Below are 56157 nucleotides of genomic sequence, written 5' to 3'. Positions count from 1 at the left end.
CAGTTGCAAGGCCAGTTCCATCACGTCATTGGCGATCAGCTCGTCGGCCTGGTGCACGGCCGTGCCGAAGTCGACGGCGATGGTTTGCAGGTGCGCCAGTTCCACGGCGGAGGCAGCCTTGCCTTCCGCATACGATTGCGCATGGCCATCGGCGTGCCCGGCCGCATGGCCTTCCGCATAGCCGGCCGCGCGGCCTTCGTCGAAGGCCGTGGCGCGCGCTTCCTCGCGGATGGCGTCGAGTTCTTCCTGCGTCGGGTATTCGAGCGGCGGGGCCGGCTCTTCCTCGTGCAATTCTGCAAACGGGTCGATTTCGGGCTCGGGATCCGGTTCCAGCAGCTTGCGCGCCGCCACCACGCTGGGACGCTCGTCGCCAAACGAGGTCATTTCCCAGCGCTGGTAGGCGGTTTGCTGCTCTTTGGGAATTAAACTAGACAAACGAATCCTCGCCTTTTCCGCCTAAGACAATCTGCCCCTCGTCCGCCAGGCGGCGCACGATCTGCAGGATCTGTTTCTGCTGCGATTCCACTTCCGACAGGCGCACGGGGCCTTTCGATTCCAGGTCTTCGCGCATCATCTCGCCGGCGCGCTGCGACATGTTCTTGAAGATCTTGTCGCGCAGTTCCTGCGAGGCGCCTTTCAGGGCGATGATCAGCATTTCCGACTGTACTTCGCGCAGCAGCAGCTGGATGCCGCGGTCGTCGATATCGATCACGTTGTCGAACACGAACATTTCGTCCATGATCTTTTGCGCCATGTCATTGTCGTAATTCTTGATATTGTCCATGACGGAGCCTTCTTGCTCGCCGCTCATGAAGTTCAGGATCTCGGCCGCCGCGCGCACGCCGCCCAGCGACGATTTCTTGATGTTTTCGTTACCGGACAGCAGTTTCGTCAGCACATCGTTGAGTTCGCGCAAGGCGGCCGGCTGCACGCCGTCCAGGGTGGCGATGCGCAAGACCACGTCGTTGCGCAGGCGGTCCGTAAAGTGGCCGAGGATTTCGCAGGCCTGGTCGCGTTCCAGGTGGACGAGGATGGTGGCGATGATCTGCGGGTGTTCGTTGCGGATCAGCTCAGACACGGATTGCGAATCCATCCACTTCAGCGATTCGATGCCGGACGCGTCCTTGCCGCCCAGGATGCGCGACAGCAGCACGGATGCCTTGTCGTCGCCCAGCGCCTTGGTCAGCACCTGGCGGATGTATTCGTCCGAATCGAGGCCGACGGTGGAATTGAGTTCCGTCTGCGCGCGGAAGTCGTCGAGCACCTCGACCACCTGGTCGTGCGCGATGCCCTTCATGGTGGCCATGGCGGCGCCCAGTTTCAGCACTTCGCGCGGCCCGAGGAATTTCATGACCTCGGCCGCTTCGCTCTCGCCCAGTGCCAGCATCAGGATCGATGCTTTTTGCAGTCCCGTTGTCTCAGTCATTATTGCCTATCCATGCTTTGATTACGTTGGCCACGACGCGCGGGTCTTCCTGCGCCAGTTTCCGGGCCATCGCCAGGTTTTCGCGATAACCGCGGGCCGTGTCTTCTTCCAGTTCTTCCAGCTCCGCTTCGCTGAGCAGGACTTCGTTTTCTTCGCCGTCCTTGGCCAGTTCCGGTTCGATGACGGGCGGCGGGGCGCCGAAATCGTCGATCTTGCGCATGACAGGGCGCAGCATCGGGCGCACGATCTTGATGAAGATATACAGCAGGATCAGGGCCGTGATGAGGAATTTCGCCAGTTCCTTGGCCAGCGGCAAGTTGGCGGGGTCGCGCCACCACTCCAGCTTGCCTTCCGGCGCGCGGTCGATGCCGTCGAAGGGCGAGTTGGCCACGCTGAAGCTGTCGCCGCGCTCCTTGTTGTAGCCCATCGCTTCCTTGACCAGATTATTGATCTGGATCATTTCTGCTGGGGAAATCGGCTTGACCGTGACCTTGCCATCCTTGTCGAAGCTGCGGCGGTAGTTGACGACGACGGCCACCGACAGGCGGCGCAGGCCGCCCATGGATTTCTGTTCGTAGCGCACGGTCTTGTCGACTTCATAATTCGTCGTCGATTCCTTCTGTGTCGGCGCCGTCGGCGCGCCGCCCGGGGCGCCCGGTGCCTCGGCCGTCAATGGCGCCGTGGCCACGCCTGGCGGCTGGTTCGACAGCGCGCCCGGCACGCCGGACGGGTTGGCATTGCCGGCGCCCGTCGATTCGCTCGTTTGCTGGCTGCGGATGGTGGACGCTTCCGGCGGCGAGTTCGGCTTGTAGGTTTCTGCCGCCTGCTCGCTTTGCGAAAAATCAACATCGGCCGTCGCTTCGGCGCGCACATTGCCTTCGCCGACGATGGGCAGCAGGATCGATTCGACCTGCTTGATCACGCTTTGCTGCAATTGCTGCACGTACTTCAGCTGGTTCGGGTCCAGGCTCTTGATGCCGTTGGCGCGGTCCTTGTCCTTTTCCTGGTTCGACAGCAGGGTGCCGGCCTGGTCGACCACGGTGACATTGATTGGCAGCAATTCCGGCACGCTGGACGCCACCAGGTGCACGATGGCGCTCACCTGCAGCTGGTCCAGGCCGCGGCCCGGATGCAGGTTCAGCAGCACGGACGCCGTCGGTTTTTGCTGTTCGCGCACGAAGACGGACGGTTTGGGCAGGGCCAGGTGGACGCGCGCCGTGTCGACGGCGGACACCGATTCGATCGATTTCGCCAGCTCGCCTTCCAGCGCGCGCTGGAAATTGACCTGTTCCAGGAATTGCGACACGCCCAGCTTCTGGTTTTCCATCAGCTCGAAACCCACGTTGCCGCCCTTCGGCAAGCCTTGCGCGGCCAGTTTCAGGCGCGCGTCGTGGACTTGCTCGGATGGCACGAGAATGGCGCCGCCGCCTTCGGAAAACTTGTGCTTGATGCCCAGCTGGTCCAGCGATGCGGTGATGGCGCCGCCGTCGCGGTCCGTGTAGTTGGAAAACAGGACCTTGTATTCGGGCGGCTGGTTCCACATGTACAGGGCCACGCCGATGGCGACCAGTGCCGCCACGCCCAGGCCGCGCAGGAAATTCTTGCCCATCGGCGTCTTGGCGAACGCTTGCACGGACTCCACGGGCGAGCGGGCAGGCGCCGGTTCCGGCGGTATGCGGTTCACATCGATTTCTTCGGCTACAGCCATGATTGCCTTCCAGGGCGGTGTATTTACGTGTATTGGGTGGTGCGTGGGGGCCGCTTCCTCGGGAGGATTGGGCGATATGCAGAATTATCCGCCACTGTCACGCGCTTCAATCGTCCAAATAGAAGGCGCTTTTGCCGCCTGCTCGGCCGAGCGGCTGGCGTTGGCGCTGGTATTGTGGAACCCTGGCAACATGTGACGGAAGTTATTGTACCCGTCGTTGCCTTGCAAGCCAGGGTTTTGTTCTCTGGGTGCAACAGGCATGGAACAGTTACGAAGCACACCAGAATCGGGAGGCAAAGTGAAAACAGGCGGTATCGATAGCAGCAGGATCGAGGCGATGATCGCGCAACTGAAGTCGGCGGCCACGCGGCCGGAGGCAAAAATACCGGCGATCCAGACCGAGATGCCGGCGGCGAAGGTGAATTTTGCCGATGCCTTCAAGAGCGCGCTCGACTCCGTGAGCGGTGCGCAAAAGGCTTCGTCCGCGCTGGGCCAGCGCTTTACCATGGGCGACGAAAAGGTCAGCCTGTCGGACGTGATGGTGTCGATGCAAAAGTCGAGCATCGAATTCCAGGCGACGGTGCAGGTGCGGAATAAATTAGTTTCTGCATATCATGAAATCATGAATATGCAGGTGTAGAGTTTAATTTACCCCAAAGGCAAATTCCGGGGTCAGACCCGGCGGGTCTGACCCCAGCTTTCGGCTGGGGTACTAGCCCAGCCCCGCCATCCTTGCGTTGCGTTCTCGTTCCAGGCGCGTGATATAGCGCTGCACGTGCGCCAGCATGCTGCGCGGCAGGTCGACGAACTGGCAGCCGAGGCGGCGGTTCAGCTTATTGTTCAGCAAGGTCATGTCCAGCGAGTTGCGAATTTGCAAAGTTGCCGTGACGATGCCGACGTCGGGCAAGTCGATGCGGCAGCCGGGATAGTCCCGGCCGATGGTCTCGCCCAGCATCAGTTTATTGTCGAGGATGGCGATGCCGCCGCAGCTGATGTCGGCCAGCGGGAACAGGGTGTCGGCGCCGCCCAGCGAGGGCGGCAGGGGAATCGCCACGCGCACGGGATTGCTCACGGGCGTTGTCATGCGGTAATACTCGCGCCGCTGCAAGCGGATTAGTGTTTCTGGAATGGCAATTTTCAAGGCGGGCGTGCCGCCGTAATTGCACTCTTCCACCTGGGCGCTGGCAAACAGGATGCGGATCTTGTCGAGCGAGGTTTCAAAGGAAATGCCCTTGGCGGCCACCATGCGCCGGTTCTGGTCGGCATTCACGGAACGGTCGAGGATGACGCTATCGTGGTCGGCATCGACTTCCAGGATGGACGTGACGCACACATCGGATTCACCGTGGATCAGCATGCGGATCAGCTGGTTCTTTTCGCCGATGCTGCGCAGCAAGGCGATGATTTCCCGCCGCGATTCCACTTCAAAATCATGCCAGTTTTCGAGGCCGGAATCCATAATATGTGCTTGCATTGATGCCTGTCTATGTATCGGTGAGGTTGATGCTGGTGTCGGGCGGCGGCGGGATGGGCCCGCCATTCGCAGATTCAATATGATATAACCAGGCCAGCAGTTCCGCAATCGCCCGATACAGGCCGGGCGGAATCTGGCGGTCCAGGTCGACATCCATCAGCAACGCCACCAATTCCTTCGATTCATGCACGAAGACGCCGTGTTCGCGCGCCGTGCTGATGATCTGGTCCGCGATCAGGCCGCTGCCCTTGGCCACCACCTTGGGTGCCGGCGCGCCGCTCTGGTAGGCCAGCGCGACGGCCGTCTGCGGCACCTTGCGCCTGGTATCGTCAAGCATCATCGGCTTCCACCGGCTCGGCAGCGTCCGGCTTGCCGGCGATCGTCAACGATGACAAGGGCCAGCCAGCCGCTTCCAGCGCCGCTTCCAGCGCCGCCGCATGCTGGCGCAGGGTGGCGGCGCTGCCTTCGCTGCCGGCCTGCATCTGGATGGAGACTCTGCCGCCCTGCAAGACCACGTGCGCGGCCAGGTCGCCCAGCAGGGGAAACTGGAAGCGCACGTTGCTGCGCCAGGCCGTCGCTTCCTCGTCGCCGTCGCGCCCATCGTGCTGCTGTCCTTCCGGCGCATCCTTGCTGATATCCCACTGCATCTTCTGGCCGGGCCACGCTTCGCCCTGCCACTGCACGCGCGCCTGTTCGTGCGTATGCAGCTGCAAATTGATCAGTTGCGCCGAGGCCAGGTCGGTTCCCGTTCTGGCCGTCTCGCCCTGTGCCGCCTTCTGCATCTGCGGCTCCAGCAGCAGCGACGCGAGCGGCCGCTTGCCTTCGGCCCATTCGGCCACATGCGATTCATAGAACAGGCCGCTGCTGCCGACGGCATCGTGCAGCTTCTGGGCCACCTGGGCCGGGGCGGCGCCCGGCGTGGCCATCAGCGGCGTCTTGCCGACCAGGGACAGGGGCGCGCCGGGCACGCTTTCAGCCTGGCTGAGCACAGTGCTGATGGCGCGCGCGGTGGTGCTCAGCTCGGGCGCAGGCGTGTCGCCAGCGAGGGCGGGCAGCAGATTGGCCGGCGTCAGGGGCGCGCGGCTGAGCAGGGTGGCGGCCGTGCTGCCGGCGCGCGTGCCGGCCTGGGCGGCGCCGGGCTGGGGACCGCGCGTTTCAGCGGCGTCCGGTTCGGCTTCCGCGTCCGCATACGTCAGCAGGGCGCTGGCGGGCTGGTCGCGGTTATTGCCGATTTGAAAAGAGGGACGGGGATTGATGCCGATCAAGGTCAGCGGGATTTCCGTGCCGGGCTGGGCGCCGGCAGGCAGCTGCATGCGGGCCGGCGTGCCGGCCACGCGCACGAGGAAGCTGCCGTCGCCCATGCGGGCCAGCACCTGTCCCTGCATGGATTTGCCGATCAGTCCCTGCAGCGAGCGCTGGAACTCGGCCTGGCGCGGGTCGGCGACGGCGTCGGCCACCCGCGTGGCCTTGACCGGGGTCAGGGGCGTCATGCCGATCGCATCCATCTTCGGCAACATGATAGCTGACCTTGCCCCGTGTGCGCTTACGCGCCGTAGGCGTTGGCCAGGCGCCGCTCCGTGCCGGTGCTGTTGATCAGCTTGGACAATTGCGCCATCCACGGCATGGTCAGGTCGCGGATCTTGCGGTCGTCTTCCAGGATCTGCTTGATCAGGGCGACCTTGCGCTGGCGGCCAGCGCTTTCCAGCACGACTTTTTCTTCATTTGCCTTCAGCGCGGCCACATGCGCGCTGATGCGCTGTTCCAGCACTTCGAGCGCGTCCCAGTCGGCGTTGGTGGCGGCGGTGACCATCTGGCCCGTCAGGGTCTGCATGGCTTCGTAGGTGGTCAGGACTTCTTGATTCGTCATCATGGGTTAGGCGCTCGCAAGGCTGGGCATACGTTTCAGATCGGCGCCAGGCATGGCGGCGGGGGTGGCGCCGATGGCGTTCCAGGTTTCGCGCAAGTCGGTGAGCAGGCGCTGCACCTCTTCCAGCAGGGTAATATCGTTGTGCAGGTTGGCCGTCAGCAGGCGCGCACTCATGTATTCATACAGGGCGTCGAGGCCTTCGGCGATCTGGCCGCCCGCTTCCTTGTCCAGGCTGGCGCGCAAGCCATTGTCGATGATCTGGATGGCTTTCGAGATCGACTTGCCTTTTTCCGGCACATTGCCCGATTTCATGTGCATCTGCGCGCTGAGCACGGCCACCAGGGCGCCGTCGTACAGCATCACGATCAGCTTGTGCGGCGAGGCCGAAACGATGCCCGTTTCCAGGCCGACCTTGGCATAGGCGTTGACGCCGCGTTGTTGGGTTCCAAACATGTAATTCTCCTGATGATTGGGCTTAACGGTTGGAGGCGATGGCGGCCAGCTGCTGGGTCAAATAGCTTTGCATGGATGTCAATTTGCTCAGCGTCACGTCGAGGCGCGAGTACTGGGCGCGGTAGCGCGCTTCGATGTCGGTCAGTTTGTCGCTGAACTTGTCGCGCTGCGTCGCGATGTTCTTGATCGTTTCGTTGAGACCCTTGGAACGGTTGGTGATCATGCCGTCCGTGCCGAGGAAGGAGGTCGCCAGGTTATTCAGCTGGTAGGCATAGCCTTGCGAGAAGCTGACGGTGCCGCGCGCACCGGTGGTGCCGCCCGTCACTTCAATCTTCAGGCCCTCGGCCGGCGAACCGGCGGCGCCCGTCAGGGTCTGGCCCGAGCCGATCACCGGTTGTCCTCCCAGGGTGCCGGCCACGTCCGTGCCCTTGACGGGCGTGGCGGCGCCGAACAGGGCGGTCGGCGCCGTGCCCGTGCCGGTGCTGACGGCGATATTCGAGACGGAGCCATAGCGGGCCGATGCCAGTACCAGTTTGCCCGCTCCATCGATGGAGGCCGACACGGTGGCGCCGTTGTCGGCAAAGGACTTCACGCCGTTGATCGAGGACTGGATCATCGAGGCCATCTGCGCAGGGGTGTAGGTGCCGGCAGGAATGACGACCTGCGCCGTGTTCTTGGCAGCGCTGGGCTCGGTATCGTTGAGCGTGATGCTCCAGGTGGTGTCGCTGGCAATTGTCGTGCTGGCGGGCAAGACGGCGGCCGAGGTGAGCGCACCCTGGCTGGCCATCGTGGTGATCGTCAACTCATAGCTGCCGGGTTTGGTTGCGGCGGTCGAGCTGGTAAAGGCAACGTTGCTGTCGGTGGCCTTGCCCAGTGCCGAGAACAGGCCGGCGATGTCGGTGAAGTTGGCGCTGATAGCCTTGTCGAGCTTGCTCGAGTCCAGTGTCAGGCTGCCATCTTTCTGAAATGAAATGCCGACCTGGCTCAAGGTGCTCAAACTGCTGTTCAAGCCGGTGATGGGCGCACCGAGTTGCCTGCGCAACTGGCTCTGGATCGATTGCGCGGTCGAGTCCCCCAGCAGGACGCCGCCCTTCTTGGTTTCCGGATCATACGCCGTCATCTTGGCCATCGCCGTATTCAGGTCGTTATACGCCTTGACGAAGGCATTGATGCTGGTCTTGACGGTGGAGGTGTCTTTTTGCACCGACAAGCTGGTGCTGCCCACCTTGGCGATGCCCAGGGTCACGCCTTCGATGGCCGTATCGACACTGTTCGACGCGCTGGTGATGGCGATGCCGTTGACGCTGAAGTTCGTGTTTTGCGCGGCGCTGTTCTGTTTCAGGTTCTGCGTGCCGCCCGCATCGTACGACAGCAAGTCGTTCAGGGCGCTGTCCGGCGGCAGGCCGTCGCTGCCGCTCAGCGAGATTTTCATGGCCGAATTGGCACCCGTCTTCGAGGAGCTCAAGACCAGGTGGTAGGGCTTGTCCGTGCCGTCCGAAACGATGCTGGCGGTTACGCCCAGGCCCGCGTTGTTGATGGCGTCGCGGATGCCTTGCAGGGTGTTGTTGGTGGCGTCGATCACCACCGTGCCCGTCGCTTGCGTGCCATCCTGGGTAAAGTTGGTGTTCATGTAGGCGCCACCGGAGCCTGCCGTCAGTCCGGCGGCGGCCGGATTGCTGCCGGCGATGGTGATCGGGCTGGCATTGCCCGAGGCCAGGTTGATGGTGCTGGTCAGCGTCACGTTCGAGCCGTCATTGACCGAGTTCGAGGCATGGCCGATGCCGCCCTTGACCGAGCCCGTCACCACTTCCTCGATGTTCAGGTTGGAACCGTCGGCGCGCGTAAATTTCAGGGTGCCGTCGGCGGCCTTGCCGGTGACGGTGATGTTGGCCGCGGCCAGCGCGTTCGAGACGGCATTCGGGCCTTCGAGCGTCGTGTCGAGCGAGGCCCCCGTGATGCCGGCGCCTGCGGCGACGCTGTTCCCCTGGGTGACGATCTCGATGCCGCCCACCGACAGCGAATACGTGCCGTCCGCGCCCGTTTCGATATTGCCGAAGCCGCTGAACATGGTCGCGCTGCTTTCAGTCGGCTGGGCCGTGGCGGTCACGCCCGTGGTGCTGCTCTTGGCGTTGATGGCGTCGGCCAGGGCGCGCGCGCTCTTGGTGCTGGCGTCGGTGGGGATGGCGGTGCCATTGAGGATCAGGGAGCCGTTGCTGATGCCGCTCTGCGCCGTGGTGGCGCCCAGGGCGGCGCCCTTCAAGCCGAAGGTGCCGCCGGCGACCGAACCGAGCTGGAAGGAAATCGTCGTCTTGCTGCCCAGGCCGATGGTCGACAGCTTGTTGGCCATGCCGCCCGACATCAGGGTTTGCGACTGAGCCAGTTGCGTGACATTGATGTTGTAGTTGCCGGCTACGGCCTTGGCGCCGGCGCTGGCCGTCAGTACGAGGGGGTCGGCGGGCGTGGCGCTGACGGCGCGGAAGTTGTTGGTGTTCGAGAGCGCCGACAGCGAACTCTGGAAGGTGCTGACGGCGCCGCTCAAGGTGCCCATGGCGCTGAGCTTGGCCTGGTAGGAGGCCGTTTTCTTGTCAAAAGTACCCAGCGGTGCCGCTTCGGCCGTCATCAGCTTGTCGATGAGGGCATTCACATCCAGGCCGCTGGCGCCGGCGCCGATGCCGATGGATGAAACTGTAGGTGTGATGGCCACTGAATACTCCTAGGAAAACGCTAATATAAGCTGTTATCGGCAGAATCAATCAGGACTTGAGAGGGGGATTTACCGCGCTGTTTTCAGCGGGCGGGAAAAATCGGGGAAGAGACCGGAAAATATTGCTTTTTCTGCAGCAAAAAACGGGGCCGGATAGCCAGGCTATCGGGCCCCGTGGTCATGCCGATGCATACTGCCACGCTGCTGCATGTCCGTGGGCGAGGTCATCTTATACGCTTTGACTGATCAGTGAGCCTTTGGCCGAATCAAAGGTCTTGGCCAATTCCAGGGCTTCCTTGGTGGGAATCTGGCGCAGCACTTCCTTGGTTTCCTGGTCGATGACCTTGACGACCGTACGCTGGCTGTCTTCGTCGATGGCAAATTCAATGCCTTGCGTTTTTATCTGCGACGACTGGTTCAGCTCCGATACCGCCTTGTTCAACTGCTCGCGGCTGGGTTCCTTGCTGGCTTGCTGTGGTGCAACCGTGTCGTTTTCCGTGGCCGTGCGTGGCGCTGCCGGGCGCGCCGCCGGCGTGTCCGTCGCGGCGTAACTCTTGTCTATCCTGGCCGCGGAGGCGGCCGCTATCGTGTCGATAGTCATGGTGCTCTCCTAGTGGAAATTCCCCGGCCGAAAAAATCCGGCAGGGGAATCGGGGTCCTGCGCTGTTGCGATACTAATCAGGGATTAGCCGCGCAGCAGGCTCAGGACGCCGTTTGGCAGCGAGTTCGCTTGCGCCAGCATGGCCGTACCAGCTTGTTGCAGGATCTGGCCGCGGGTCATGTTGGCTGTTTCCGCTGCAAAGTCGGTATCGACGATGCGGCTGCGCGATGCGGACAGGTTTTCCGTGGTCGATTGCAGGTTCGAAATCGCCGACGAGAAGCGCGATTGCAAAGCACCGTATTGGGCGCGTTGGCTGTTGACCGTTGCCAGTGCGGCATCGGCAATTTTAATTGCCAGCTGCGCATTGTCAAAGTTCGTCACGTCCAGGGTCGACACGGAGTTCAGGGTCGAACCTTGTGCCGTCGCTTGACCAACCTTCAGGCCGGTAGGGGTGTTTTCCGTCACCGAGAAGCTGTTTTGCGAGTCGAAGGTCACGCGGCCGTTGACCGTGGCGGCGTCGGCTGCGGTGATGATCGACTGCACTGCTGCTTGTACTTTGCCGTCAGCCTTGTAGCCATCGACGTCGAACTTGACGTTGGCCGTCGTGCCTTGCGTCAGGTTGATGTTTTCACCCGATGCATTGGTCAGCTTCATGCCCTTGTTGACGCTGTCGTACTGGGCGGTCACGCCGGTCTTTGCCGTCTGGGCATTGATCGCGTTGATGCCTGCTGCGTAGTCGGCTGCGGTCGATGCCGTGCCGCTGACGGCGAACGACACGGTAACAGGCGCCGTGCTTGGGTTGTCCGAACTGATGGCGAACGAATACGATTCAGCGCCCAGGTTCAGGTTCACGTCCGTTTGTGCGGAAGCGGTCACGCCCGTTTTTGCCGTTTGGCTGTTGATGTCGGCGGCGACGGATTTGGCCGTGCTGCCTTTGACGCCGGCGGCGGCTGCCGTCGTGTCGACGGTAGCGGTGCCGATGGAGCCGGAAATCGTGAGCTTGCCGACGACGGCATTACCCAGCGCATCTTTCTTGACAGCCGATGCATCGTTGGCGATACGGTTGTTACCGTAGGTATTGGTCAGGAAGTTCGCGCCGCTGGCGGAAATCAGCTGATTGGCATCGGCGCCGACCTGGAAGTTGGCCGTACCCATGGTGCCGTCCAGCAGCGCCTGGCCGTTGAACGAGGTGGTTTGGGCGATACGGTTCAATTCCGAACCCAGTTGGCCTACCTCGGTTTGCAGCGCCTGGCGGTCGCTCGACGAGTTCGTCGAGTTCGACGATTGCACGGCCAGTTCGCGGATGCGTTGCAGGATGTCACCCGAGCTTGCCAACGCGCCTTCAGCCGTCTGAGCCAGCGAGACACCGTCGTTGGCATTGCGGGTGGCTTGGGTCATGCCGCGGATTTGCGACGTCATGCGGTCGGAAATCGCCAGACCAGCAGCATCATCTTTGGCGCTGTTGATGCGGAAGCCGGAGGACAGGCGTTGCAGCGAGGTGCTCAGGGCCGACTGCGAGGTCGACAGATTGCGTTGCGAATTCAGGGACGAGATGTTGGTATTAATTACTGCAGCCATGATAATTCTCCAAACAGGTACTACATTGCGCTATGTGCTAGTCACTTTGGCCTGCCCCGCTGTTCCGGGACAATCAAGCCGCTGTTGTTTAGGGTAACGGTTGCTCTGCGGGAAAATTTATGGCGAAAAGTGCTTTAAATTTTAATTTTTAGCCCTTCAGTTTGCCGCCAGCCGCGCGCTAGACGACAGGTTTTAAGGAAACTTGAGGGTAAAAATAGTTTTATTTTTATATTGCAGGGATACTGGCGAAGCGCTGGAACGGGAGAGAATGTTGTTGTTTTGAAATGAAAAATGCCGTCCGGCCGGGCGGCGGGACGGCATGGCGTGCAGCGGGCCGGACTCAGTCGGCCACCACCACGCGGTTCTTGCCCGTCTGCTTGGCCTGGTACATGGCGCGGTCGGCGCGCTTGACCAGTTCGGCCTGGTCTTCGTTGGGCAGGCGCAGGGCCACGCCGGCGGAAAAGGTGATTAAGACTTTTTCGTTGTCGTGCAGGAAGAAATGCCGGGTCAGCTCGCGCTGCAGGCGTGTCATCGTCGACGAGGCCGCCTCGACCGTGGTTTCCGGCAGCAGAATGAGGAATTCCTCGCCGCCGAAGCGGGCGATGACGTCCATCGAGCGCAGGGTTTCCTTGACGATCTTCACCAGGTGTTTCAAGGCGGCATCACCGGCCAGGTGGCCGTAGGTGTCGTTCAGGCGCTTGAAATCGTCCAGGTCCAGCATGGCGATGCACAGCGGCGTGCCGCGGCGGTCGGAGCGGGCCGTCTCGCGCTCGAACACGTCGTCCAGGCCACGGCGGTTCAGGCTGCCCGTCAGCTGGTCTTCCCGCACCAGTTCGCTCATATGCTGGAGCTTGGCTTCCAGGGTGTGGATGCGCTGTTCCGCATCCTGCACTTCCTGGCGCGCCAGCACCATCTTGTCGCGCGCGCGCAGGGCTTCGTTCTGCACCATGCGCGTTTCGCGCAAGACTTCGTCAAGAACGCTGTTCAGTTCGCTGATATTTTCCGCCTGGCTGATCTTTTCCGAATAGCCGCCGATCTTTTCATGGAAGTCGCCCGTGCTGGCCGCCACTTGCCCCAGGCGGTCGATGAAGGTCATCATCATGTTCTTGACCGTCAGCTTGACGTCGGACAGGCTGTGCTTGAGCTGGCCTTGCTTGTAGATGACTTCCTTCAGGCTGCGCGTGGCGTCTTCCAGCGCGCGCTGGTCGAGCGGGCCGGCGATCAGGTTTTGCACGGCATCGACCTGGCCGCGCAGCCAGCTGTCGTCGTCGAGCAACTGGCTGACGTTGTCCAGCAGCAACTTGAACAGGCGCAGCAGCAATTCCTGCTGCTCGGCCGTGTCGCCGCTTTTCAATTCGATCTGGTAGCACAGCTGTTTCAGGCGCAGCGCCGCTTCGTTCAGCGCTTCTTCCGTGTGGGCCAGCTTGATGGCCGCGCCCAGCGATTCGGCCTCCTCCACCAGCGCGGGCGTGCCCGTCAGCAAGGTGGCGACGGCAAAACCCAGGGTGCGGCTGAGCAATTCGCGCAGGGTGCGCGTCTGTTCGCCGTCCGGCAGGGGCGGCAGTTCGATGCCGCCGCCTTTCTTGACCTGTTTTTCCGCCAGTTGCGCCAGGGTGCGCGCATAGCTGTCCCAGTCGCGCGCTTTCAGGGCGCGCTGGAAACGCCGGCCAAAGTCGCCCAGTTCGCCCGCCGATTCGCTCATCTTGGCGGCAAACTGCGTCAGGACGTTTTCCGCGCCACTCTCCGTGGGTGCGCTGGCGGCCAGCACTGCGGCAGGTGCGCCGGGCGTCTCCGCGGGTTCGCTGATGCCCGCGATTTCATTGTAGATATCGCGGTAGGCGCTCGGCGTCGGGGCGATGCGGCGCGTGGCCAGTCGGCGAAACGCTTCGCGGGCGATATCGGCAGGGTTCATCGCCGCAGTGGCGGCGGTATTCGTGGCGCCGGCGGGAGCGCTTGCTGGTGAAGTTGGCAATTTACTGGACATGTAGGCACAGCCTTTTTAGATATTTCTAATTATCCTCATGATATGCGAGTTGGCAAAGAACTTATTGTGCGAGAAGCAAGGAGAAGTCCTGTCAATTCGCCCGATGCCAGCGTGCATGCCGCTTTGCCGTCAATCCACCAGCTGGTTGCGGATGGCGTAATGCGTCAGTTCGGCACTGTTCTTGAGTTTCATCTTGACCAGCAGGCGGGCGCGGTATTCGCTGACGGTTTTCACGGACAATTTCAGCTCTTCGGCGATGGCGCCCACGGCCTTGCCCGAGGCGATCATGACCAGGGTCTGGTATTCGCGGTCCGACAGGGTGTCGTGCAAGGCCGTTTCGTGGTCGTCGCCCACCGTGTTGGCCAGTTCCTGCGCCAGCGAGGCGCTGATGTATTTCAAGCCTTGCGCCACCTGGCGGATGGCCGTGACCAGTTCGCGCGGCGCGCTCTGTTTCGTCAGGTAGCCGGCCGCGCCCGCCTTGAGGGAACGGATGGCGTACTGGTCCTCGCGGTGCATGGAGAGCATCAGCACGGCCAGTTCCGGCTTTTCCTTCTTGATCTGCTTGAGCACCTCGATGCCGCTGCGGTCGGGCAGGGAGATGTCGAGCAGCAACACCTGGCATTTCGAGCCGCGGAACAGTTTGATGGCGTCGTGGCCATTTTCGGCCTCGCCGGCCACGATGATGTCCTTCGTATCGGCGAGGATTTGCTTCAAGCCCTCGCGCACGATCGCGTGATCGTCGGCGATGAATACCCGGATGGTGGCTTTTTCTTTCATGACTGCGTTGTTTCCTATCTAATTCACCCACTGGCCGCTTCTGGTGGCGGCCCGCTGTGCGCGGGCGCACTGGCTGCAGCCGCTATTATCGCCTCTCGCGGCGTGGTCAGCCGGATTTTTATGCTCAGGATGGTGCCGCCGTCCGGCCCGTCCATCAGGCTCAGGGTGCCGCCCAGCGCGCTGGCCCGTTCGGCCATGCCGCGGATGCCGAACGATTGCGGCTTGGCGCGGTCGGACAGGCGCATGCCGACGCCATTGTCGGCGATCGACAGGCTGATATGCTGGCGCTGCCGGGCCAGGCGCACGCTGACCTTGCTCGCCCGCGCATGCTTGGCGATATTCGTCAGCGCCTCCTGGGCGATGCGGAACAGGCTGGTCGCCTGGTCCAGCTCCAGTTCGATGTGCTGGCGGTTCGAAATGAACTGGCATTCGATGCCGGCCTGGCGCGCGAATTCCTTCACTTGCCAGTCCAGCGCGGCGACCAGGCCCAGGTCCAGCATGGAAGGGCGCAAGTCCAGCGAAATGCGGTGCACGGCGTCGATGCTGCGGTCGACCAGGGCGTCGACATAGTCGGCCTTTTCCTGCAGTTGCTGGTCTTCCGGCGGCAGGCGGCGCGCCAGCATGGCCAGCGCCATCTTGATCGCCGTCAAATTGCCGCCCAGGTCATCGTGCAATTCGCGTGCCAGGCGCGTGCGTTCGTGTTCCTTGACCTTGTCGATATGCGCCGTCAGCTCGGCCAGGCGGGCGCGCGACTGGCGCACTTCGCTCTGTTCCAGCCGGCTTTCCGTGATATTCGTCATGATGCCTTCCCACTGCACCGTGCCGTCGGCCAGCGCGCGCGGCGTGGAGCGCAGGTTGATCCATTTGACATCCTTCCATGCATCGATCCAGATGCGGCCTTCCCAGTTCCAGCTCCACAAGGCATTTTTCGACGCTTGCATCGATTCCAGATACGAGGCGCGGTCGTCGGCGAGGATCAACTGGTAAAACAGTTCCGGGCGCGCGTGCAGCTGTGCCGGCCCCAGGCCCAGCAGGGCCTGGCAGCCATCGCTCAGGTAGGGGAAGGCGGCGCGCCCATCCGCATGCAGGCAGAACTGGTACACGAGGCCCGGCGTATTCGAGACGATGGCGTTGAAGCGTGACTGCACCTGCGCCAGGGCGGCGGCCGTCGCCTGCGGCGTGCGCAAGTCTTCGCCTTCGGCCAGCAGCAGGGCGCGTCCGTGGCGGCTGGCGCGCGACAGGTGCAGGCTGAGCGAATACAGGCTGCCGTCGCGGCGGCGCTGCTGCACGTGCAGCAGGGCTTGCGCGCCGATGCTGTCGTCCAGCGTCGCCAGCACGGCGGCCAGTTGCTGCGCGTCAAGCTGCGGCGCCAGGGTGAACGGCGTCATCGCCAGCAATGCCTTGCGCGCATACTGCAAGTTGTCGCAGGCAGCATCGTTGGCGTCCAGCAATTGCAAGCTGGCCGCGTCGTACAGGTAGATTTCCGGCGCCGCCGCGCGCATGGCGGGGGCCAGCCGGGGAGTGTCGTGCATGGAGTGGCCTTTCTTCATCAGCGGCGGGCGTGCCAGAAGGCGGCGAAGCGGCGCAGCACCCTGGCCGGGCGCGAATTATGGCGCCCTGGCGTGCCCTTGCGCAAGCGTTGCCACCAGGCACGTCGGGCGCGGCCCAGCGCGGCCGACAGGCGGCTGACACGGCGCCAGGGGCGCGTGGCGCGCAAGCGGGCGATCCAGCGGTCCTTGGTTTCCATAAATAAACCGTGCCAGCGGGCAAACCACGGCAAACTGAGCAGGGTGGGGCGCGTCAGCGAATACAGGCGCGCGACGGCCGCCGCGCCGCCCAGCTTGGCGATGACGATCACGCCGATGCCGGAAAAGGCATGGCCGCGCGCGATGGCCAGCAGGGCCAGCAGCTTGACGGGGAACAGCAGCACGGCCGGCAGCACGAAGATGGCCAGCGCCCAGTACGGCGGCAGGCGCTTGATCCACGCTTCGAGCGCATGCAGGGGCGGAAATTGCGCGATGATCTGCATGATGCGCGCGCCCGTCGCCCACAGCCATTCCTCGATCAGCAGGCAGATGGCGGCCAGGTAGACCAGCGGCGCGAACAGCCAGCGCCTGACTCTGTAGAATTTTTTCATCCGTTTCCGTGTGCGGCGCAGGTTTGCCGCGATTGCCACGATGATACGTCAAAAAAGCCCGCCTGCCCCCGCATCCCGTGTGCCCGTGGCTCCCTGGCGGGGCTACAATAGACAGATGAATAAAGCCTTTGTAAAAGAATCCGACAACGACGACGATGAAGAAGCGGCTGCGCTGGCGCTGGCCATTCCCGCCGGCGCGAAGAACTACATCACGCCGGCCGGCTACCAGCGCATCAAGGAAGAGTTGCTGCAGCTGATCGACGTCGACCGTCCGGAAGTGGTGCGCATCGTCCATTGGGCGGCGTCGAATGGCGACCGCTCGGAAAATGGCGACTATATCTACGGCAAGCGCCGGCTGCGCGAAATCGACCGCCGCATCCGCTTCCTGACGAAACGCATGGACCTGGCCGCCATCGTCGACCCCAGCGTGCACCATGGCAACGACCAGGTGTTCTTCGGTGCCACGGTAACTTACCGCACCAGCGACGGCGAAACGCACACCATTACCATCGTCGGTATCGATGAATTCGACCCCCTGAACGGCAAGATCAGCTGGGTCTCGCCCATGGCCCGCACCATCACCAAGGCGCGCGAAGGCGACGTGATCACCCTCAACACGCCGCTGGGCGAGCAGGAACTGGAATTGCTGGAAGTGACGTATCCGGCGCCGGGTGAGGGGTAGTTTGCGTTGACGCAGGGTTAGTCCTGGTAAGCCTGTCACGCTGGAACTTTCCTTGACGGGAGAGCGATGATGGCCCGCATCCAGCGTTTGTTTATGCCTGGTATGCCCTTGCATGTGGTGCAGCGTGGGGCGGACAGGCACATCTGCTTTTTTGAACCGGCTGATTTTCTCTGGTACTTGCAGCAACTGCAGCGGCACTTACATGCGCAAAGCTGTGTCCTGCATGCCTATGTCCTGATGACAAACCATGTGCATTTGCTGCTCTCTGCAGGTAGTGTTCTGGCTGTTTCGCGCATGATGAAGGCCTTGGGGCAAGAGTACGCGCACTACATCAACTGGCGCCACCATCGTACCGGACCGCTATGGGACGGGCGCTACAAGTCTTGTGTCGTGCAGGATGAAACCTATTTGCTGGTATGCCAGCGCTATATCGAACTCAATCCCGTGCGAGCCGGTATGGTGCGCTATCCGGGACATTACCGCTGGTCCAGTTATCGGTGCAATGCGGAGGGGCGCGAGGATGCCTTGGTACAACCACATCCGCTCTATTTACGCATGGGTAAGAACGAAGGTGAGCGGCAGCAGGCCTATGCTGCTTTATTTCATGCGGATGAGGAAGCGGCGCTTCAGGCATTGCGTGCCGCCAGCCGTGGCAATGCGGCGGTTGGCAGTGCCGAATTCGTGAAAAAAATTGCAAACCGCAAAGCATAAGGGCCGGGGTCGGACCCTGAGGGTCCGACCCCAGTATTTGCCTTGGGGTCTAATTACGTTCGCGCAAGATGCGGTTGACCCCGGCCACGCGGCGCACATTGCGCAGCAGGGCGGCCAGGTGGACGCGGTCCTTGACTTGCACGGTGAAGCGCAGCTGGTCGAGGACGTTGTCCTTGTCTTCGTCCATGCCCACGTAGATGATGTTGGCGTCGGATTCGCCGATTTCGGCGGCCACGCGGGCGAGGATGCCTCGCTCGCTGTTGATCAGCACCTTGATGCGGCAGTCGAAGCGGCGGTTCAGTTCCGTTCCCCAGCGCACGGCGATCCAGCGGTCCGGTTCCTTGGCGCGCTGGCGCTTCGCTTGCGAGCAGTCGCTCGTGTGCACGAGCAAGCCCTGGTCGCGGCGCAGCTGGCCGATGATCTGGTCGCCGGGTATCGGCAAACAGCATGGCGCCAGTTGCACGGAAACGCCTTCGCTGCCGCAGATGGTGACGGGGTCGAGCTCGCTGCCGCTATTGTGTTCCACTGGCATGCTGGCCGCTTCGCCGCCGATCAAACCGAAGATGTGGCGCGCCACCAGGGTGGCCATGCGCTTGCCGATGCCGATGTCCGCGTACAGCTCGTCCATGGAATTGGCGCTCGATTCGTTGAGCAGGCGTTCCACCAGCGGCGCCGGCAGGTCGGCGTCGATGTTCAGCGTTTGCAGCGCCTGCGACAGCAATTGCTGGCCCAGGGCGATCGATTCAGGCAGGTTGATCGTGCGCAAATGGTGGCGGATGGCCGAGCGGGCCTTGCCGGTGCGCACGAACGACAGCCACGTCGGGCTGGGGCGCGACGAGGAATCGGTGATGATTTCCACGATGTCGCCATTGTGCAGCTCGGTGCGCAGCGGCGAGGTTTCGTTGTTGATTTTGACGGCCACGGTCTGGTCGCCGATGCCCGTGTGGATCGAATAGGCGAAGTCGATGGCCGTGGCGCCGCGCGGCAGGGCGATGATCTTCGATTTCGGCGTAAACACGTAGACGGAATCGGGGAACAGGTCGACCTTGACGTGTTCGAGGAATTCGGCCGAGTCGCCCGTCTGCTGCTGGATGTCGAGCAAGGATTGCAGCCAGGCATGCGTGCGCTGCTGCAGGTCGGACGGGTTCGATTCGCCGCTCTTGTACAGCCAGTGCGCCGCCACGCCCGATTCGGCCGTGCGGTGCATTTCCTGCGTGCGGATCTGGAATTCCACGGGCGTGCCGTAGGGGCCGATGACGGTCGTGTGCAGCGACTGATAGCCGTTCAGCTTGCGGATCGCGATGTAATCCTTGAACTTGCCCGGCATGGGCTTGTACAGGCTGTGCAGGGTGCCCAGGGTCACGTAACAGTCGGCAAAACTGCCCACCACCACGCGGAAGCCGTACACGTCCAGCACTTGCGAGAACGACAAATGCTTGCTGCGCATCTTTTTATAGATGTCGTACAGGGTCTTTTCGCGGCCCGTGACGTCGGCATCGAGCTCGGCCATGGACAAGGTGCTTTTTACGGCTTCCATGATCTTGTTGACCACTTCGCGCCGGTTGCCGCGCGCCGCCTTGACGGCTTTCGCCAGGGTGCGGTAGCGCATCGGATACAGGTGCGAGAACGACAGGTCCTGCAGCTCGTGGTAAATATTGTTCAGGCCGAGACGGTGCGCGATCGGCACGTACACTTCCATGGTCTCGCTGGCGATGCGGCGCTTTTTTGCCGCCGTCATGAAGTCCAGCGTGCGCATATTGTGCAGGCGGTCGGCCAGTTTGATCAGGATCACGCGCACGTCGGACGCCATGGCCAGCAGCATCTTGCGGAAGTTTTCCGCCTGCGCTTCGATCTGGCTCTGGAATTCGATCTTTTCCAGCTTCGACAGGCCGTCGACCAGGTGCGCCACCGGGGCGCCGAAGCGCTCGATCAATTCTTCCTTCTTGACGTCCTGGTCTTCCATGACATCGTGCAGCAGGGCGGCCATGATGGCTTGCGCGTCGAGTTTCCAGTCGGCACAGATTTCCGCGACGGCGATCGGATGCGAGATATACGGCTCGCCCGAGCGGCGCATCTGGCCCAGGTGCATTTCGTCGGAGAAGCGGTAGGCTTCCTTGACTTTTTTCAGGTCGGCGGGAGACAGGTATTCGGCCAGCTTGTCGGCCAGGTGGCTGACGGAGGCCACGCCCAGGGCGGGCGCTGGCGGTACTGCGGGGATGTTGCTGCCGGACGTGCCGACGCCGGGCGTGGAAGCGCCCTGCGATTTTGCCGCCTGGCGCGAGGCCAGGGGCGGCAGTGCTGCGGAAGTCGTGTCGGCTGGGGTCAGACTCATAAAACGTCGCGTTGCTTCACAGTGTGAATAAAGGATACGGTAGAACCAGGGGTCAGCACTGTTCCGGCACGCGGGTTCCCACTTACATCGGGACCTTTTTCAGCATTTCGATGCCGACTTTACCGGCAGCGATTTCACGCAGTGCAACAACGGTAGGCTTGTCCTTGGCCTCCACCTTAGGGGTGTGGCCTTGCAGCAACTGACGTGCGCGATAAGTCGCAGCCAGGGTCAGCTGGAAACGGTTAGGGATCTGCTTCAGGCAATCTTCGATTGTGATACGGGCCATAGTAACTCCTAAAATTTTTGCGTGGTGCTGTGTGAACTGGCGTGCAGGCGAATTACTCTGCGTGCAGGCCCAGCTGGGCGAATAGCGATGCGTTGCGGGCCGCTTGTTGCGCAAACCGGCAACGGGCCGCTCTCACGATCGCGCTCAGTTCGGACAAAGCGACCGTAAACTCTTCATTGATAATAACATACTCGAACTCGGGAGCGTGTGCGATTTCGCCGCCGGCCGCCAGCAGGCGGCGCGTGATCACGTGCGGCTCGTCCTGGCCGCGCTTGTTCAAGCGTTCTTCCAGCGCATCGATCGATGGCGGCAGGATGAAAATGCCGGCCGCGCGGGGGAATTGCTTGCGCACCTGGCGCGCGCCCTGCCAGTCGATTTCCAGCAGGATATCGGTGCCGGCCAGCATTTGCTGCTCCACCATGATGCGCGACGTGCCGTAGTAATTGCCGTGCACTTCCGCCCATTCCAGGAATTCGCCCTGGTCGGCGCGTGCGACGAAGTCTTCCGCCGTCGTGAAATAGTACTCGCGGCCATGCTGCTCGCCCGGACGGGGCGCGCGGGTGGTGGTCGAGATCGACAATTTGATGCCGGGCTCTTGCGCCAGCAATGCATTGACCAGTGTCGATTTGCCGGCGCCCGAGGGCGCGGCGACCACGAACAGGCTGCCGGAGAAGGCGGTAGGGTGGCTCATGCGGATCTTTCCATATGCGTGTGATGGCGGCGTTTGCGCTTGCATGGGCGCCGCCCAATTCGGTATTTTACCAAGAGGCAAGGCGGCGAGCCAGCCCCGCGATGCGCCTTGCCGCCCCGCTTGCGCATATTTTTCTTGTTATCCTGAGGAAATAGTTATCTAATTTGGATGGTTTTTTCTCAATAACTATTCTACCGACAGGATGCGCGCATGAAGAATTTCCCGTTTCTCAGTTCCGCCCAGGCCATGTTGTTGCTGCGCGTGGCCATCGCCGTGATGTTCATGGCGCACGCCATCACGCGCATCGCCAATGGCACCATTCCCCGCTTTGCCGGCTTCCTGGAAGACAAGGGATTTATTTACGGCCTGGCCGTGGTGTGGGCGATTACCGTCGTCGAGATCGTTTGCGGCAGTTTGCTCATCGCCGGCAAATACACGCGCTGGGCGGCGGCCGGGCTGATGGTGATCTGCATCGGCGGCATCGCCATCGTGCATGCGGCCAAGGGCTGGTTCGTGGGCGAGCATGGCGCCGGCGGCGTGGAATACAGCATCGTGCTGTTTTTCGCCTGCGTCGTCATCGCCGCCAGCGACAAGGGGCGCGCCGGAGCGCGCCTGGCCTGACGGGGGGTTATTCCAGGTTTTGCACCTGTTCGCGCATCTGCTCGATCAGCAGCTTCAAGTCCATCGAGGCGTCGGCCAGTTCCTTGACGGACGCCTTGGCGCCCAGCGTGTTGGCTTCGCGGTTCAGTTCCTGCATCATGAAGTCGAGGCGCTTGCCCACTTGTCCGCCCTTGGTGAGGATGTGGCGCGTTTCGCCCAGGTGGGCCGACAGGCGCGCCAGTTCTTCCGACACATCGATGCGGATGCCGTACAGGATGACTTCCTGGCGGATGCGCTCCATGGCGTCCTGGCGCGACAGGGCCGAATTCGAGCCCTGGCTGGCCAGGCCCAGCGCATCCTGCATGCGTTCGATGGCTTTTTGCTGGAAGGCCGCCACCACTTGCGGAATCAGGGGCGTGATGCGCTTGACGATGGCTTCCATCGCCTCGATGCGCGACACCAGCACCGCTTCGAGCGCGGCGCCTTCGCGCTTGCGGCTCTCGACGAAGGCGGCCACGGTGCGTTTGGTCAGCGCGCCCACGTCCGCCTGCAGGGACTCCTGTCCCACTTGCGCTTCTTCGATGACGCCAGGCCAGCGCAGCAGTTCCGCCACCGTCATGACGGGGGCGGAGACGAAATGCTGGCCCACTTCGTTTTGCAGGCGCGCCAGTTCGGCCAGCAAGGGCAGGTTCAGCGCCTGCGTGCCGTTTGTGGCGGCCTTGCGGCCAAAGCTCAGGCGTACCTCGACTTTGCCGCGCGTGATGGCGGACATGACGGCGGCGCGCAAGTCAGGCTCCAGGGCCCGCAGATCGTCGTTGATCCGGAATTGCAGGTCGAGAAAGCGCGAGTTGACGCTCTTGATTTCAATTGTCAGTGTGCCTGCAGCACCTTCGCTGGTGGCAACCGCGTAGCCTGTCATGCTTGAAATGCTCAAAGGATTCCCCGATTTGGTCTTGTATACAGTCACTTATACACTTAATCAGCCAGCGCAGGCAATACCGCCCGCGCCGCAAAAACAGAACCGCATGGTCTGATGGCCTGAAAATTGCTGAATAGTGTGCGTTTTACGGCATTGTAAAGAAAATTGTGTTTGGCGGGGCAGGATTGTAGGGATCATGTGTGCGCCGCCTGCCATTGCGTCTTGCGCTGTTGCATGACTGCAAATAGACGGGCGCGCGGTGGTAAAATCGCTGCCGCAACCCCAATCACACAGGACATCCCATGACATTTGAATCCCGCCCGAGCGGCCGCGCCGTCGACGCGCTGCGCGCCATCCGCATCACCCGCCAGTACACCAAGCATGCCGAAGGCTCGGTGCTGATCGAGTGCGGCGACACCAAGGTCATCTGCACCGCCAGCATCGAAGACAAGGTGCCGGGTTTCCTGAAAGGCAAGGGCCAGGGCTGGTTGACGGCCGAGTACGGCATGCTGCCCCGCTCGACGCACACGCGCATGGACCGCGAAGCGGCGCGCGGCAAGCAGTCCGGCCGCACGCAGGAAATCCAGCGCCTGATCGGCCGCTCGCTGCGCGCCGCCTTCGATTTGCAGGCGTTCGGCGAACGCACCTTGCACCTCGATTGCGACGTGATCCAGGCCGACGGCGGCACGCGCACGGCCTCGATCACGGGCGCCATGGTGGCCGCATATGACGCGTTTTCCCAGCTGCAGGCACGCGGCGCGATCGCCGCCATCCCCGTGAAAAGCTTTGTCGCCGCCATCTCGGTGGGCGTCTACCAGGGCATGCCGGTGCTGGACCTCGACTATGTGGAAGACTCGGGCTGCGACACGGATATGAACGTGGTGATGACGGAAGCGGGCCACTTCATCGAAGTACAGGGCACGGCCGAAGGCGCCGCTTTCGACCGCGCCGGCATGAACCGCCTGCTGGACCTGGCGCAGGGCGGCATCGCCGACCTGATCGCCCTGCAGAAGCAGGCATTGGGGATCTGATCTTTACACAGATTTACACATCGCTGCCCGCCGCGCCGGGCAACAAGCCCGTATTTGCCGCCGTTGAGCGCGGCAGCGGGCCAGGGTGAGGGGAGCGCAAAAGGTTTACAATGTCGGCACTTCAACCGGACTACTGACATGACCCAACGCCTCATCCTCGCCTCCAACAACGCCGGCAAGCTCAAGGAATTCAACGAGCTGCTCTCGACCATCGGTTTTTCCGTCCATGCCCAGGGCGAGTACGATGTGCCGGAAAGCGACGAACCGTTCCACACCTTCGTTGAAAACGCCCTGCAGAAGGCGCGCCACGCGTCGCGCCTGACGGGACTGCCGGCGCTGGCCGACGATTCCGGCGTGTGCGTCAATGCGCTCGGCGGCGCGCCCGGCGTGTACTCGGCCCGCTATGCGGGCGAGCCGAAATCGGACGCGGCCAACAGCGCCAAACTGATCGCCGACCTGGAAGCGCATGCCGACAAGTCCGCGTATTACTACTGCGTGCTGGTGTACGTGCGCCATGCGGACGACCCGCAGCCGGTGATCGCTGACGGCCGCTGGAATGGCGAAATGGTCGAGGCGCCGCGCGGCAGCGGCGGCTTCGGCTACGATCCGCACTTCTTCATTCCCGCGCTGGGCAAGTGCGCGGCCGAACTGACGTCCGATGAAAAGAACGCGCTGTCGCACCGCGGCCAGGCCCTGCGCGCGCTGGTGGAAAAGCTGCGATGATCCCGATCAAACTGGTGGGTGCCGTTGCCAAGTCGGCGGCCAGGCCCGGAGCGTCGCCCGCGCCGCAGGAAGGCCTTTCCGGCGCGGCCGGGGCGGCCCTGAAATACCTGCAGCCGGGCGCGCTGAACCTGACGGCCCTGCCGCCGCTGTCGCTGTACATCCATTTCCCGTGGTGCGTGAAGAAATGCCCGTATTGCGACTTCAATTCGCACGAGGTGCGCGGCGACTTGCCGGAAGCCGAATACCTGGCGGCCCTGCGCCTGGACCTGGAAATGGCGCTGCCGCTGATCTGGGGCCGCAAGATCCACACCATCTTCATCGGCGGCGGCACGCCCAGCCTGATGTCGGCGGCGGGCCTGGATCGGCTGATGTCGGACGTGCGCACCTTGCTGCCCCTGGAGCCCGATTGCGAAATCACCATGGAAGCCAATCCGGGTACCTTTGAAGCGGAAAAATTCAAGTCTTACCGGGCCAGCGGCATCAACCGCCTGTCGATCGGCATCCAGAGTTTCAACGGCCGCCACCTGCAGGCGCTGGGCCGCATCCATGACGATGACGAAGCGCGCCGCGCGGTGGAGATCGCGCACGCGAACTTCGACAATTTCAATCTCGACCTGATGTATGCGCTGCCCACGCAGACCCTGGCCGAGGCGCAGCAGGACCTGGACACGGCGCTGTCGTTCGCGCCGCCGCACCTGTCGCTGTACCACCTGACTTTGGAGCCGAACACGCTGTTCGCCAAGTATCCGCCCGTGCTGCCGGACGACGACGAGAGCGCCGATATCGCCGACATGGTGGCCGCGCGCGCGGCGCAGGCGGGCTATGGCCGCTATGAAGTGTCGGCCTACGCGCAGCCGGGCCGCCAGGCAAAGCACAACCGCAATTACTGGGAATTCGGCGACTACCTGGGCATCGGCGCAGGCGCCCATTCGAAGATTTCGTTTCCGCACCGCGTGCTGCGCCAGGCCCGCTACAAGCAGCCGCGCGCCTACATGGACGCGGTACTGGCCGGTAACCCGGTGCAGGAAGAGCGTGAACTGGCGCGCGAGGAAATGGGTTTTGAATTCATGCTCAATACCCTGCGCCTGACGCAGGGCTTTTCGCCGAACCTGTTCGCCGAGCGTACGGGCCTGGCCCTCAATGCCATCGAGCAGCCGCTGAACGCGGCCGAAGCCAAAGGCTTGCTGTACCGCGACCACCAGGTCATCCGCCCGACGGCGCTGGGACTGTCCTTCCTGAATGACCTGCAGCAGATGTTCCTGGAAGACTGACTGCCTTAATGACGCCTGCTAATGCGCGCTGGCGGCGCGCAGGCGCTGCAGCTTGGCCGCGTACAGTCCGTGTTCGCTGCGCGTGGTGCTGTTGTCCATCGCCAGTTCCAGCTGCCTGCCCGCCTGCGCCAGCTGGCCCATGCGCGCATACGCCTGCGCCAGCCAGAAGTGGAATTCATGGTAGTAGGGGTCGCGCGCGATTTCGCGCTTGAACAGGCGTGCCGCTTCCTGGTAGTCGGCGGTTTCCATGGCGCGCTGGCCCAGGTTGAAAAAGTGGAAGGGCGGCTCTGGCTGCAGGGCCAGCAATTTGCGCCGCAGCAGCTGCGCTTCGCCCGTGCGTCCCAGGCCGTCGAGTGCCTGCGCCAGGTTGGACAGCAGCACGGCGTTCGATGGCGAGCGTTCCAGTGCGTAAGCGAGCGTGCGCCGCGCCGGCTCGATGTCGCCGTGGCGCAACTGGATGATGCCCAGTGTATTCAAGGCGCCCGCAAACGTGGGGTCTTGCAGGATGGCTGCGCGGGCATACCAGTAGGCTTGATCGAGCTCGCCGCTGGCCATGGTTTCGGCGGCGCGATTGTTGAGGTACATGGCCAGGATGGTGGCTTCGCGCACTTCCTGCGTGCGCTGGCCGGTGAGGTCTTCGCCCGGCAGGAAGTCGATGAGCAGGATGGCATCGGCGTCGTAGCCGACGGTATTGCTGGCGGCACGGCGCTCTAGCGCGAGATTGACGTGGCCGGCAACGAAATACATGCCGCTGCTGCGGCTCCAGCTCTCATCTCCCAGGACCACCTGGTAGTGCACATCGAGTCCCATTTCCTTGGCCAGCGCGGCCGTCATCAGCACCAGCGACAGGCAATTGCCGCTGCGCGCATCGAACGCCTGTGCCGCCGTGCGCGTCATGGCGGCATCGTATTCCAGTTGCAGCCCGGCCCGATTGTGGAGGGCATCGGCGAGCGCCCGGCGGGGATTCTTGTTGCGCGCCTCGCGTGCGATATCGACACGCACGTATTGCCGCATGGCGTCGCTCATGGCAAACGCCTGCTGCGGGTCGACCGGTATGGTGGGCGCGGCAAAGCTGGCATCGTTGAAAAGGTCGGGCGGAGGCAGGGTGGCGGGCGCCGTGGCGCAGCCGGCAAGGGCTGCGCACAGCAGCAAGGGGGGCAGGAAGCCCCGGCGCAGCTGTTCGCTGATGCCGCTGATACATTTCATGTTCGTACTCCCGCAGAACGATATCGGGCGCAACACGTATTGCTGCCGGTGGAGCGCCATGCCACCTGAAACAAGTATCCTCGCGGGCCAGGGCGCTGTCAAACCCTTTCAACTGGCGCTGCCGTCAGCCTTAAAACTCTTCCCAATCCTGCTCGCCCGCCACCTGCGCCTGAGGCTTGCGCGCAGGAGGCGTGCTCCTGGCCGCGCTGCCTGGCTGCCTGGCGGGCGTGCTCCTGGCCGCCGGCCTGGCCAACTGGGTAGTTGCCGGCCGCGCGGCGCGTACCGGCGCCTTTGTAGCCATGTGTTCGAGCTGGAAGCCGGCCGCCACTTGCGCCAGGCGCGCCGCCTGGTCCTGCATGCTTTCGGCGGCCGCCGCCGCTTCCTCCACCAGGGCCGCATTTTGCTGCGTCACCTGGTCCATCTGCGCGATGGCCTGGTTGACCTGGTCGATGCCCATGCTTTGCTCGGCGCTGGCGGCAGTGATCTCGGCCATGATGTCGGTGACGCGGCGCACGCTGTCGACCACTTCGCCCATGGTGCTGCCGGCCTGCTGCACCAGCCGCGTGCCGTTGTTGACCTGCTCCACCGAGTCGCCGATCAGGGTCTTGATTTCGCGCGCCGCGGCAGCCGAGCGTTGCGCCAGGCTGCGCACTTCTGTGGCGACGACGGCAAAGCCGCGTCCCTGCTCACCGGCCCTGGCCGCTTCGACGGCCGCGTTCAAGGCCAGGATATTCGTCTGGAAGGCGATGCCGTCGATGACGCCGATGATGTCGACGATTTTCGTCGATGCCGTATCGATGGCACCCATGGTGTCGACCACCTGGCTGACGATGCTGCCGCCCCGTTCGGCCACGCCGGAGGCGGCCACCGCCATCTGGTTGGCCTGGCGCGCATTGTCCGCATTCTGCTTCACGGTGCTGGTCAGTTCTTCCATCGACGATGCCGTTTCTTCGAGCGAACTGGCCTGCTGTTCCGTGCGCGCCGACAAATCCTGGTTGCCGGCGGCGATTTCGCCCGACGCCGTGGCAATCGCATTGGTGCCCGTCTGCACTTCCGACACCACCTTGCGCAGCGCCTCGTTCATGCCGTGCAGCGCGCGCATCAGGTCGCCGATTTCATCGCTGGCGGGCGCGCCGAAATGCGTGCGCAAGTCGCCGTCGGCCACCGTTTCGGCCACCTTCACGGCGGCTTTCAACGGTTGGGTGATCGAGCGCGTGATCAGCCAGGCGCAGACGCTGCCCAGGGCCACCACCAGCGCGCACAAGGTCAGCAGCAGGGTGAAGCTGCGTTCGTTGGCCGCTTCGATGGCTTGCGCCGTGGCGTCGATGGCTTGGCGCTGCTGCGCCAGCAGGGCCTTGACGTTGTTCTGGTACTTGGTGGCGGCCGGCGCGAAGCTGTCGCGGTAGGTGCTTTCCGCCTGCGCCGCATTACCCGTCTTGCGCGCATTCATGACCAGGGTCTTGGCATCCTGATATTTGACGCGCTCGGCGATGGACGACTTGAAGATGGCTTTTTCTTCATCGCTGTCGAGCAGCGCCTCGATTTTCTTCAGCAGTTCGCTGCCCTGTTTTGTGCTGTCGGCGATGGTGTCGGCAAACACGTTCGACAGCGTTTCATCGGTGCTCCTGGCGATCATCGAGGTGCGCGCGATGGCCGAGTAAATCAGCACGTACCAGTCCGATACGAGGCGTTCCTTGGCCAGCGGCTTTTCCATCATTTGCCGCGTCGCTTCGGCATTCACGTGGGCGCTGTACAGCGCGTACGAGGTGGAGATCACGGACAGCAGCAGCACCAGCGCGAAGCCTGCAGCCAGGCGCGTGCCGATACGAAGGTGGGAGAGGGCGTGCATGGTCGGAACTCCTGTCGCAGAGGGATTGAAGGTTGCCTGTGCGACATAGTATGCACTGATAAGTGACCAATAGGCGAGGGAAAAGCGCGCTTGTTTTGGCGCCTGTTGCAGTCTCGCCCGTGCTACAGATCGAGCGCCTGGCGCAGGTCCGGCTGCTCGGCCCAGCGGGCGAAGGCGGCCGCCATGCGCTCGCTTTCCGCGATGGCGCGGCGCCAGTCGCGCATGCGCGCCGCGTGGTCTTGCCCGTAATGGGCGAAGTCGCGCCGGTCCGGCAGCTTGCCGTTGGGCAAGCTGGCCACGAAGGCGGGCGAGGGCGAGACGAGGATCATGTTGTCGAGCGCGCTATCGCCGCTGCGCGCGCGGCGCCAGGGCATGGCCTTGTCCAGCCAGCCCGGCACGATATGGCCGGCAAAGTGCGGGTACAGCACCAGGTCCGGTTCGCGCTGGTAGGGCAGGTGCAGATGGTAGTCGACCAGGCCGCCATCCCAGTAGCGCCCCGGCGGCGCGCCGGCGATGTCCGTGACCGCATCGAGCACGAGCGGGATGGAACCGGAGGCCAGCAGCGCGTCGCGCAGGTTGTCTTGCGCCAGCGGCACGAAATGGGACTGAAAGGCGTCGAAGCGCGAGCGCAGCCAGCTGGCGCCGTCCGGCCCTGCATGGAACACCGCGCGTTCCAGCGAGGCGGCCAGGCGCGCGCGCGCCACGGCGTTGCCAGCGGCAGCCAGCAGGAAGCCGCGCCGGTCGCGCCATTTGCCCGGCTGCGCCAGCGCGCCGATGCCGCGCACGGCCAGCACCGACAGGCTGTGCCGCGCGTGTTGCAGCAGCTGCGCATCCTGGCCATCGAGGACGGCGTCGAGCAGGGCGCGGCAGGTGCGGCTGACGTGCGCCGCGTCGGGTTTGTCGGGGTAGCGCTGGCCCACGTATTCGCGCACCAGGCGGCGCTGCGCTGCCACCGGATCGGGAAACACGGCGGCGGCCATGCGCCAGGCGCCGATCGACGCGCCGACGAAGTGGCGCGGGCGCGGCGCTTGCGCCAGGAAGTCGCCAAACAGCCAGCAATCGAGCTGGTGCAGGATCAAGCCTTTCGGCCCGCCCGCGGCGGCAGGGACGATGGCGACGTCAAGCGCGCGCAAGCCGTTGTCGGCAATGCGGGCGCGGGCGCGGCGGCCCAGGCGGATGGTGATGGCGGACGAAGCAGGCAGGGGGGAGGACATGCGCGTGGCGGCTGGTGGCGATTGCCTATTGTAGCGATTGTAGCGTCATGCCGCGCCCATACGCGGTCACAGGCGTGCGACAGTTGAGAGTAAAAAGCAATATTATTTGAAATATAAAGATGCCATGCAAGCGTGCCGTCTTTGCTTTTTTGAATCATAAGGAATACATGAAACAACCAATCTGCGCCTTCCGCCTTGTTCTGCCAGTCTTGCTGGCTGCCGCCCTCAGTGCCTGTGGCGGCGGCTCTTCCTCCTCCGATACCCAGGTCGCCGTGAATCCGGCCACGCCCGTCAATCCACTCCCTCCGGTGACGCCGGTTACCCCGCCACCTGCCGGAATCGACACGGGCAGCGTCAGCGCGCCGTTTGCGAAGGGGCTGAGTCCGCGCTATCTGTTGCTGGCCGTTGCCAGCCAGGCCTACGGCACCTTGGGCAGCGTGGCGCAAGACAGTTCCGGCGCCCTGAGCGGGATATCGGGCATCAGCTTCAGCGGCACGCCCGCCATCACGCGCGACGTCGTCGGCGACGCGGCATTTGCGCAGGGACGCTGGTTCACCGGCACCCTCACGCGCAGCAGCGGCACTACCGTCATGAGCGGCAACAATGCCAGTGCCCATTACAGCGTCTACAACACGGTGGCGGCCTTGCCCTTCACCGGCGCCTTCCAATGCGATGCGGGCAAGTTCACGGCACCCAGCTACACGGGCGGCGCCAGCGTGCAGCAGGACGGCTATTTCGGCACGGCCAGCGGCAGCGCCACCTTGGCTTTCGGCGCGACGGGCGCCGCGCTGGCCATGACGGTCGATGCCACGGCCGGCGGCAGCACTGGCAAGGCCAGCGGCACCGGCACGATCAACACGCCGGACATGACGGTCATCAGCGGCGGCTTCCTGGGCGGCAGCTCTGGCATGCTGCTGGCGCTGGGGGACGGCGGCACGGGAACCTACCTGGTTACGGGCGGTTACAAGGTGGTCATGGCCAACGGCGCCAATTACCAGGGCGTAGCGACCTTCCGCTGCTCCTGATGGCGCGGACATGAAAAAAGCGGCGCCGTGCACTGCACGGACGCCGCTTTTTTACGCCAGTCGTGCTTAGCGCAGTGCCGAGATCATCTGTTTCAGCTTGCCGGAGTCGACGCAGAAGGCGCGGATGCCTTCGGCCAGTTTTTCCGTCGCCATCGCGTCTTCATTCATCATGAAGCGGAAGGCCTCTTCATTCAGCGACATCTGCACGATGTTGGTCGATGGCGCCGCTTCGGCGCTCAGCTTGCGCTCCACCGGCGCATCGCTGTCGGCCAGCTTTTGCAGCAGGTCGGGGCTGATGGTGAGCAGGTCGCAGCCGGCCAGTTCGAGGATTTGCGAGGTGTTGCGGAAGCTCGCGCCCATCACCTCGGTCTTGTAGCCGAACTTGCGGTAGTAATTGTAGATGCGGCGGACCGATTGCACGCCCGGGTCTTCCGCGCCCACGTAGTCGATGCCCGTCGATTTCTTGTACCAGTCGTAGATGCGGCCGACGAACGGCGAAATCAGCTGCGCGCCCGCTTCGGCGCAGGCGATGGCCTGGGCCAGCGAGAACAGCAGGGTCATGTTGCAGCGGATGCCTTCCTTTTCCAGGATGGCGGCGGCGCGGATGCCTTCCCAGGTGGAAGCGATCTTGATCAGCACGCGCTCGCGTGGAATGCCAGCGTTCGAATACAGGGCGATCAGGTCGCGGCCCTTGGCGACAGTACCTTCCGTGTCGAACGACAGGCGCGCATCGACTTCGGTGGAGACGCGGCCGGGGATAGTTTGCAGGATTTCCACGCCAAACGCGATCAAGAGGCGGTCGATGATTTCGGCGGTGGAGGCATTCGGATGGTCGCGCACGGCCTTTTCCAGCAGCGGCTTGTATTCATCCTTTTGCACGGCCTTCAGGATCAGCGACGGATTCGTCGTCGCATCGCGCGGCGTGTAAGCCTGGATCGATTGGAAGTCGCCGGTGTCGGCCACCACGGTAGTAAATTGCTTCAGTTGTTCGAGTTGGTTCATGGCTGCACGGGAAAGAGTGAATGGGCTTGCCGGAGTATTGTACCGAATCCCTTGCATGAAGCCTCGACTATTGTCTTCCCCGCGCACTCCTTGTTCAATTGAATCTTGCTTTTTTAAGAACTCGCGCATAATTGCCTGGACTTGTTTATTTTGCACATTGTTTTGACAAGTAATGTGCGATGCCATTTTCCAGATGAAGAGCATCCTTTGACACAAGATATCGTTAGCGCGGTAGCCGCCTTCAATGGCGCGACGCGCCTGTATGCATTGGCCATCGGCGACGATGGCCAGGACAGCGGCTTGCTGGTCGAAGCCTTTGCCGCCGATGAACGGCTGCAGGAGCTTGGCGCGCGCGAGATTATCGCCTTGTCCACGAATGCCGATGTTGCGCTGGCCTCCCTGCTGGGCCAGCCGGCCAGCCTGCAAATCAGCCTGGCCGACGGCACGCGCACGCAGTTTTCCGGCTATATCAGCGCGGCGGCCATGCTGGGCAGCAATGGCGGCCTGGCGCGCTACCGGCTGCGCATCACGCCCTGGCTGTGGCTGCTGACGCAAGTGCGTAACAGCCGCGTCTGGCAAGATCGGAGCGTGACGGCCATCGTCGACGAGGTATTGCAAGCCTATGCGCCGCATGCCCTGTGGCAATGGAGCGACGAGGTGGCGCAGTGCATGCAGCAGGCGGGCGAGCGCAGCTATTGCTGCCAGTACCGGGAATCGGACTTCGATTTCGTGCGCCGGCTGTTGACGGAAGAGGGCATCGCCTGGCGCTTCGACGCGCACACACTGATTTTGTTCGCCGACAGCAGCCAGCCCTGCGCCACGCCCGAGGATGCCAGCAGCGTGCAAGGCGGCGGCTTGCGCTTTCATGGCGCCAGGGCCGGCGAAGCGAGCGACAGCGTGCAGGCGCTGTGCGCGCGGCGCAGCCTGCACGTCGGGCTGAGCAGCGTGCTGAGCTACGATTACAAGGCCAAGAAGGCGGTCGCCGCCAGCGTGCCGACGAATATGGCCATCGGCGGCCAGCATGCGCCGGTGCTGGAAAGCTACGATACGCCGGGCCAGTACTGGTATGCGAATGGCGCGCAGGCACAGCACTATGCCGCGTTGCAGATGCAGGCCCGCGAAGCGCGCGCCCAGTTGTGGCAGGCGCGCTCGACGGTACGCACCTTGCGTGCCGGCACGCGGTTTACCCTGACGCAGGGACCGTTGCCGCAGGCCGATGGCGCCGCGTCCGACTATGTCGTGCTCCGGGTGGCCAGCATCGGTTTCAACAACCTGCCGGCGCCCGCCTCGCAGGCGCTGGCTGAACTGTTCGGCCCGGTGCCCGAACTGCTGGACGAAGCCATGCCAGGGCTGGGCGACGGTTTTTCCGACTTTGCCGCCGCGATCGCCCAGGCGCAAGCCAGCGGTTACGCCAACTGCATCGAGATGATTGCCGCGGCGACGCCATGGCGGCCTGTGCATGGCGACAACGACGCGCGCCACCATCCTACACCGACGGCCCGCGGCAGCCAGAGCGCCATCGTCGTCGGCGCCGACGGCGGCGCCAGTGCCAGCGGTGGCAGCGAGATCCATTGCGACAGGCTGGGGCGGGTGCGCATCCGTTTTCACTGGCAGCAGGAGGGCGGCGCCACCTGCTGGGTACGCGTGGCGCAGCGCTCGGCCGGCGGCGGCATGGGCAGCCAGTTCCTGCCGCGCATCGGCCAGGAAGTGCTGGTGCAATTCCTGGAAAACGATATCGACCGCCCCATCATCGTCGGCGCCCTGTACAACGGGCAGGGCGAGGGCGGCGTCGCGCCCTCGCCGGGCGGCCTGGCCGAGCAACCGTCCGATGCCAGCGTCTTCGAGCCGGCGCGCGACCATGCGCCGTCGGCGCAGGGCAACGTGGCCGGCGGCAATAGCCCGCTCTGGCATGGCGCGGCCGGCGGCAGCGCCGGCCACCGCAACGGCGCGGCGCAGTGGGGCATCCGCAGCAAGGAATTCGGCGCCGCCGGCTCCGGCTCTGGCTATAACCAGCTGCTGTTCGACGATACCGACCAGCAGGGGCGCATCCAGCTCAAGAGCAGCCATGCGGCAAGCGAACTCAATCTTGGCCACCTGATCCATGCGGCCGACAATTACCGGGGCAGCCTGCGCGGCACGGGCGCCGAGCTGCGCACCGACGCTTACGGCGCCGTGCGGGCCGGTGCCGGGCTCCTGATTTCCAGCTACCTCGTCGACCACGACGCGCAGGCGCGCGATCCGGCCGGCGACAATGCGCCGGGCATGGTCTTGCTCAAGCAGGCCGCCAAGCTGGGTGCAACCTTCAGCGCCGCCGCCGTCACGCACAAGACGGTCGCGTATGCCAGCCACCTGGGGCCAGCCAAGGCGAATGCCAGCGTGCTCGACGAGAAGGCGGCGCCCTTGCCGGCGTTTTTGACCAGCGTCTCCGGCATGCTGAGCCAGGACGATACGGCCGCCGCCAGGCGCGACGCGGCGGGCAAGCCGACCAGCCCCGGCGACGACAAGTTGCCGCACAGCAGCGACGCCATCATCGCCATCGCCGCCCGCGCCGGCCTGGGCGTGCTGGCGGGCCAGGATATCCAGCTGGCGAATGGCGAAACCACCTCCCTGATGAGCGGCCAGGACACCCAGTTCGTCGGCGGCGGCCAGCTGCGCGTGCACAGCGGGCAAGCCATCGGCGCCCTGGCCGGCGTCGTCAAGGCGGGCGAGAACAATATCGGCTTGCAACTGATCGCCGCCAAGCAATCCATCGACCTGCAGGCGCAGGCCGACGTGCTCAACGTGCAGGCGCGCGAGGAAGTCAACATCGTCAGCGCCGCCGCGCACATCGACTGGGCGGCGGCGAAAAGCATCCGTTTGTCGACGGCAGGTGGGGCGAACATCACGATCGAGGGCGGCAATATCACCGTGCAATGTCCGGGCAAGATCACGGTGCATGCCGGCAAGAAGAGTTTTACGGGGCCGGAAAGGCTGGCTTATCCGTTGCCGGCGCTGCCTGCCAGCGTCTGCAAGGCGTGCCTGCTGGCGGCGTTGCGTAGCGGTAGTCCGTTTGTTGCACCCATGGCAGCCTAGAAAAGGAGCCCTGATGTACTTTGCCATCGATATTCCTGACGCGGCAGTACCCGACTTGATCGTGCAGCAACTGCAGGCCTTGCGTGAGGAGGCGACGGTGACGAACGGCGGCCAGCCCTTGCACCTGCTGGCGCTGCTCGACGGCGCTTGCGATGAGGAGTTTTTCACCAAGCGCTACCCGAGCCGCTTGCGGCGCCAGTCGCTGTATGCGCACACCTCGCTGCAAAACTTCAAGAGCGCCGCACCGCATTTAATGGCGGCGCCATCGACAAGCAGCGAGCAGGCTGCGTGGCTGCAGCGCCTGTTTTCGCTGTGCGCAGGCAAGCCCATGCTCAGCATCATCGCCAGCACGCTCGATATCGGCCAGCTGGAGCAGCATTTGCGCCCCTATTTGATTGCCATCACGCCAGACACCGTCGAATGGCCCGTGCGCTGGGCCGATACGCGCATATTGCCGGCCCTGCTGGCAGCCTTGACTGAAACCCAGTCTGCGCATTTGCTGAGCCCCATCTACCGCTGGTGGTCGCTGCGGCGCGATGGCTCCCTGATCAGTTGGCAGGGCGAGGCGCAGCCCAGTCCCGTCCCTGCGGAGTTTGACAAATTCCCCCTCGGCGACACCGCCTTTGCCTCCCTGGTGGATATCGCCGAAGCCGATGCCATCATGGCCAATCTGCATGATGTGCAGCCGGACCTGTTTCATTCCGGCACCCCGGCCGAGTGTCACGCGCGCGTGGCGCGTCATTTGCTTGTGGCAAACGCCAGCGGCATCGAGGCGGCGGGCCAGCGTCAGCATTTCAGCGCCCTGGCCTTGATGCTGGCCGACGATTTTACCTTGCATCCTGCGATGGCCAGCCTGTTGCGGCGCACGCGCCAGGGGGCGAATTACCTGTCCGAGCTCGACACGCTGCCCGACGATTTCTGGCAGGCGCGCTCGGGTGCCTAGCCTTGTTTCTTCGACTGCTTACTTTTATAAAAGGAAAAATGATGAAATGGATTATGTATCTTGGCACGGCCTTGCTGCTGAGCGGCTGCGCCCTCAAGGCCAGGCAGGTTGAGGAAGCCGGTCCAAGGACTACCGCGACGGCGCAGGTGGGTATTGTCAATCATACGGGGAAGTATATTTATTCCGCATCGGTTGATGGGGCGGGAGGGGCCAATATGGCCAGGTGGGGAGCGGGGGGAGCCGAAGTTTGCTGCGCATCCATCCCGCGGGTATGGTATCCGGGAATGATGGTCCGGGTGCGATGGGATATGCCAGAAGAACATACGCATATTGTCAAAGAAAAAATGGTGGAAGTGGAAAAATATGATAGGCCCGGAGATATCTATATGCATTTTTTTCCCAATGACGAAGTGAGAGTGGTTGTGTCAAATGTGGACGGCGATAGTAAGAATCATCCCATTCTTCATTCCGGAAAACCTGCCAATATCCCTTGATATTATGATCAGTGAAACTCCTAATTCCGCGCCGTTTCCCGTCGATTCTTTTCTTAAACCGTCGACGCCAGAGCAATCCAAAATTGCGAAGGTGGCATGTGATAATAAAGATAGCTCGCCGTGCAGTATTCCGGTAAGGGTTGGAATTTTCTTTGATGGAACCAATAATAACCTGGAGCGCGATAGGAATGGGGTTAGGACAGGCGTGCTCGATCCGAGAACGAAGAAGCCTACCCCTATAAATAATGTTGTGATAGACGCCAATGAGGCCAGTCATAGTAATGTGGCGCGTTTATTTTCTGCTTTTCCGTCTGATAAGCGGGATGCCGGTTATTACCGATATTACATTCCTGGCGTGGGAACGCCATTTAAGGAAATAGGTGAGTTGACTGAATCGGACGAGGGAAAGGCTTTTGCCAAAGGAGGGCAGCCGCGCATTATATGGGGATTGTTGCAGGTTTTAAATGCAGTTCATCGGACTCTTGTTGGTAAGTTACTGTACGAATCAGATGAGGCTGGCGAACTTGTCCGTACTTATGATAATGACGTAGGCCACAAAAAGGTAGCGCATCCCTCAACTGGCAGAGAGCGCTTCATGACCCACTCTGACTGGTTCGCTGAGCATATTGAAAAACTCAAAGCGGCGATGGCGGCACAAGCGAAGCCGCACATTCCATCGCTGACCCTGTCCGTGTTCGGTTTTTCGCGTGGCGCCGCCGAAGCGGTGGCGTTTTGCCAGCTGTTTGCCGATTTGCTCACGCCGCCCAAAGATAAGGTGCAGAAGTTTGCCGGCATTCTCGCCAGCATCGATTTTCTTGGCGTCTTCGACACGGTGGCAACCGTGGGCAGCTCGGCGTCTGTAGCGAAAACCACGATCGCGCCTGGCGCGATGTTCGATGGCCATTGGGCCTGGGCCAATGAATTGCTCAAGCCGTTGCCACCCTGCGTCATGGCAGGCTTGCATTGCATTGCCACGCATGAGCAGCGCATGAATTTTCCCGTCACGCGCCTGACAGGGAAAATCGAGGAAGTGTATTTTCCTGGCGTGCACTCCGACGTCGGAGGCGGCTATGGTCCGGGGGAGCAGGGAAAGGGGCGTGGCGGACAAGCGGCCTTGCTGTCGCAAATCCCGCTGGCGCACATGTTCAAGGAGGCGCGCCTCAAGGGCGTGCCTTTGAGGCCGTTCAGCGAACTGGAGACAACGGACCGAGATGATTTCCAGGTCAGTCAAGAGCTTGCCAAGGCATGGGAAGCATATACCGCCGAGCTTAACAAGCAAGGCGCCTTGCTGAGCAAGCATATGGAGCTGTATTACCGCTGGCGCGCCGTGCGCGTCAAGACCCTGGAAGCCACGGCCAGCTTCAAGGCGGCCAGCGCGCAGGAGCGGGAGGATCTGGGATCCTACAACCGCTTGCTGGCAGGCGATCTGGAAGCGTTGCGCGCGCGCAAAGCCTTCCGCCACGGCGATGAGGGCCAGCCGTTCAGCGCCCGGGATATTGCGCGCATCAACCACTGGCAATATTATCGGGCCCAAAACCACACGCCCTTGGACAAATGGGAAGAATTTGCGCTCGACATATTCGATCACCCCGAACCGCTGCCGCCCGAAGTGATGCGTTTTTTTGACGACTATGTGCATGATTCCCTGGCCGGATTTTATATGGCTGGCGAAGTGACTGAATACGACAAGCGGGCCAGGATCGCCTCGTTCGCCGATAAACCGCCTAAAGACGGCTTTTATAAACGCGTATATGAGCTCAGCCGAAAGACCGAAGCCGCGCAACTGAAACAGAAGAATGGCGAAGCATTGACGCCGGAAGAGGAAGCACTGGTCAAGGAAGCGCAGTACGGCACCCCCTACCCAATCCGTACGGATGCCGACAGCGCCGACATGCGCAGCGGGTTGATCACGACGCAAACCTATACGCGTCGCGAGGGCGGTGGTTATATCTTGCGCCGAGGCTATTACCCGCAAAGCGGCTTCTTCCGGAAAAGCGTGCACGAGAAGGAACTGCAACGCATGCCGACGGCCGGCATCCAGGCGAAAGAAGGACCCGAAGAATTCGTGTGGAGCGAAAACTTAACACAGGATATTGCGCAGGCCAAAGCCGATGAAGAGATTTACCTGGCGCAGCGGCGCTCTGCAACGCGGATCGAGGCGCTCGCATAGAGCGTGATTTCAGCGCGGCTGGAGCCGAAAGGAAAATTATGAAATGGATTATTTATCTTGGCACTGCTTTGCTGCTGAGCGGCTGTGCGTTCAAGGCCAGGCAGGTTGAGGAAGCCGGTCCAAGGTCTACCGCGACGGCGCAGGTGGGTATCGTGAACCATACTGGGAATTTTATTTACTCCGCTTCGGTGGATGGGGCGGGAGGCGCGGATATGGCCAGATGGGGAGCGGGGGGAGCAGAAATTTGTTGTGCATCAATCCCGCGAGTGTGGTATCCGGGCATGATGGTACTGGTGCGGTGGGATATGCCAGAAGAACATACGCATATTAGCAAAGAGAAAATGGTGGAAGTGGAAAAATACGATGAAACAGGAAGTATTTATATCCATTTTTTTTCCAAACGACGAAGTTCGGGTTGTGGTTTCAATTTATCCCGGATATAGCACTGCTCATCCGATACGCCACTATGGGAAACCAAAGGATCCCAATTCTTAGACACGGATGGTGGGCTGATCTTTCGATGCAAAGGCTGCGCGTGTATCGGTTCCTCATGTGAGATCAAGGAAAAGACATCCTGGTCCGATGGAGACGTTCGGATAAAGAGCGGCACCAGCGAGGCTGGCGCCGATGGGGGATCAGCCGATGAAGGAGTCGAACTGCATGTCGAATTCCTGCAGCGCCTTCTGCGCGTTCTGCATCTTCTTGCGGAACTCCGGTCCCCGTTGCAGGGCCAGGCCCACGGCCAGCACGTCGATCACCACCAGGTAGGCCAGGCGGGCGGAAATCGGGGTGTAGGGGTCGGTGTTGAAGACCAGGTCGATCGGGATCAGCACGGTCGCCAGGTCGGCCAGCGGCGTGCCCGATGGGGCCAGCACGACGACATCGGCGCCGCCGCGGCGCGCCAGTTTCACGGAGCGGACCAGGGCGGGGCTGTTGCCGCGCTGCGAGATGGCCACCAGGCAGTCGCCGCCGCGCAGCAGGGCGGCGGCGATGCTGTGGATATTCGGGTCGCTGTAGGCCACCGTCGGCACGCCCGAGCGGAAGAACTTGTGCTGCGCGTCGGCCGCCACGATGCCCGACGTGCCCTGGCCATAGAATTCGATCTTGCTGGCGCGCGACAGGATGTCGAGCGCGCGCTGGATCGCTTCCGGGTTCAGGTTGTTGCGCAGGTCGAGCAGGGTGTTGATCGAGCGGCTGCAGATTTTATTCACCAGGTCGGCCGCCAGGTCGTCCTGCGCCGGCTGCTCGTTCGCGCCCGGCATGGCAAGGGCCAGGCCCTGGGCCAGCTTCAGCTTGAATTCGTGCCAGCCGTCGTAGCCCAGGGTGCGGCAAAAGCGCACCACGGTCGGTTCCGACACCTGCGCGCTTTTCGCCAGCGCCGTGATGTTCTGGCTGACTGTCTGGTTCGGCTGGTCAAGCACGGCCAGCGCGACCTTCTTCTCCGACTTGGAGAGCGAATCGAGCTGGGTGCGGATGGAATCAAGCAGCATTAAATTAGTCTTCTATCTTCGGGCAAAGGTGAAGCAGGGAATTCGTGGAGCAGCGCTCCATGCCTGCGTAACGGTCTGGCCTTGCAAGGCCAGACTCCTTGCGCTTCCAAACTAGTCTTCAGGAAGCGCTTCTTCACGCCACTGCAAGCCATCGCGGCCGATCAGGGCGCTGGCGGCTGCGGGGCCCCAGGTGCCGGCCGTGTAGGGAATCGGCGCGCTGTCGTTCTGTTCCCAGTTGTCGAGAATCGGTTCGACCCATTCCCAGGCCGCTTCCAGTTCGTCGCCGCGCATGAACAGGGTCAGCTGGCCGCGCAGGACGTCGAGCAGCAATCGCTCGTAGGCGTCCATGCGCGGGGTCTTGAACGATTCGCGGAAATCGAGTTCCAGTTCCGCCGGTTTCAAGCGCATGCCGTCGCCCGGGGTTTTCGCCATCAGGTTCATGCGCAAGCCTTCGTCCGGTTGCAGACGGATCACCAGGCAGTTCGGCTGGAAGCTGGACGTCGGCTGGTTGAAGATCGAGTGCGGAATTTGCTTGAAGCGCACGACGATCTCGGCCAGGCTGTCGGCCATGCGCTTACCTGTGCGCAGATAGAACGGCACGCCGGCCCAGCGCCAGGTGTCGATTTCCGCCTTCAGCGCCACGAAGGTTTCGGTGCGCGAGTGTTCCGGCGCATCCGGCTCGTCGCGGTAGCTCGGCACTGTGGCGCCGTCGACGTGGCCGGCGCGGTACTGGCCGCGCACGATGTTCTGTGCCAGGGTGGTAGGCGTGAATTTCTTCAGCGAGCGCAATACTTGCAGTTTTTCATCGCGCACGGCGTCCGGCGCGATCGAGGTCGGCGGTTCCATGGCGACGATACACAGCAGTTGCAGCAAGTGGTTTTGCAGCATGTCGCGCAGCGCGCCCGAGGTGTCGTAGTAACCCATGCGGTTGCCCACGCCCAGTTTCTCGGCGATGGTGATCTGCACGTCGGAAATCCATTCGCGGCGCCACAGGGGCTCGAACAGGATATTGCCGAAGCGCAGGGCCAGCAAGTTCTGCACGGTTTCCTTGCCCAGGTAATGGTCGATGCGGTAGATCTGCGATTCCTGGAAAACCTTGCCCACTTCGGCGTTGATCTGCTTGGCGCTGGCCAGGTCGCGGCCCAGCGGTTTTTCCAGGACTACGCGCGAATTCGGCGTCACCAGGCCGTTGTCTTCCAGGTTGTCGCAGATGAGGGCGAACAAATGCGGCGGCGTTGCCAGATAGTACACGCGCGTCAGGTCGGCATCGCCGCGCAGCGCTTCGACCAGCGGCGCGTAGGTGGCCGCATCGCTGGCGTTGAGCGACACATACACGATGCGCGCGCAGAATTTGCTCCAGGTGGCGGCATTCAGGGTGCTGGCCTTGATGTGGGGACGCGAGTTGGTCTCTACCATTTTCAGGAAGGCATCCTGGCCGCTGTCCTGGCGGCCCACACAGATGATGCGCGCCGTCGGCGGCAAATCGTTCGCGACGTCGCGCGCGTACATTGCAGGCAACAACTTGCGCATTGCTAAATCGCCGCTGCCGCCAAACAGGACCAGGTCAAAATCGGTAAGTGCCATAAGTGAGTGTCGTCGCAAAAGTAAAAGGGCCGGAGCGGGGAGGAAGCCGACCGGAAGTGCCAGTCTGTCGCTACTATAATCGATGGTGTAAATTTACTACGTAGAACGGGCAATTGCAAGAAATTTTACTACATTCCATCCGCTGCCGTCGCCATTTTGCCCGGTATGCATGCCTGCGATGCCGGCATGGCCATTATATGCCGTTCGCCGGCGCCGGCGCAGCGTCCTGTTTTTCATTGGCTTTTCAAAGCAACCATGGTTGCCAGGGAAATTTTCGATTCTCTCGATCATCATTTGCGCTGTAGCAACAAGCAAATCAAGAAATGCTGTCAGGATCGCCGTTGGCAGCGTAAAGTAGCTTTAAAGAAAGTAAAAAACCGTATAATTCAAGCTGAAATCGATAGCAACTATTGGTTGTAAGAAATTGTACGATATACACTGCACCGCTAGCGCCGGCCATGCCCCGAACCCGCCATCCGACGTCCATGCGACGTGCAGTCCGCACTGTCCGCAGCATCAGGGCAGGCGACTTAACTTTACAAGACGGCTCAAGGGGACACAATGAATTCAATGCAGCAAGATGTCGATGAACGCACCAGCCTGACAGGCAATAACAAATTCGAACTGTTCCTGTTCAAGCTGGGCACCAGTGATCACTCGACCAGCCGCGAACTGTTCGGCATCAATGTGTTCAAAGTCCGTGAAATCATGGAAATGCCGGCCATCACGGCCGTGGCCGGTTCGCACCCGCACATGTTGGGCGTGGTCAACATCCGTGGCCAGATCGTGCCCGTGATCGACTTGCCGATGGCGGTCGGTTGCAAGAGCAATGGCTTGAAGATCCTGATGGTGACCGAATTTGCCCGCTCGACACAGGCGTTTGCAGTGGAAGAGGTCGATGAAATCGTGCGCCTGGAATGGAATCAGGTGTTGTCGGCCGAATCGAGCGTCGGCGGCGGCCTCGTCACCAGCATCGCGCGCCTCGATGGCGACACGGACAAGACGCGCCTGGCGCAAGTGCTGGACGTGGAACAAATCCTGCGCAACGTGCTGCCGTCGGGCGACCCGGACGTGGACGAGAACAGCATCGGCCCGCAAGTGCGCTTGCCGGCCGGCGCCGTGATCCTCGCGGCCGACGATTCCTCGCTGGCCCGCTCGCTGATCGAGAAGGGCCTTGAAGCGATGGGCGTGCCTTTCATCATGACCAAGACGGGCAAGGAAGCGTGGGAGCGCCTGCAGGCGATCTCGGCCCAGGCGGCCACGGAAGGCAAGACGGCGAAAGACAAGGTCGCGCTGGTGCTGACTGACCTGGAAATGCCGGAAATGGATGGCTTTACCTTGACGCGCAACATCAAGAACGATGGCCGCTTCGCCAACATCCCCGTGGTGATCCACTCGTCGCTGACGGGCTCGACCAACGAAGACCACGTCAAGGGCGTGGGCGCCGATGGTTATGTGGCCAAGTTTGTGGCGGCCGAACTGGCCGAAACGATACGCAAGGTGCTGGCGCGCTAGTCTGCGCGCCGCATGTGAAAAAGCGCCGGCACCCGCGAGGGTCCGGCGCTTTTTTTATGCGGGCAAACGATTACGCCTGGTAAGGCGTTTCCGGCTGGCCCGCCACGTCCACGCGCACGGACAGCACGTGGCCGCTCAAAGGGTAGTTGGCAATTTCCTCGGTCGAGCGGTTATGGCTGGCGCTGGTGATGTACAGGGTGCGCAGGTCGGGGCCGCCGAACGTCACCATGGTGGGGCAGCGCACGGGCACGCTAATTTCGCCCAGCAGATGGCCATCGGGGGCGAAGCGCAAGATCTTGCCGCCTTCAAACATGGCCGACCAGTAATTACCTTCGCTGTCGACGGCTGCGCCATCGGGGCGCCCGCCGTAATCAAAGGCTTTCTTGTCCGTGGAAAAGCGCTGGAATGGCTGCGGCGCGGAAATGGCGCCTGTCGTCGCGTCGAAATCGAAGCGGTCGATGCGGTGCGTGGTGGTATCCGAGTGGTACATGGTGCGCTTGTCCGGGGAAAAGCCCAGGCCGTTCGATACCGTCATGCCGCCCGACCAGACCTTGCGCACTTGTCCTTTTTCCAACACGAACATTTCTGCCGCATCGGTGCTGCGCGGCTCGAAAATCGTGCCGACCCAGAAGCGGCCGGCCGGGTCGACCTTGCCATCGTTGAAGCGCGTGGTGGCCATGTCGAACGGCGCCGGGGCGATTTCCGCCAGGCTGCCCGTCTTCGTGTCGAGGTGGGCAAAGCCGCTGCGCAAGGCCACGATCAGGCCGCCGCCCGCGTTGATGGCCAGCGCCGACGGTTCCGTCGGCATGCTCCACTGTTCATGCTTGCCGCTGGCGGGGTGCAAGCGGTGCACGGCGCGGCCATCGATGTCGACCCAGTACAGGGCCGCTTCCTTGCCATGCCATAGCGGGCATTCGCCCACTTGCATGGGCTTGTCGCTGACTACTTTGATTTCGTAAATATTCATAAACCTCAATTAAGTTAATACGCCGCCTTGGCGGCTTTCGCCAGGGCAATCAAGCCATTGGTCGAGCTGTCGTGATGGTCGGGACGGGCTTCGCCTGTCAGTTCGGCCTGGATTTTCTTGGCCAGCACCTTGCCCAGTTCCACGCCCCACTGATCAAAACTGTTGACGTTCCACAAGACGCCCTGCACGAAGGTCTTGTGTTCGTACAGCGCGATCAGGGCGCCCAGCGTGGTCGGGGTCAGCTGGTCCATCAAAATGGTGTTGCTGGGACGGTTGCCGGGGAAAGTCTTGTGCGGCACCAGCGCTTCGATTTCGCTGTCCGGCAAGCCTTGCGCCTGCAAGTCAAGCCGCACTTCCTCGCCCGTCTTGCCCGTCATGAAGGCTTCCGACTGGGCGAAGCAGTTCGCCAGCAGGGCGTCGTGGTGGCCCGGCAAATCGTGCGTGGCGCGCAGGGCGGCGATGAAGTCGATGGGCGTGACGTCCGTGCCCTGGTGCAGCAGCTGGAAATACGCATGCTGCGCATTCGTGCCGCAATCGCCCCAGATGACGGGACCGGTCGGCACGTCGACGGGCACGCCATCCTTGGTGACGCGCTTGCCATTGCTTTCCATGTCCAGCTGTTGCAGATAGGCGGCAAAGCGGCTCAAGTCCTGGTGGTACGGCGCGATGGAAACGGAGCCGCAATCGAGGAACTGGCGGTTCCAGAAGCCGACCATGGCCAGCACCACGGGCATGTTCTGTTCCAGCGGGGCCTGGCGGAAGTGCTGGTCCATCGCATGCGCGCCGGCGAGGAAATCGCTGAAGTATTCAAAGCCGATGGACAGCGCCACGGCCAGGCCGATCGAGGACCAGACGGAATAGCGGCCGCCGACCCAGTCCCAGAACGGGAACATGTTGTCCGGGGAAATGCCGAAGTCGACGATGGCTTGCGTGTTGGTCGAGACGGCCACAAAATGCTTGGCCAAGTCGGTTTCTTCGCCTTCGAGCAGGAACCAGGCACGCGCCGTGTTGGCGTTGAGCATGGTTTCAGCCGTAACAAAAGTTTTCGAGGCGACGATGAACAGGGTGGTTTCCGGATCGACTTTCGACAGGGTCGCTTCCATGTCGTGGCCGTCGACGTTGGAAACAAAGTGCATTTCCAGGCCCGGGTTGGCGTAGGAGCGCAGCGCCAGGCACGCCATTTTCGGGCCCAGGTCCGAGCCGCCGATGCCGATGTTGACGATGTCGCAAATCGGCTTGCCCGTATAGCCGAGCCAGCTGCCATTGCGCACCTTGTCCGTAAACGCCTTGACGCGTTGCAGCACATCTTGCACGTCGGCATCGATATCCTGGCCATCGACCACCAGCTTCGTGCCGCGTGGCGCGCGCAAGGCGGTATGCAGAACGGCCCGATGTTCGGTAAGATTGATTTTCTCGCCAGTGAACATGGCTTCGCGCTGCGCTTCCACGCCGCGTTCGCGGGCCAGGTCCATCAGCAGGCGCATGGCGGTGGCGTCGACCCGGTTCTTCGAGTAATCGAGCAGCAGCCCGGCCGCATCGACCGTCATGCTGGCAAAGCGCGCGGGATCGGCCGCGAACAGCTGGCGCAGATGCACGTCGCGCAGGCTGGCGCCATGCGCTTGCAGGGACTGGAAACTGGCGGTGGTGGTGATGGCAGGAGTAGGTGCTGGCTGGCGCATGGCGGTCGGCTTGGGTGCTTGTCTCGGTTAAAAGGAGCGCGGTGCGTTCGGGGTGGCGAACTGCGGATCCGGCGTTGGTGTGAGAATAATACATCAGAAAAACGTAATTTCACTACAGTTTGTGATGCGAAGCTGATTTTGTTGTGCTTTTTTAGCGATTGCGCCATTGGTATACAAGAGATGGGTTGGCCGGTGCTGCTACGCGATATTGCCCGGGTTTGCTTTGATATGCCGCAATTCGTGGCTTATTTGTGTTGTTGGGCCACGCAAGAGTGCGTCTTCTTCGCCATTTTGTAGTAAAATTTCACGAAATACTCATTTTTAAGGAAATCCATATGGCGCTGCATCCAGTAGTCGAATCCGTAACAGCGCGCATCATCGCGCGCAGCCGGCCATCGCGCGGCGCCTATCTGGCGCATCTGGATGCGGCCCGCATCCAGGGCGTACAGCGCGGCGCCCTGTCGTGCACCAACCTGGCGCACGGCTTTGCCGCCTTTCCCGCCAACGACAAGCTGTCGCTGAAGGAATACAAGAAGCCGTCCGTGGCCATCGTGTCCTCGTACAACGACATGCTGTCGGCGCACCAGCCGTTTGAAGGCTTCCCGCAGATTATCAAGCAAGCTGTGCGCGAAGTGGGCGCCGTCGCCCAGTTCGCCGGCGGCGTGCCCGCCATGTGCGATGGCGTGACGCAAGGCCAGCCGGGCATGGAACTGTCGCTGTTTTCGCGCGACACCATCGCCATGTCGACGGCCGTGGCGCTGTCGCACAATATGTTCGACTCCGCCCTGTACCTGGGCGTGTGCGACAAGATCGTGCCGGGCCTGTTGATCGGCGCGCTGCACTTCGGCCACTTGCCGGCCGTCTTCGTGCCGGCAGGTCCGATGACATCGGGCCTGTCGAACCAGGAAAAAGCCAAGGTGCGCCAACTGTATGCGCAAGGCAAGGCCACGCGCGAAGACTTGCTCGAAGGCGAGTCGAAAGCCTACCACGGCGCCGGCACCTGTACCTTCTACGGTACGGCGAACAGCAACCAGATGCTGATGGAAGTGATGGGCCTGCATTTGCCGGGCGCCGCCTTCATCACGCCGAACACGCCGCTGCGCGATGCGCTGACGGCCGCCGCCGCCCAGCGCGCCGCCGGCATCACGGCGCAAAGCGCCAATTACTTGCCAGTCGGCCATATTGTCGACGAGAAATGTATCGTCAACGCCGTCGTGGGCTTGCTGGCCACGGGCGGTTCGACCAACCATACCTTGCACCTGGTGGCCATCGCCAAGGCGGCCGGCATCGTCATCGACTGGAACGATTTCAATGAACTGTCGGCCATCGTGCCGATGCTCACGCGCATCTACCCGAACGGCGACGCCGACGTGAACCATTTCCACGCGGCCGGCGGCACCGGTTACCTGATCCGCGAACTGCTGGATGCGGGCTTGCTGCACGAAGACGTCAACACCATCCTGGGCCACGGCTTGCGCGCGCACTGCATGGAACCGTTCCTCGGCGAAGACGGCAAGGTCTTCTGGAAAGATGCACCGGCCGCCAGCGCCGACGAAAGCGTGCTGCGCCCCGCCTCGAACCCGTTCGCACCGGACGGCGGCATGGTCCTGGTCGCAGGCAACCTGGGCCGCGCCGTGATGAAGGTCTCGGCCGTCAAGCCGCAGCACCGCACGGTGGAAGCGCCGGCGCTGGTGTTCAATTCGCAGGAAGATTTCATGGCTGCCTACAAAGGCGGCAAGCTGGACCGCGACTTCGTCGCCGTGCTGCGCTTCCAGGGCCCGCGTGCCAACGGCATGCCGGAACTGCATGCGCTGACGCCGGCGCTGGCCAACCTGCAGGATGCGGGCCGCCACGTGGCGCTGGTCACCGATGGGCGCATGTCGGGCGCGTCGGGCAAGGTGCCGGCCGCCATCCACGTCTCGCCTGAAATCCTCGCCGGCGGCCCCCTGGGCCTCGTGCGCGACGGCGACATCATCCGCCTCGACGCCTTCACGGGCGTATTGGAGGCGCTGGTGCCGGCCGACGTCTGGCACGCGCGTGCGCTGGTCACGGCCGACCTGTCGCCGAACCACGTCGGCATGGGCCGCGAGCTGTTTTCCATGTTCCGTTCCACCGTCAGCGCGGCGGAAGAGGGTGCCACCACCTTCGGCCTGCCGTCGCCGATCCCCACCACCGTCGCCTTGCACGACGCCGACAATGTCGGCGATACCGTACCGGGTTCCGATGAAGACTTTTTGGCTAGGAAATAAGAGATGACCATGACACTACTGGAAATTATGCGCACCTCGAGCGTGATCCCCGTGATTGCGATCGACGATCCTGAACACGCCGTACCGCTGGCGCGCGCGCTGGTGGCGGGCGGCATCCGCGTGCTGGAAGTAACCCTGCGCACCAAGCACGGCCTCGAAGCGATCCGCGCCATGTCGGCCGTGCCGGGCGCCATCGTCGGCGTGGGCACCCTGACCCGTCCCGAGGAATTCGCGCAGGCGCGCGACGCGGGCGCCGTCTTCGGCGTCTCGCCAGGCCTGACGTCGGCGCTGGTGGCGGCGGCGAAAAGCAGCGGCTTGCCCTTGCTGCCAGGCGTGATGACGCCGGGCGAAGTGATGGCGGCGCGCGAAAACGGCTTCCAGCAGCTGAAACTGTTCCCGGCCGTGCCGGCGGGCGGCATCGGCATGCTCAACGCCATTTACGGCCCGCTGCCGGACATCACGTTCTGCCCGACGGGCGGCATCTCGCAAGAGACGGCGTCGCAGTTCCTGGCGTGCAAGAACGTCGCCTGCGTGGGCGGTTCGTGGCTGACGCCGAAAGACGCGATCGCGGCCGGCAACTGGGACCGCATCACGGAAATCGCCAAGGCAGCCAGCGGTTTACGATCCGCGTAAGCGGCACCGGAGCGGTAAGCTTGCGTGCTTGCCGCTTTTTTCTTCTGACGGAGTGCCATGCGCGTCTTGCGCCGCCCCCTCACCATCGGCGAAACCGCCATGGCCCGCAGCGTCTTCCAGGGCGCCATCGACTACGCGCGCGTGCGCGTCGTGCGCGGCTCCTTTTTACCGTTCGGCTTGCAGGACCAGAACACGGCGATGACGCCGCGCGGCAGCCTGCACTTCATGCCGGCCCAGTACCGCGACGATTTTTCCCGCGAAGGCAACGGCGGCAAGCTGTTCTTCATCCACGAGATGGTGCACGTGTGGCAGTATCAGCTTGGCTACAGCGTGCTGCTGCATGGCGTGCTGCTGGCCCTGTGCGGCGGCTACATCCGGCAGCGCGCCTACCGCTACGACGCGCAGGCGGGCGGCGTTCTGTCCGACTTCAACATGGAACAGCAGGGCGACCTCATCGCCCACTACTTCGGCGCGCGCCAGCTGGGCATCCCCGCCTACGTGGCGAAGCTGCCGCAACTGCAGGAGATCCTGCAGGGCTTCCTGCTCAATCCCGCCGACCGCCGCCTGCTGCCGCGCTGACGCCGCCGTTACTGCGCGTTCGATGCCAGGCGCGCGTCCGGCGCGCGCAGGCTGGCCGCCGCATCCTTTCCCAGCAATAAACGCAGGTCGGCGCCCGTGCCGATGCCGCTGTCGCCCGCCGCTTGCAGCTGCGGCATGCCGCCCAAGGCGAGGGCCAGGGCGGCAGCCGCCTGCGCATGGCCGGGCCGGTAGACGATGCTGCTGGCCTGGACGCCGTATGGCCGCTGGTTGCCCAGCCGCAGCACGCTGATGCCCATGCCGCCCAGCATGCCGCGCATGCGCGCCGCCATCCCCGTTTCGCCATTGCCGTTGATGACTTCCAGCCGTGGCAGCGGCGCCAGCGGCGCTGCCGGCTTCACGGGAACGGGCACGGCGGCGCGCGTCGCCACGGGAGCGTCGCGCCAGCTCAGCGCGAAGATATTCGGCTGCAATTGCGTCAGTTGCAGGCGGCTGGCCGGCGCCGCTGGTGCGGGCGCCGGCGCCAGGTCGGGCGCGATGACGTCCGCGGTGACATCGACGGCATCGACCGTGCTGACACTGCGCGCCAGCGCCGCGATGGCCAGCTCCAGGTTGGCGCGCGCCGGCTGCTGGCCGTTGTCGAGCTGCAGCGACTGGCGCAGCACGCTTGCCGCCTGCGCGTAATCGCCCTGCAGATACAGCACGTAGCCGAGGTTGTTGTAGGTCCTGGCCGTGGGCGCTTCCTGTGCCAGCGCCTGCAGCATGGCGCGGGCCGTTTCCAGCTGGCCCAGCTGCGCGTGCAGCACGGCGGCGCCATTGCGCGCATCGGCCGAGCCGGGTTCAAGCAGCAGGGCTTCGCGGTACGCGGCCAGCGCCGCGCGCGAGTCGCCCAGCTCCTGCAGGCGCTTGCCCAGCTTGCAGAACGCGGTGCTGCGGGTGGCGGGGCTGTCATCGATGCGCGCCTGGGGCGGCGCAACATGGGTGCCTTGACCGCCCTGGCTGGCCGGACCCGGCAGGTGGCCGCAGGCGGGCAGCAGGCCGGCGCAGGCGAGCAAGAGCATCAGAGGAGTGTGCTGTGACATGGCGGTTCTCCGGTCAGTTGCCGCTGCCCATGCTGGGCAGGAGCACGCGGTAGATTTGCAGGAAGGCTGGTCCCATCAGGACGACCAGCAGCGACGGGAAGATGAAAAAGATCAGCGGAAACAGCAACTTGAGGGCGATCTTCGCCGCTTCTTCCTCGGCCATCTGGCGGCGCTTGGTGCGCAGCTGGTCCGACTGCACGCGCAGCGAGGCGGCGATGCTGGTGCCGAAGCGTTCGGCCTGGATCAGCATGGCCACCAGCGCGTCGACATCCTCGACGCCCGTGCGCAGGGCCAGGTTGCGCAGCGCCCGCTCCCTGGTGTTGCCGGCGCGCAGTTCCAGCATCACCAGGTGGAGTTCCTCGGCCAGCACGGCGCTTTTCAGGGCGATTTCCGCGGCCACCCTGGCCAGTGCCGCATCCATGGCCAGGCCCGCTTCCACGCACACCGTCATCAAGTCCAGCGCATCGGGAAAGCTTTCGAAAATATCGCGCTGGCGCCGCTTGATCATTTGCGCCAGGACAATATTAGGCAGGTAGTAGCCGACGGCGGCGACGATCAGCAGCCAGAACAGCAGTGCCTTGCCCGCCATCTGGCTGCCCGAGGCGCTCAGTCCCAGGAACAGCAGCAGGGGCAGGCCGATGGCCAGCATGGTCTTGGCAGAAAAGAACAGGATGGGCGCCGACGCCTGGCGCAAGCCGGCATTCATGAAGCGCCGGCGCATCACGGAGCCTTCCCAGCCCTGGTCGGGCAGCGACAGTTTGGCCAGGGGGCCGCTCAGGCGCACCATGCGCGCCAGCCAGGGGCTGGGCGCGGAGGCGCCAGGCGCTGCCGCGCTCTTGCCGGTGGCGTTGTCCATGCGCTGGCGCATGGGATCGGGTGCAAAGCTGCGCATGGCCACCAGCACGGTGCCGAAGACGGCAATGAAGAGCAGGGCGAGGAAGGCGAAATGGACGGGGTTCATGAGGATTCTCCTTGCGGGCTCAGACACGGATGCGGATGATATTGCGCATGACCAGGACGCCGCACACCATCAGCAGCAGTGCGCCGACGAGCATCTTGCGTCCGCCCGGGTCGACGAACAGCATTTCCAGGAACTGCGGATTGGTCAGGTGGATCATGGCCGCCGCGCCGAAGGGCAGCAGCGACAGGATCCAGGCCGACAGCCGGCCTTCGGCCGACAGCACGCGCACCTGTCCCAGCAGCTTGATGCGCTCGCGGATGATGCGGCTGATGCTGTCGAGCAGTTCGGCCAGGTTGCCGCCCGTTTCGCGCTGGATCAGCACGGCGATGACGAAGTAGCGCAAGTCCGTGCTGGGCACGCGCGTGGCCAGGTTCATCAGGGCATCCTGCATGGCGATGCCGAAATTGACTTCGTCGAAGGTGGCGCGAAATTCCACGGCCAGCGGCGCGTTCATTTCATCGCCGACCATTTTCAGGGCGGTGGGAAAGGCGTGGCCGGCGCGCAGGGCGCGCGCCATCAGGTCCAGCGCATCGGGTAATTGCTGCTCGATGCGCTGCAGGCGCTTGGCCTTGGCGCGCAAGACCACCAGCAGCGGCAGCAGGGCCGCGCCGGCCACCAGGGGCAGGCGCAGCAGCCACGGCACGCTGAAGTAGCTGAGCAGCAAAAACGCCGCGCCGGCCGAGGCCAGCATCACGCCGGCGAAGCTGGCCACGCTCCAGCTCAGGCCCGACTGTTCCAGCAGGCGGTCGAGCGCATGCACGCGGGGCACGCTGAGCAGCACGCGCTGCAGGGCCGGGGTGTCGCTCAGCAGGCGCTTCTTGATCATCGAACTGCCCGCGTCGCCATGCGCGCCGGCCGACATGATGCGCAGGCGGCGCGCGACCCGTTCCGCTTCCGGGCCGCGCGACGTGTTCCACGCCAGGTACAGCCCCTCGATCAGCAGCACCACGGCGATGAAGGTGAGGATGGCGAATACGTAATAGAGATAGTCCATGATGCTCCCCTTAATGGTACTGGCGGGCGGGATCGAACAGGGTTTCCGGCAGGCTGATGCCGAAGGCGCGCAGACGTTCCAGGAAATGCGGCCGCACGCCGCTGGCATGGAAATGCCCCTGCACCGTGCCGTCCTCGCCGATGCCCGTCTGGCGGAAGGTGAAGATTTCCTGCATGGTGATCATCTCGCCTTCCATGCCCGTGATTTCCTGGATCGAAATGATCTTGCGCTTGCCGTCCGTCAGGCGCGCCACCTGCACCACCACGCTGATGGCGGAACTGATCTGCTGGCGCATGGCTTTCACGGGCAGGCCCGCCGAGGCCATGCTGATCATGTTTTCCAGCCGCGTCAGCGCGTCGCGCGGGGTGTTGGCGTGGATGGTGGCCATCGAGCCTTCGTGGCCCGTGTTCATGGCGCCCAGCATGTCGAGCGCCTCGGCGCCGCGCACCTCGCCCAGGATGATGCGGTCGGGGCGCATGCGCAGCGCGTTGCGCACCAGCGCCCGCTGCGTCACTTCGCCCTTGCCCTCGATGTTTGCCGGCCGCGTTTCCAGCCGTACCACGTGCGGCTGCTGCATCTGCAGTTCGGCCGCATCCTCGATGGTGACGATGCGTTCGGCCGTGCTGATGAAGCCGGAAATCGCATTGAGCATGGTGGTCTTGCCGCTGCCCGTGCCGCCCGAGATCAGGATGTTGACCTTGGCCTTGCCCAGCGCCTGCAGGGTGGTGCTCATTTCCTCCGTCAGGCTGTGCTTGAGCATCAGGTCGGCCAGGCGCAGGGGCTGGGCCGAGAAGCGGCGGATCGACATCACTGGGCCGTCGATGGCCAGCGGCGGGATGATGGCGTTCACGCGCGAGCCGTCGGGCAGGCGCGCATCGACCATGGGGCTCGATTCATCGATGCGCCGCCCCACGCGCGAGACGATCTTGTCGATGATTTTCATCAGATGGGCGTCGTCGGTAAAACAGACGTCGCTCAGCTCCAGGCGGCCATGGCGCTCGACGTACACCTGGCGGTAGGTGTTGACGAGGATATCGGACACGCCGGGATCGGCCAGCAGCGGTTCGAGCGGGCCGAAGCCGAGCACCTCGTCCTGGATGTCGCGGATCAGCGAGCGCCGTTCCAGCTCGTTGATCACCACATTGTCTTCCGTGAGCACGTCGCTGACGAGGATTTTCAGCTCTTCGCGGATCTGTTCGCGCGACAGGCGCTGCATGCCTTCCAGGTCGACGCGGTCGAGCAGCGCCTGGTGGGTGCGGTGCTTGAGTTGCTGGTAGCTGTGGCTGGCTGCGCCCTGGTGCGCGGCATCGTCGTTCAGGCTGGCGTCATCCTGGGCATAGCCCAGGCGGTCCCGCAGGGTGAGTTTTTCGGCAGTCATGGTCGGTCTCCGGTGTATGGGGGTATCTGGTTGGAACCTCAGGCACGCGCCAGCAGCCGCGCCACCCAGCCTTGCGCGGCTGGCGGGGTTTCGCCGGCCAGGCTGGCGGCCAGCTCCTGCAGTGCGCGCGAGACGGGATTGTGCGGGGCCAGCTTGAGGATGGGCACGCCCTGGCTGACGGAGGCCGCCACCGCCTCGTAGTGGTTGGGGATGGATTTGTAGACGTGCTTGCCATACGCCGCTTCCAGGTCGGCCACGCGGATGCTGTCGCTGCTGGCATAGCGGTTCAGGATCAGGCGGATCTTGTCTTCGCGGTAGCCGAGACCGCGGAACACGTCGAGCAGGCGCTTGCCGTCGCGCACGTACGGCAAGGTTGCCTGCAGCACGGGGAAGATCAGGTCGGCCCGGTCCAGCGCGCGCACGCTGACGGCATCGAGGCCGCGTCCCACGTCGAGCAGGATGTAGTCGTACTGGCTGCGCGCCAGGCTCAGCAGACGGTCGATATGGTCCGCTTCGATGTCGGCCGCGTGGGCCGGATCGTCGGCGGCGGCCAGCACGCTGTAGGCGGGCGTGATCTGGATCATGCTGGCGTTCAGCAGCGAGGCGTCGAGGCGCACGATCTGCTGCGACAGCTGCGACAGGGTGGTGGCCGGCTTGTGGTCCGAGACGAACAGGGCGGCATCGCCGAACTGCAGGTTCAGGTCGAACAGCGCCACCTTGCGCTGCTCGCCGGCGGCCAGCGCGTAGCCGAGGTTGGCGGCGATGAAGGTGGCGCCGCTGCCGCCCTTGCACGAGACGAAGGCCAGTACCTGGCCCTTGCGCGTGACCTGCTTCTGCAATTTTTCCTCGATGCGGCGCAAGGCGGCGCACAGGGCCGCGTCGTCGTCGGGCTGCAGCACTTCGCGCACGCCGGCACGCATCGAGCGCAGCAGGAATTGCGGACTTTGCTGCGGGCATTGCACGATGATGGCCAGGTTCGGATGGCGCCCGCCCAGCAGCTCCAGCCGTTCCAGCTCCGCTTCGCCCGCCTGCTCCTGCTCCAGCAGCAGCAAGTCCGGCGTGACGCCGTTGTCGAAGACATCCGGTATGCTCGCCAGCAGCGTGACGCGGTCGGCCGCGCTGCGTTCGCGCAGCAGGCGGGTAAGCCGCTTGAGCTGGGCTTCATTTTTCGAGACGATGACGATATTCACTTGATACTCCCCGGTAAAGGCGTTCAGTTGATCTGGAAGCCCAGGCTTTCGGCGTGCATGACCACCACCGAGGCGGGCACGGCGATATTGAGAAAACCGAACAGGCTGACCATCGGCGTATAGCTGACGTTGTCGATCGACACGCGCACGCTGTCGATGCAGCTGGCCGTGCGCGTGTTGTCGCCGCAGGCCGACAGGTTGTCGCCCGGGTCCAGCGGCGGCGAGGTCACTTCGGCGCCGCTCTTGTTCAGGTAGCGGATGGTGATGTTGGCGGCCGTCAGTTCCGGCGCGGCCGGCAGGGCCGTGCCGCCGAACAGGGCCAGCGTCTTGATGGCGTCGGTCTGGTCGATCCAGCGCACCACCGCTTCGCGCGCGGCGCGGCGGCTCACTTCCTGCACCGTGTTGTACAGGTACAGCATGCGGCCAAATTCGAGGATGCCGAACAGCAGGGTGAAAAACAGCAACGCCACCAGGGCGAATTCGACGGCGGCGGCGCCGTGCTGGCGGCCGGCCCGGGGTGCAAGCGGAAGGCGGTGGCGCATGGCGTTCTCCTTACAGCATGTAGCGCATGGTGGTGCGCGGCGACAGCGGCGTGGCATAGCTGCTGGCCGCGCCGATGACGAAGGGCAGGTACTGGCCCACCGACAGCGTGTAGTTGACGACTTCGACGCGGATGCCGCCCGGCGCCGTGCCATCGGTGCAGCTGCTGTCGTTGAAGCTCGCGTCCAGGCAGGTGACCGTCACATTGGCCGTGGTGAAGCCGCTGATGCCGGCGCTGACGGCTGCATCGACCACCGTCTGCCTGGCCGCCGGCACGCCCTGCGAGGCGATGCCGGCCTTGGCCTTGACGGACATGTTGCGCGCCGCGTCGCGCGTGGCCTTGGTCAGCGCGTCGTAGTACCAGAAGGCGCGGCCGAAGCCGAAGATGCCGGCCAGCAGGGTGACCAGCAGGGCCAGCACGATGCCGA

Annotated in this window: 52 protein-coding genes (2 of these 52 cut by a window edge); 17 read left to right on the top strand and 35 right to left on the bottom strand. The window is 63.3% G+C overall.

Annotated features, from left to right (window positions below):
* The 4 genes from BZG29_RS22815 to BZG29_RS28590 all read right to left on the bottom strand — a co-directional run.
* Positions 1-384, bottom strand: partial view of a flagellar assembly protein FliH gene (locus BZG29_RS22815; protein WP_077407813.1) — the 5' portion only. The gene continues 318 nt to the left of window position 1, outside the view; only the first 384 of its 702 coding nucleotides appear in the window; its start codon is at positions 382-384; the stop codon falls past the left edge of the window.
* A 43-nt stretch (positions 385-427) separates the two neighbouring features.
* On the bottom strand, positions 428-1426 hold the full coding sequence (gene fliG, locus BZG29_RS22810; RefSeq protein ID WP_077407811.1) for a flagellar motor switch protein FliG: 999 nt from the start codon (positions 1424-1426) through the stop codon (positions 428-430).
* The gene (gene fliF, locus BZG29_RS22805; RefSeq protein WP_077407808.1) at positions 1419-3134 is read right to left on the bottom strand and encodes a flagellar basal-body MS-ring/collar protein FliF; all 1716 of its coding nucleotides are present in this window, start codon (positions 3132-3134) and stop codon (positions 1419-1421) included. Before fliF ends, fliG begins: the two co-directional genes overlap by 8 nt.
* 84 nt (positions 3135-3218) lie before the next feature.
* A complete protein-coding gene (locus tag BZG29_RS28590; RefSeq protein WP_253192922.1) occupies positions 3219-3575 on the bottom strand; it encodes a hypothetical protein in 357 nt (118 codons plus the stop codon).
* Between BZG29_RS28590 and fliE the strand changes: the two genes are divergently transcribed.
* Positions 3472-3774: a flagellar hook-basal body complex protein FliE gene (gene fliE, locus BZG29_RS22800; RefSeq protein WP_230539976.1), complete on the top strand. Its 303-nt coding sequence runs from the start codon at positions 3472-3474 to the stop codon at positions 3772-3774. The two genes, BZG29_RS28590 and fliE, sit on opposite strands and share 104 nt — an antisense overlap.
* 72 nt (positions 3775-3846) lie before the next feature.
* On the opposite strand, the gene BZG29_RS22795 is transcribed toward fliE, so the two are convergent.
* From BZG29_RS22795 to BZG29_RS22740, 12 genes are all read right to left on the bottom strand, one after another.
* Positions 3847-4593: a flagellar brake protein gene (locus tag BZG29_RS22795; RefSeq protein ID WP_077407806.1), complete on the bottom strand. Its 747-nt coding sequence runs from the start codon at positions 4591-4593 to the stop codon at positions 3847-3849.
* Positions 4594-4618: 25 nt separating this feature from the next.
* Complete coding sequence (locus tag BZG29_RS22790) at positions 4619-4945, bottom strand: EscU/YscU/HrcU family type III secretion system export apparatus switch protein (protein WP_077407804.1); 327 nt, start codon at positions 4943-4945, stop codon at positions 4619-4621.
* Complete coding sequence (locus tag BZG29_RS22785) at positions 4938-6125, bottom strand: flagellar hook-length control protein FliK (RefSeq protein ID WP_077407802.1); 1188 nt, start codon at positions 6123-6125, stop codon at positions 4938-4940. The genes BZG29_RS22790 and BZG29_RS22785 overlap by 8 nt, the downstream gene beginning before the upstream one ends.
* Before the next feature lie 26 nt (positions 6126-6151).
* Entirely contained in the window at positions 6152-6478 is a 327-nt protein-coding gene (locus BZG29_RS22780; RefSeq protein ID WP_077407799.1) for a flagellar protein FliT, read from the bottom strand.
* A gap of 3 nt (positions 6479-6481) precedes the next feature.
* A complete protein-coding gene (fliS, locus tag BZG29_RS22775; RefSeq protein ID WP_077407797.1) occupies positions 6482-6928 on the bottom strand; it encodes a flagellar export chaperone FliS in 447 nt (148 codons plus the stop codon).
* A gap of 22 nt (positions 6929-6950) precedes the next feature.
* Positions 6951-9632 carry a flagellar filament capping protein FliD gene (gene fliD, locus BZG29_RS22770; RefSeq protein WP_253192681.1) on the bottom strand — a complete coding sequence of 894 codons (2682 nt, stop codon included), beginning with the start codon at positions 9630-9632 and terminating at the stop codon, positions 6951-6953.
* A 229-nt stretch (positions 9633-9861) separates the two neighbouring features.
* Positions 9862-10233, bottom strand: a complete 372-nt coding sequence (locus BZG29_RS22765; RefSeq protein ID WP_077407795.1) for a flagellar protein FlaG — start codon at positions 10231-10233, stop codon at positions 9862-9864.
* A gap of 84 nt (positions 10234-10317) precedes the next feature.
* The gene (locus tag BZG29_RS22760) at positions 10318-11811 is read right to left on the bottom strand and encodes a flagellin (RefSeq protein WP_077407793.1); all 1494 of its coding nucleotides are present in this window, start codon (positions 11809-11811) and stop codon (positions 10318-10320) included.
* A gap of 340 nt (positions 11812-12151) precedes the next feature.
* Entirely contained in the window at positions 12152-13723 is a 1572-nt protein-coding gene (locus BZG29_RS22755) for a GGDEF domain-containing protein (RefSeq protein WP_077407790.1), read from the bottom strand.
* Between the two features lie 201 nt (positions 13724-13924).
* Entirely contained in the window at positions 13925-14572 is a 648-nt protein-coding gene (locus BZG29_RS22750; RefSeq protein WP_077407788.1) for a response regulator transcription factor, read from the bottom strand.
* Positions 14573-14595: 23 nt separating this feature from the next.
* Positions 14596-16104 (bottom strand): PAS domain-containing sensor histidine kinase, encoded by a 1509-nt coding sequence (locus tag BZG29_RS22745; protein ID WP_253192680.1) that lies wholly within the window; start codon positions 16102-16104, stop codon positions 14596-14598.
* Between the two features lie 17 nt (positions 16105-16121).
* Positions 16122-16709 carry a hypothetical protein gene (locus tag BZG29_RS22740; RefSeq protein ID WP_077407786.1) on the bottom strand — a complete coding sequence of 196 codons (588 nt, stop codon included), beginning with the start codon at positions 16707-16709 and terminating at the stop codon, positions 16122-16124.
* Positions 16710-16824: 115 nt separating this feature from the next.
* On the opposite strand from BZG29_RS22740, the gene greB reads away from it, so the two are divergent.
* Both greB and BZG29_RS22730 read left to right on the top strand, forming a co-directional pair.
* Positions 16825-17391 (top strand): transcription elongation factor GreB, encoded by a 567-nt coding sequence (gene greB, locus BZG29_RS22735; RefSeq protein ID WP_077407784.1) that lies wholly within the window; start codon positions 16825-16827, stop codon positions 17389-17391.
* A 66-nt stretch (positions 17392-17457) separates the two neighbouring features.
* Complete coding sequence (locus tag BZG29_RS22730) at positions 17458-18102, top strand: transposase (protein ID WP_253192679.1); 645 nt, start codon at positions 17458-17460, stop codon at positions 18100-18102.
* A 49-nt stretch (positions 18103-18151) separates the two neighbouring features.
* Here BZG29_RS22730 and BZG29_RS22725 read toward each other — a convergent pair whose 3' ends face one another.
* The 3 genes from BZG29_RS22725 to gmk all read right to left on the bottom strand — a co-directional run bounded on the left by BZG29_RS22725 (position 18152) and on the right by gmk (position 21411).
* Entirely contained in the window at positions 18152-20434 is a 2283-nt protein-coding gene (locus BZG29_RS22725) for a bifunctional (p)ppGpp synthetase/guanosine-3',5'-bis(diphosphate) 3'-pyrophosphohydrolase (protein WP_077407782.1), read from the bottom strand.
* 82 nt (positions 20435-20516) lie between these two features.
* The gene (rpoZ, locus tag BZG29_RS22720) at positions 20517-20720 is read right to left on the bottom strand and encodes a DNA-directed RNA polymerase subunit omega (protein ID WP_010400723.1); all 204 of its coding nucleotides are present in this window, start codon (positions 20718-20720) and stop codon (positions 20517-20519) included.
* A 52-nt stretch (positions 20721-20772) separates the two neighbouring features.
* Entirely contained in the window at positions 20773-21411 is a 639-nt protein-coding gene (gmk, locus tag BZG29_RS22715) for a guanylate kinase (protein WP_077407781.1), read from the bottom strand.
* 210 nt (positions 21412-21621) lie between these two features.
* Here gmk and BZG29_RS22710 point away from each other — a divergent pair, with 210 nt between their 5' ends.
* Positions 21622-22032 carry a DoxX family protein gene (locus BZG29_RS22710; protein ID WP_077407778.1) on the top strand — a complete coding sequence of 137 codons (411 nt, stop codon included), beginning with the start codon at positions 21622-21624 and terminating at the stop codon, positions 22030-22032.
* 7 nt (positions 22033-22039) lie between these two features.
* Here BZG29_RS22710 and BZG29_RS22705 read toward each other — a convergent pair whose 3' ends face one another.
* On the bottom strand, positions 22040-22930 hold the full coding sequence (locus BZG29_RS22705) for a YicC/YloC family endoribonuclease (protein ID WP_077407776.1): 891 nt from the start codon (positions 22928-22930) through the stop codon (positions 22040-22042).
* Between the two features lie 302 nt (positions 22931-23232).
* On the opposite strand from BZG29_RS22705, the gene rph reads away from it, so the two are divergent.
* The 3 genes from rph to hemW all read left to right on the top strand — a co-directional run bounded on the left by rph (position 23233) and on the right by hemW (position 25955).
* Positions 23233-23961 carry a ribonuclease PH gene (rph, locus tag BZG29_RS22700; RefSeq protein WP_034787067.1) on the top strand — a complete coding sequence of 243 codons (729 nt, stop codon included), beginning with the start codon at positions 23233-23235 and terminating at the stop codon, positions 23959-23961.
* Between the two features lie 138 nt (positions 23962-24099).
* Positions 24100-24684: an RdgB/HAM1 family non-canonical purine NTP pyrophosphatase gene (rdgB, locus tag BZG29_RS22695; RefSeq protein ID WP_077407774.1), complete on the top strand. Its 585-nt coding sequence runs from the start codon at positions 24100-24102 to the stop codon at positions 24682-24684.
* A complete protein-coding gene (gene hemW, locus BZG29_RS22690; RefSeq protein WP_077407772.1) occupies positions 24681-25955 on the top strand; it encodes a radical SAM family heme chaperone HemW in 1275 nt (424 codons plus the stop codon). The genes rdgB and hemW overlap by 4 nt, the downstream gene beginning before the upstream one ends.
* Positions 25956-25973: 18 nt before the next feature.
* Here the strand turns inward: hemW and BZG29_RS22685 are convergent, their stop codons facing one another.
* The 3 genes from BZG29_RS22685 to BZG29_RS22675 all read right to left on the bottom strand — a co-directional run bounded on the left by BZG29_RS22685 (position 25974) and on the right by BZG29_RS22675 (position 30224).
* Complete coding sequence (locus tag BZG29_RS22685; protein ID WP_150131029.1) at positions 25974-27161, bottom strand: tetratricopeptide repeat protein; 1188 nt, start codon at positions 27159-27161, stop codon at positions 25974-25976.
* Positions 27162-27291: 130 nt separating this feature from the next.
* Positions 27292-29010, bottom strand: a complete 1719-nt coding sequence (locus tag BZG29_RS22680; RefSeq protein ID WP_077407770.1) for a methyl-accepting chemotaxis protein — start codon at positions 29008-29010, stop codon at positions 27292-27294.
* Between the two features lie 122 nt (positions 29011-29132).
* Positions 29133-30224: a patatin-like phospholipase family protein gene (locus BZG29_RS22675; protein ID WP_077407768.1), complete on the bottom strand. Its 1092-nt coding sequence runs from the start codon at positions 30222-30224 to the stop codon at positions 29133-29135.
* A gap of 167 nt (positions 30225-30391) precedes the next feature.
* Here BZG29_RS22675 and BZG29_RS22670 point away from each other — a divergent pair, with 167 nt between their 5' ends.
* Complete coding sequence (locus BZG29_RS22670; RefSeq protein WP_150131028.1) at positions 30392-31249, top strand: hypothetical protein; 858 nt, start codon at positions 30392-30394, stop codon at positions 31247-31249.
* Between the two features lie 66 nt (positions 31250-31315).
* Here the strand turns inward: BZG29_RS22670 and tal are convergent, their stop codons facing one another.
* On the bottom strand, positions 31316-32251 hold the full coding sequence (tal, locus tag BZG29_RS22665; RefSeq protein WP_077407764.1) for a transaldolase: 936 nt from the start codon (positions 32249-32251) through the stop codon (positions 31316-31318).
* Between the two features lie 207 nt (positions 32252-32458).
* Here tal and BZG29_RS22660 point away from each other — a divergent pair, with 207 nt between their 5' ends.
* The 5 genes from BZG29_RS22660 to BZG29_RS22640 are packed head-to-tail and all read left to right on the top strand — an operon-like array spanning position 32459 to position 39373.
* Complete coding sequence (locus tag BZG29_RS22660; protein ID WP_077407762.1) at positions 32459-35323, top strand: type VI secretion system Vgr family protein; 2865 nt, start codon at positions 32459-32461, stop codon at positions 35321-35323.
* 13 nt (positions 35324-35336) lie between these two features.
* Positions 35337-36266: a DUF4123 domain-containing protein gene (locus BZG29_RS22655; RefSeq protein ID WP_077407760.1), complete on the top strand. Its 930-nt coding sequence runs from the start codon at positions 35337-35339 to the stop codon at positions 36264-36266.
* Positions 36267-36304: 38 nt separating this feature from the next.
* The gene (locus tag BZG29_RS22650; RefSeq protein WP_077407758.1) at positions 36305-36760 is read left to right on the top strand and encodes a DUF3304 domain-containing protein; all 456 of its coding nucleotides are present in this window, start codon (positions 36305-36307) and stop codon (positions 36758-36760) included.
* A 4-nt stretch (positions 36761-36764) separates the two neighbouring features.
* Positions 36765-38930, top strand: coding sequence for a DUF2235 domain-containing protein (locus BZG29_RS22645; RefSeq protein ID WP_077407756.1), 2166 nt, complete (start codon positions 36765-36767; stop codon positions 38928-38930).
* Positions 38931-38968: 38 nt separating this feature from the next.
* Complete coding sequence (locus tag BZG29_RS22640; RefSeq protein WP_077407754.1) at positions 38969-39373, top strand: DUF3304 domain-containing protein; 405 nt, start codon at positions 38969-38971, stop codon at positions 39371-39373.
* Between the two features lie 192 nt (positions 39374-39565).
* Here the strand turns inward: BZG29_RS22640 and BZG29_RS22635 are convergent, their stop codons facing one another.
* Both BZG29_RS22635 and zwf read right to left on the bottom strand, forming a co-directional pair.
* Complete coding sequence (locus BZG29_RS22635; RefSeq protein ID WP_034750862.1) at positions 39566-40420, bottom strand: SIS domain-containing protein; 855 nt, start codon at positions 40418-40420, stop codon at positions 39566-39568.
* A gap of 111 nt (positions 40421-40531) precedes the next feature.
* Entirely contained in the window at positions 40532-42004 is a 1473-nt protein-coding gene (zwf, locus tag BZG29_RS22630) for a glucose-6-phosphate dehydrogenase (protein WP_034750861.1), read from the bottom strand.
* A 561-nt stretch (positions 42005-42565) separates the two neighbouring features.
* On the opposite strand from zwf, the gene BZG29_RS22625 reads away from it, so the two are divergent.
* The gene (locus tag BZG29_RS22625; RefSeq protein ID WP_070281275.1) at positions 42566-43519 is read left to right on the top strand and encodes a chemotaxis protein; all 954 of its coding nucleotides are present in this window, start codon (positions 42566-42568) and stop codon (positions 43517-43519) included.
* 70 nt (positions 43520-43589) lie between these two features.
* On the opposite strand, the gene BZG29_RS22620 is transcribed toward BZG29_RS22625, so the two are convergent.
* Both BZG29_RS22620 and pgi read right to left on the bottom strand, forming a co-directional pair.
* On the bottom strand, positions 43590-44486 hold the full coding sequence (locus tag BZG29_RS22620; protein ID WP_077407752.1) for an SMP-30/gluconolactonase/LRE family protein: 897 nt from the start codon (positions 44484-44486) through the stop codon (positions 43590-43592).
* Between the two features lie 14 nt (positions 44487-44500).
* A complete protein-coding gene (gene pgi / locus BZG29_RS22615) occupies positions 44501-46165 on the bottom strand; it encodes a glucose-6-phosphate isomerase (RefSeq protein WP_077407750.1) in 1665 nt (554 codons plus the stop codon).
* A 335-nt stretch (positions 46166-46500) separates the two neighbouring features.
* Between pgi and edd the strand changes: the two genes are divergently transcribed.
* The 3 genes from edd to BZG29_RS22600 are packed head-to-tail and all read left to right on the top strand — an operon-like array spanning position 46501 to position 49626.
* The gene (edd, locus tag BZG29_RS22610; protein WP_077407748.1) at positions 46501-48414 is read left to right on the top strand and encodes a phosphogluconate dehydratase; all 1914 of its coding nucleotides are present in this window, start codon (positions 46501-46503) and stop codon (positions 48412-48414) included.
* 3 nt (positions 48415-48417) lie between these two features.
* A complete protein-coding gene (gene eda / locus BZG29_RS22605; protein ID WP_070260457.1) occupies positions 48418-49047 on the top strand; it encodes a bifunctional 4-hydroxy-2-oxoglutarate aldolase/2-dehydro-3-deoxy-phosphogluconate aldolase in 630 nt (209 codons plus the stop codon).
* A 57-nt stretch (positions 49048-49104) separates the two neighbouring features.
* Positions 49105-49626, top strand: a complete 522-nt coding sequence (locus tag BZG29_RS22600) for a hypothetical protein (protein ID WP_077407746.1) — start codon at positions 49105-49107, stop codon at positions 49624-49626.
* Between the two features lie 8 nt (positions 49627-49634).
* Here BZG29_RS22600 and BZG29_RS22595 read toward each other — a convergent pair whose 3' ends face one another.
* The 7 genes in view from BZG29_RS22595 to BZG29_RS22565 are tightly spaced (at most 38 nt apart) and all read right to left on the bottom strand, a layout consistent with a single transcriptional unit that may run on beyond the window.
* Positions 49635-50666, bottom strand: a complete 1032-nt coding sequence (locus BZG29_RS22595) for a LytR C-terminal domain-containing protein (RefSeq protein ID WP_077407744.1) — start codon at positions 50664-50666, stop codon at positions 49635-49637.
* A 13-nt stretch (positions 50667-50679) separates the two neighbouring features.
* Positions 50680-51627: a type II secretion system F family protein gene (locus tag BZG29_RS22590; protein WP_077407742.1), complete on the bottom strand. Its 948-nt coding sequence runs from the start codon at positions 51625-51627 to the stop codon at positions 50680-50682.
* A gap of 19 nt (positions 51628-51646) precedes the next feature.
* Positions 51647-52621 carry a type II secretion system F family protein gene (locus BZG29_RS22585; RefSeq protein WP_077407740.1) on the bottom strand — a complete coding sequence of 325 codons (975 nt, stop codon included), beginning with the start codon at positions 52619-52621 and terminating at the stop codon, positions 51647-51649.
* Between the two features lie 10 nt (positions 52622-52631).
* Positions 52632-53999 (bottom strand): CpaF family protein, encoded by a 1368-nt coding sequence (locus BZG29_RS22580; RefSeq protein WP_077407738.1) that lies wholly within the window; start codon positions 53997-53999, stop codon positions 52632-52634.
* Positions 54000-54037: 38 nt separating this feature from the next.
* A complete protein-coding gene (locus BZG29_RS22575) occupies positions 54038-55189 on the bottom strand; it encodes an AAA family ATPase (RefSeq protein ID WP_077407736.1) in 1152 nt (383 codons plus the stop codon).
* Positions 55190-55212: 23 nt separating this feature from the next.
* Positions 55213-55731: a TadE family protein gene (locus BZG29_RS22570; protein WP_077407734.1), complete on the bottom strand. Its 519-nt coding sequence runs from the start codon at positions 55729-55731 to the stop codon at positions 55213-55215.
* A 10-nt stretch (positions 55732-55741) separates the two neighbouring features.
* On the bottom strand, positions 55742-56157 hold the 3' portion of the coding sequence (locus BZG29_RS22565) for a TadE/TadG family type IV pilus assembly protein (RefSeq protein ID WP_077407732.1). 52 nt of this gene lie beyond the right edge of the window; only the last 416 of its 468 coding nucleotides appear in the window; its start codon lies beyond the right edge, outside the window — the gene reads right to left on this strand; its stop codon occupies positions 55742-55744.

This window comes from Janthinobacterium sp. LM6 (assembly GCF_002002885.1).
GTDB classification, from domain to species: Bacteria; Pseudomonadota; Gammaproteobacteria; order Burkholderiales; family Burkholderiaceae_D; genus Janthinobacterium; species Janthinobacterium kumbetense.
The sequence above is the reverse complement of the archived record's forward strand: the minus strand, read 5'-3'. Positions and strand labels throughout refer to the sequence as shown.

Bases quoted from the DNA above. Each gene is read 5' to 3' on its own strand.
- rdgB (WP_077407774.1), top strand. From the start codon at position 24,100: ATGACCCAACGCCTCATCCTCGCCTCCAACAACGCCGGCAAGCTCAAG.
- fliF (WP_077407808.1), bottom strand. From the start codon at position 3,134: ATGGCTGTAGCCGAAGAAATCGATGTGAACCGCATACCGCCGGAACCG.
- BZG29_RS22635 (WP_034750862.1), bottom strand. From the start codon at position 40,420: ATGCTGCTTGATTCCATCCGCACCCAGCTCGATTCGCTCTCCAAGTCG.
- BZG29_RS22625 (WP_070281275.1), top strand. From the start codon at position 42,566: ATGAATTCAATGCAGCAAGATGTCGATGAACGCACCAGCCTGACAGGC.
- BZG29_RS22710 (WP_077407778.1), top strand. From the start codon at position 21,622: ATGAAGAATTTCCCGTTTCTCAGTTCCGCCCAGGCCATGTTGTTGCTG.
- tal (WP_077407764.1), bottom strand. From the start codon at position 32,251: ATGAACCAACTCGAACAACTGAAGCAATTTACTACCGTGGTGGCCGAC.
- BZG29_RS22655 (WP_077407760.1), top strand. From the start codon at position 35,337: ATGTACTTTGCCATCGATATTCCTGACGCGGCAGTACCCGACTTGATC.
- BZG29_RS22705 (WP_077407776.1), bottom strand. From the start codon at position 22,930: ATGACAGGCTACGCGGTTGCCACCAGCGAAGGTGCTGCAGGCACACTG.
- BZG29_RS22780 (WP_077407799.1), bottom strand. From the start codon at position 6,478: ATGATGACGAATCAAGAAGTCCTGACCACCTACGAAGCCATGCAGACC.
- BZG29_RS22650 (WP_077407758.1), top strand. From the start codon at position 36,305: ATGATGAAATGGATTATGTATCTTGGCACGGCCTTGCTGCTGAGCGGC.
- fliE (WP_230539976.1), top strand. From the start codon at position 3,472: ATGATCGCGCAACTGAAGTCGGCGGCCACGCGGCCGGAGGCAAAAATA.
- BZG29_RS22745 (WP_253192680.1), bottom strand. From the start codon at position 16,104: ATGCACGACACTCCCCGGCTGGCCCCCGCCATGCGCGCGGCGGCGCCG.
- greB (WP_077407784.1), top strand. From the start codon at position 16,825: ATGAATAAAGCCTTTGTAAAAGAATCCGACAACGACGACGATGAAGAA.
- BZG29_RS22795 (WP_077407806.1), bottom strand. From the start codon at position 4,593: ATGGATTCCGGCCTCGAAAACTGGCATGATTTTGAAGTGGAATCGCGG.
- BZG29_RS22765 (WP_077407795.1), bottom strand. From the start codon at position 10,233: ATGACTATCGACACGATAGCGGCCGCCTCCGCGGCCAGGATAGACAAG.
- fliS (WP_077407797.1), bottom strand. From the start codon at position 6,928: ATGTTTGGAACCCAACAACGCGGCGTCAACGCCTATGCCAAGGTCGGC.
- rph (WP_034787067.1), top strand. From the start codon at position 23,233: ATGACATTTGAATCCCGCCCGAGCGGCCGCGCCGTCGACGCGCTGCGC.
- gmk (WP_077407781.1), bottom strand. From the start codon at position 21,411: ATGAGCCACCCTACCGCCTTCTCCGGCAGCCTGTTCGTGGTCGCCGCG.
- BZG29_RS22600 (WP_077407746.1), top strand. From the start codon at position 49,105: ATGCGCGTCTTGCGCCGCCCCCTCACCATCGGCGAAACCGCCATGGCC.
- rpoZ (WP_010400723.1), bottom strand. From the start codon at position 20,720: ATGGCCCGTATCACAATCGAAGATTGCCTGAAGCAGATCCCTAACCGT.
- pgi (WP_077407750.1), bottom strand. From the start codon at position 46,165: ATGCGCCAGCCAGCACCTACTCCTGCCATCACCACCACCGCCAGTTTC.
- eda (WP_070260457.1), top strand. From the start codon at position 48,418: ATGACCATGACACTACTGGAAATTATGCGCACCTCGAGCGTGATCCCC.
- BZG29_RS22675 (WP_077407768.1), bottom strand. From the start codon at position 30,224: ATGTCCTCCCCCCTGCCTGCTTCGTCCGCCATCACCATCCGCCTGGGC.
- BZG29_RS22670 (WP_150131028.1), top strand. From the start codon at position 30,392: ATGAAACAACCAATCTGCGCCTTCCGCCTTGTTCTGCCAGTCTTGCTG.
- BZG29_RS22785 (WP_077407802.1), bottom strand. From the start codon at position 6,125: ATGTTGCCGAAGATGGATGCGATCGGCATGACGCCCCTGACCCCGGTC.
- fliG (WP_077407811.1), bottom strand. From the start codon at position 1,426: ATGACTGAGACAACGGGACTGCAAAAAGCATCGATCCTGATGCTGGCA.
- BZG29_RS22730 (WP_253192679.1), top strand. From the start codon at position 17,458: ATGATGGCCCGCATCCAGCGTTTGTTTATGCCTGGTATGCCCTTGCAT.
- BZG29_RS22750 (WP_077407788.1), bottom strand. From the start codon at position 14,572: ATGAAAGAAAAAGCCACCATCCGGGTATTCATCGCCGACGATCACGCG.
- BZG29_RS22725 (WP_077407782.1), bottom strand. From the start codon at position 20,434: ATGAGTCTGACCCCAGCCGACACGACTTCCGCAGCACTGCCGCCCCTG.
- BZG29_RS22620 (WP_077407752.1), bottom strand. From the start codon at position 44,486: ATGAATATTTACGAAATCAAAGTAGTCAGCGACAAGCCCATGCAAGTG.
- BZG29_RS22585 (WP_077407740.1), bottom strand. From the start codon at position 52,621: ATGGACTATCTCTATTACGTATTCGCCATCCTCACCTTCATCGCCGTG.
- BZG29_RS22580 (WP_077407738.1), bottom strand. From the start codon at position 53,999: ATGACTGCCGAAAAACTCACCCTGCGGGACCGCCTGGGCTATGCCCAG.
- BZG29_RS22685 (WP_150131029.1), bottom strand. From the start codon at position 27,161: ATGAAATGTATCAGCGGCATCAGCGAACAGCTGCGCCGGGGCTTCCTG.
- BZG29_RS22760 (WP_077407793.1), bottom strand. From the start codon at position 11,811: ATGGCTGCAGTAATTAATACCAACATCTCGTCCCTGAATTCGCAACGC.
- hemW (WP_077407772.1), top strand. From the start codon at position 24,681: ATGATCCCGATCAAACTGGTGGGTGCCGTTGCCAAGTCGGCGGCCAGG.
- BZG29_RS22640 (WP_077407754.1), top strand. From the start codon at position 38,969: ATGAAATGGATTATTTATCTTGGCACTGCTTTGCTGCTGAGCGGCTGT.
- zwf (WP_034750861.1), bottom strand. From the start codon at position 42,004: ATGGCACTTACCGATTTTGACCTGGTCCTGTTTGGCGGCAGCGGCGAT.
- edd (WP_077407748.1), top strand. From the start codon at position 46,501: ATGGCGCTGCATCCAGTAGTCGAATCCGTAACAGCGCGCATCATCGCG.
- BZG29_RS22645 (WP_077407756.1), top strand. From the start codon at position 36,765: ATGATCAGTGAAACTCCTAATTCCGCGCCGTTTCCCGTCGATTCTTTT.
- BZG29_RS22755 (WP_077407790.1), bottom strand. From the start codon at position 13,723: ATGAACCCTGCCGATATCGCCCGCGAAGCGTTTCGCCGACTGGCCACG.
- BZG29_RS22740 (WP_077407786.1), bottom strand. From the start codon at position 16,709: ATGAAAAAATTCTACAGAGTCAGGCGCTGGCTGTTCGCGCCGCTGGTC.
- BZG29_RS22570 (WP_077407734.1), bottom strand. From the start codon at position 55,731: ATGCGCCACCGCCTTCCGCTTGCACCCCGGGCCGGCCGCCAGCACGGC.
- BZG29_RS22590 (WP_077407742.1), bottom strand. From the start codon at position 51,627: ATGAACCCCGTCCATTTCGCCTTCCTCGCCCTGCTCTTCATTGCCGTC.
- BZG29_RS22680 (WP_077407770.1), bottom strand. From the start codon at position 29,010: ATGCACGCCCTCTCCCACCTTCGTATCGGCACGCGCCTGGCTGCAGGC.
- BZG29_RS22595 (WP_077407744.1), bottom strand. From the start codon at position 50,666: ATGTCACAGCACACTCCTCTGATGCTCTTGCTCGCCTGCGCCGGCCTG.
- BZG29_RS22790 (WP_077407804.1), bottom strand. From the start codon at position 4,945: ATGCTTGACGATACCAGGCGCAAGGTGCCGCAGACGGCCGTCGCGCTG.